Source organism: Paenibacillus athensensis, from assembly GCF_004514475.2.
GTDB classification, from domain to species: Bacteria; Bacillota; Bacilli; order Paenibacillales; family NBRC-103111; genus Paenibacillus_AL; species Paenibacillus_AL athensensis.
Genome location: NZ_MYFO02000022.1, coordinates 1 through 55,144, shown reverse-complemented (window position 1 = coordinate 55,144; position 55,144 = coordinate 1). Strand labels below are relative to the sequence as shown.

Genomic DNA, 55,144 nt, shown 5'->3' with positions numbered 1-55,144 from the left:
GGGTATATTATATCATAAATCGCCTAAGATCCCACTTTTTCTCCCGATCCGTAACGCAAAATGCCTTGATATACCGCCGCAGCGACTTTTTTCTGATATGCTTCGTTGGCGAGCAATCTCGCTTCCTCGGGGTTGGAGAGAAAACCAACCTCAACGAGCGCGCTAGGAATTTTCAGCGTTTTCAACAAATAAATCGGATTGTCCGCTTGCTTGGCGATCCGGTCGGTATTCTCCAGATTGCGCTTGAGCTCGTCTTGAATCAAAGCAGCCAGATTGGCGTTGTCCGGATGATTCGGGTAAAAAAACGTCTGCGCTCCGCGCCATTTGGGCGAAGGAATGCTGTTCAAATGCACGCTGACAAAAAGATCGGCCTTCACGTTATCAATCAGCTCTGCGCGCTTGAGCAAATCCTCCGTTTTGCGCTTGCTGTACCCCTTCGTATCACTATTGGCCAAATCCTTGTCCTCCTCGCGGGTCATGATGACGACCGCGCCGGCCTGCTGCAAATAATCGCGCAGGTATAAGGTAATGGCCAGATTGATGTCTTTTTCAATAACGCCTTCCTTGCTTGCCGCTCCGCCGTCCGCCCCCCCGTGACCGGCATCCAGCGCAATCGTTTTGCCCGATAACGGCAAGGTCCATTCCGTCCAGGTTTTGGTTGCCGGCAGCTCGTAGCTGTAGATGAACACCACGAGAGCAAGCAGCAGGACCGACAGCGCCAGCTTCAAGCCACTGTGCAGGGTCAGCCATACAACCAGCCTTGTTTTTCTTTTCCGCATAAAAAAAATCCACCTCAGCTCCCCATAGACTCTGTAACATCTATATGGGACAGGGTGGACAAATATGCTTAACCGCCTACAGCTGCATCTCCTGCTCATTCATCCCTTCAATCAGCACCGCGGCGATTTCAGGACGCGTAAATTCCGGCGGCGGGCACTCTCCGCCTCTTAGCAGCGCGCGGACCTTCGTGCCGGACAAATGCAAATGCATCGACTTGTCATGCGGACACGTCTTGCTCGAAGCCATACTGCCGCATTTCGTGCAATAGAAGCTATGCTCGAAAAACAAAGGTGTAATACCGATTTCTTCTGCCGTAAAGTTGCTGAAAATCTCCTGTGCCTCGTACGTGCCGTAATAGTCGCCTACACCGGCATGGTCGCGACCAACGATGAAATGGGTGCAGCCGTAATTTTTGCGCACCATTGCATGGAAAATCGCTTCACGCGGGCCGGCGTAACGCATCGCTGCAGGGAATACGCCCAGAAAGGCATGATCGGCCGGGTAGTAGTTCTGGAGCAGCACCAGGTAGCTTTTCATGCGTACGTCAGCGGAAATGTCGTCCGATTTGGTCTCGCCTACCAGTGGATTGAGGAACAGTCCGTCAACGATCTCCATCGCCGCTTTCTGAATGTATTCATGCGCCCGATGAACCGGGTTGCGGGTTTGAAATCCAACCACCGTCCGCCAGCCTTTCCCGGCAAAAATGCGACGCGTTTCACTAGGATCAAAATAAAACGCCTCGAATTTCTTGGGCTTCGGCCGATTGAGCAGCTCAATCGAACCGCCTATATAGGTGGAAGGACGAGAAAAGAGCTTGCTGACGCCCGGATGCGCCCTATCATCGGTTTTAAACACCTTCAGGGCTTCGTTGCTGTGATCAACCTGATAAATGCTGCTTACATCCATTGTCGCGTACACCACGTTATCCTCTTCGCCGACAAGCGCAATTGCTTCACCGACATGTAGCGTAGCGGCAACCTCGGGCGCAACAGCCAGCGTAATCGGAATACTCCAAACCGTACCGTCCGCCAAACGCATGGATTCGACAACCGAATTGTAATCTGCTTCGTTCATAAATCCTGTAAGTGGAGAGAAAGCGCCTACTGCAATCAAATCGAGATCGGATATCGTCCAAGCGTTCACACGCAGCTGCTTCAAAGCTGCTGCTTGCTGCAGCGCTTGTTCTTTTTGTTCCTCGGGAACAAGACGGTTAATCAGCGTGCCACCATGCGGGAGAATCCTCGACATGAGGGGTCACCTCCGTACCGATATTATTTGTGCAGTCCACATTCTGTTTTGTCCGTATTCGACCAGCGTCCTGCACGCGGGTCTTCGCCTTCCGCTACCTGGCGCGTGCAGTGCTCGCAGCCAATGCTCGGATAGTTGCGGTCATGCAGCGGGTTGTAAATAACATCATTAGCCCGGATGTAGTTCCACACGTCCTCGCTGGTCCAGTTGGCCAACGGGTTGAATTTAATCAGGCCGAACTTCACGTCGTATTCGACTTTTTTGGCATTGGCGCGGGTAGGCGCTTGATCGCGGCGGATGCCGGTAATCCAGGCATCGTAGTTTCTGAGGATGTCGGTCAGCGGATCCACTTTTCGAATATTGCAGCATTGGTTCGCATCGGTCTTCCAGAGCTCGTCGCCGAATTGGGCCGCTTGCTCCTCCAGCGTCAGCTTAGGCAATACTTGCACAAATTTCGTCCCATAGTGCTGCTCCAAGCGGTCTCTGGTTTCGTAAGTTTCAGCAAAATGGACGTTCGTATCCAAATAGAAAATATCTACGTTGGGATTGATCTTTTGCAGCATATCAACAAGCACGACGTCTTCAGCGCCGAAGCTGCAAGCCAATGTTAATTTCGGAAAGGTTTCAATAGCCAGACGCAGCAGGGCTTCGGGGGGTTGATTTTCGAATTCTTCGGCGGCTTTCGCTACAAAAGCTTCTTTTTCAAATAAATTCATAATGGAATCCTCCTTTAAGTTTTTTAAATCCGACTTCCGTCGTATGAATTAGCTTTATTATAAAGCAGTCAGCAGGAAACTTCAACGACTTTTTCTCATTTTGGTTTTTTCTCCCGATCGATCCACCCTTTATCTTATGAACTCGGGGCTTTTTGGTGAAAAAGAAAAAACCTTTTCGGCAAATTGCAGAAAAGGTTTGATCTCAGGCCGTATGGCCGTATTAACGTTTCGAGAATTGAGGTGCGCGACGAGCAGCTTTCAGACCGTATTTCTTACGTTCTTTCATGCGTGGATCGCGAGTCAGGAAGCCGGCCTTTTTCAAGGAGCCGCGGTATTCCGGATCTGCTTTCAGCAGTGCGCGGGAGATACCATGACGGATGGCTCCAGCTTGTCCGCTGATGCCGCCGCCGTGAGCAATAACGAGAACATCGTATTTGCCCAGAGTTTCTGTCAGGTTCAGCGGTTGTTTAACGATCAGCTTCAACGTTTCCAGACCGAAATATTCATCCAGATTACGTTTATTGATAACGATACGTCCTTCACCCGGTACAAGGCGCACACGCGCTACCGAATGTTTACGACGACCTGTTCCATAGTATTGAACTTGTGCCACAAAACAGTCCTCCCTTTATATTATCCGCGAAGTTCCCAAGCTTCAGGTTGTTGTGCTTGGTGTGGATGCTCAGCGCCGCCATAAACTTTCAGCTTGGTTTTCAAGCTGTCGCCCAGACGGTTCTTAGGCAGCATACCGTGTACAGCCAGTTCGATCATGCGATCCGGCTTGTTGTTCAGCATATCCTGAGCTGTTGTAACTTTCAAACCGCCCGGATACAGGGAGTGACGATAGTATTTCTTGTCAGTCAATTTCTTGCCTGTCAATTTGATCTGCGATGCATTGATGACGACTACGAAATCGCCGGTATCTACGTGCGGAGTAAATTCCGGCTTATGCTTGCCGCGGATGATGCTGGCAACTTCACTGGCCAGACGGCCAAGCGTTTGACCCGCAGCGTCAACAATGTACCATTTACGCTCAACTTGATTTGGCTTCGCCATATATGTGGTACGCATGCTTAATCCTCCTAAATATATCACGTTACATCTTCGTTATCATATCCGTTGTCTTGCATGTGATGGATGTTTGGCAGCTTCAGGACCTCGGGGCCGTGGGGTAGCCGATCAAGAAACGCCAATTAATATTGTACAATAGATGAGTTGCAGAATCAAGTCAAAATTTATGGATGTTAATACTCCACATGCCACAGCATCAACCCGACCGCCTCCGCTGTCGGTCCCGCCGCCTTCCGGCTACAGGCCTCGAGAATACGCTTCATATCGCCACTGCTGCGTTTGCCCTCGCCAATTTGCAGCAAAGTACCCACTACGATGCGAACCATATTGTACAAAAAGCCGTTCCCCGTCAGAAATATCCGTATCTGTTCGTTGGCTTCCGTACCGAATTGCCGTTCCTCTTGGACTTCCAAGTAGGCCTCAAATACCGTACGCACCCGAATTTCCTTGTCTGTTCTTACCGTGCAAAACGATGTAAAATCATGCTCGCCCACCAGACAGGGGAGCGCCTCTCTCATAGCTTCCACGTCGAGCTTTCTCGGATGATGCAATTCATAGTGCCGGTGAAAGATATCAGGGAAACGCGCCCTCCGAATGGTATAGCAGTATGTTTTACGTTTGGCCGCTCTGCGTGCATGAAACGACAGCGGAACTTCTTCCGCATGCAAAACGGCAATGTCATTCGGCAGCCGGCCGTTAAGCGCCAAGCACCAACGTTCCAGCGGTATCGCCGATTGAGTCACAAAATTAATGACTTGCGCGCGAGCGTGCACACCAGCGTCCGTACGACCGGATGAGATCACCTTGACCGATTCTCCGGTGAGCTTGAAGACCGCCGCCTCAATTTCACCTTGAATTGTCACGCCGTTCGGTTGGATTTGAAACCCGCAGTAGGCGGTGCCGTCATAGCTGATGATAAAGCGTAAATTTCTCACTGCCACTCCCCCGCGAGCCATCAATTCCGTGAAGACTGCAAAAAAAGGGCTTCATCAGAATCAATGATTCCGTCCACCCTTTCCCATCCGTTTTATGCCCGATCTACCAGCTCTAAGTATACCATAGGCGCTGCATCGCCACGGCGCGGTCCCAGTTTCAGGATGCGCGTGTAGCCGCCTGGACGCTCGGAGTAGCGAGTAGCCAATTCGGAGAAAAGCTTTTGGATCGCGTCTTGGTTCTCGTTAGCTGCCTCTCTGCGAACAAAAGCAGCCACCTGACGGCGAGCGTGAAGGTCTCCGCGTTTCGCCAGCGTAATCAGCTTCTCGGCGATCGAACGAAGTTCCTTTGCTTTTGCTTCGGTTGTTTGAATGCGTTCATGGATAAACAGATCGGTTACCAGGTCGCGGAACAATGCTTTACGCGAGCTGGAATCACGATTCAGTTTCTTGTAGTTCATTTCGTTAACCTCCTTCTGTCTGGATTATTCCTCGGTGCGCAGGCCCAATCCGAGCTCTTCGAGCTTCTCTTGGACTTCTTCAAGCGATTTACGGCCCAGGTTACGCACTTTCATCATATCTTCTTCGGTTTTGGTAATCAGCTCTTGTACGGTGTTAATACCGGCACGTTTGAGGCAGTTGTAGGAACGGACCGAAAGATCCAGCTCTTCGATAGTCATCTCGAGCACTTTTTCTTTCTTGTCCTCTTCCTTCTCTACCATAATCTCGGCATCCTTCGCTTCATCGGTCAAACCGACAAACAAGAGCAGGTGTTCCGTCAAGATTTTGGCGCCCAGGCTGACTGCTTCCTCAGGACGAATGCTGGCGTCAGTCCACACTTCAAGCGTCAGCTTGTCGTAGTTGGTTACTTGGCCAACACGCGTATTTTCGATGCTGTAATTGACGCGGGTAATCGGCGTGTAGATCGAATCGATCGGAATAACGCCGATCGGCTGGTCTTCACGTTTGTTTTTGTCCGACTGCACGTAGCCGCGGCCGCGATTCGCATGAATACGCATGTGAAGACGAGAATCTGCAGAGAGCGTGGCAATATGCAGATCCGGGTTAAGAATCTCCACATCGCTATCGCCGCGGATATCGGCAGCCGTTACCGGCCCTTCGCCTTCAGCATCAATTTCAAGAATTTTCTCCTCATCGGAGTGAATCTTCAGCGACAAACCCTTGAGGTTAAGGATAATTTCCGTAACATCCTCAAGCACGCCGGGAATCGTCGAAAATTCATGCAAAACGCCATCGATTTGGACGGAGGTCACCGCTGCTCCGGGTAAGGAGGACAGCAAGATACGACGTAATGAGTTTCCTAACGTGGTACCGTAGCCCCGTTCCAACGGCTCTACGACAAACTTGCCATAGGAGCCGTCTTCACTCAAAGCTACAGTTTCTATTTTTGGCTTTTCAATTTCGATCATGAAATGTACCCTCCATTCAAACACGTCGTTTCCTCTGGATACGTAGGTAAAATTTGTTAGTATGCCTATCCTTCAAAACCATTATTCACGATTTTGCGATATTTATACTACAAAGTGACCCCTGAATTATACGCGACGACGTTTTGGAGGACGGCAACCATTGTGTGGGATCGGAGTCACGTCTTTAATCAGGTTAACTTCCAGACCCGCAGCTTGCAAAGAGCGAATTGCTGCTTCGCGGCCGGCGCCAGGTCCTTTCACCATCACTTCAACTGCTTTCATCCCATGTTCCATAGCTGCTTTTGCTGCGGACTCAGCGGCCATTTGCGCTGCGAAAGGCGTGCTTTTACGGGAACCTTTGAAGCCCAGGTTACCGGCGCTAGCCCAAGAAATCGCATTGCCGTGAGGATCTGTAATTGTCACGATCGTGTTGTTGAATGTAGAACGAATGTGAGCTACGCCAGACTCGATATTTTTCCGGTCGCGACGTTTCGTCCGAACTACCTTTTTAGGTTTTGCCATGTGCTCTAACCCCCTTTATTATTTCTTCTTATTCGCTACAGTACGACGAGGACCTTTACGGGTACGCGCGTTTGTTTTCGTGCGTTGTCCGCGAACAGGCAGGCCGCGACGGTGACGCAGACCACGGTAGGAACCGATCTCGATCAGACGCTTGATGTTCAGGGAGATCTCACGACGCAGATCGCCTTCCACTTTCAGCGATTTGTCGATGACGTCACGAATTTTACTTACTTCGTCTTCCGTCAGATCGCGCACGCGAGTATCAGCGCTGATACCTGTAGTATCAATGATTTTTTGCGCAGTCGTGTTTCCGATGCCGAAAATGTAAGTCAAAGCGATGACGACGCGCTTGTCACGCGGTAAGTCAACTCCAGCAATACGAGCCATTTAAAGGTGCACCTCCTTTTATCCTTGTTTTTGTTTATGCTTCGGATTTTCACAAATAACCATTACGTTGCCTTTGCGACGAATAACCTTACATTTCTCGCAAATCGGCTTGACAGACGGTCTTACCTTCACTTCGAACCCCTCCTTAAGATATCGTAAGCACCATGTTGCGTTTTCGTTAGAAAACTTGCTTCGTAAGCATACGCCTTGAGAGAGTAACTTACTTATAAGCCGAACATTTATTTAAATCGGTAGGTTATACGGCCTCTTGTCAAATCATAAGGCGATAATTCTACGGTAACCTTGTCGCCTGGCAAAATGCGGATAAAGTGCATACGGATTTTGCCGGAAACGTGGGCTAGAATTTTATGACCATTTTCCAATTCAACCTTAAACATTGCATTCGGAAGAGGTTCAATCACTGTACCTTCTACTTCAATTACATCTTCTTTGGCCACAGTCATTCTCCTTTCTCATGTGCTTCTGCTTGCAGATGGTCCAAAAATTTGGCAATCGCAAACCTCAACTTGGCATTGGTAACACGACCTGTTTCCTGGATGCTGCCTGCAACTTCCGCGCTGATCGCGTTCTGCAATTGAAGATGAATCAGGTTCTTCTTTTTCGGCTGATCGAATTTGCGGGAAGCGCCGTCCGCCAGAAGCGCAAAGCGCGAATCCACAAGTCCGACCACGACGGCATAAGGAGCGGGGTCTCTGCCGCGAAGCACCTTTACGATTTGACCGATTTCGGGGATTTGCCTATCCATGCAGCTCACCTAATCCTTGCATACCGTCAAGATTTCGTAGCCGTCGGCTGTAATCGCAACCGTATGCTCGAAATGAGCGCACCAAGTGCCGTCCTCCGTGACAACCGTCCAGTCGTCTTCGAGCGTTTTGACGAATCTCTCTCCAACGATAACCATCGGCTCTATGGCTAACACCATACCCGGCTTCAAGCGAGGTCCTTTGTCCGGCACGCCGTAATTCGGAATTTGCGGCTCCTCATGGAGTTCAGTGCCAATGCCGTGTCCGACATACTCCCGAACGACCGAGAAGCCCGCATCTTCAATACAGGTTTGAATCGCATGCGAAAGCGTGTAGAGCCTTACTTCCGGCTTTGCTTGGGCAATGCCCTGATACAACGACTTTTCAGTAACCTCCAGCAAACGCTGTGCCGTTTCCGAAATGGCGCCGACCGGATATGTCCAAGCGGAATCGCCGTGGTAGCCTTTGTACTTGGCGCCGATATCGATGCTGATAATGTCGCCTTCCGCCAGCTTCCGTGAACCAGGAATGCCGTGAACCAATTCTTCATTGACAGAAGCACAAATGCTGCCGGGAAAACCGTTGTAGCCTTTGAAAGATGGAGTCGCTCCCTGACTGCGAATGTATTCCTCAGCGATTTGATCAAGTTCTTTCGTTGTAATGTTCGGACGAATCGCCCTTGCCAGCAAGCGGTGCGTCTCAGCTACGATCCGACCTGCTTCTCGCATAAGGTCCAGTTCAACCTCGGACTTACAAATGATCATTACGCTAATCCTCTCAACAGTGAGCTGATCTGTGCGGTTACCGCATCAATATCCTGTTCGCCGTTAACCTCACGCAACATTTCCGTCTTTTGGTAGTACTCCAGCAGCGGAGCTGTTTTGTTCGTGTACTCGTCCAGGCGGGTACCGACTTTTTCCTCGGTGTCGTCTGAACGCTGGTACAGCTCGCCGCCGCACTTATCGCAAACGCCTTCCTGCTTCGGCGGGTTAAAGACCACATGATAGGTAGAACCACAAGATTTGCAAATTCTGCGGCCGGTCAGCCGCGGCAGCAAGTAGCTGCGATCGACGGCCAGATTCAGCACGAGCTCAATCTTTTTGTCCAAGGATTGCAAGATCTGGTCAAGTGCTTCTGCCTGCGCGATGGTTCTAGGGAAACCGTCCAGCAAAAAGCCCTTTTCGCAATCCGGCTGGGCAAGCCGTTCTTTCACAATGCCGTTCGTGATTTCATCCGGAACAAGCAGTCCCTTGTCGACATATCCCTTCGCTTCGACGCCAAGCGGCGTGCCTTGGCTCATCGCCAGACGAAACGCGTCGCCGGTCGAGATATGAGGAATTTGAAATTCACTCACGATTCTTTCCGCCTGCGTACCTTTGCCTGCACCAGGAGGACCCATAAAAATTACGTTCACCTTTTGACTCCCTCCCATCGCACTCGGCCATACGAACAGCACAATAGGTGCCGATGTCGCGGAAACGCCCCATCAGAACCTATTTGCTATTTATTGATAAACCCTTTGTAATGACGCTTGATCAATTGGCTTTCGATTTGCTTCATCGTCTCAAGACCAACGCCTACTACGATCAGCAATGAAGTACCACCGATCCGAACGGAGTTTGGCAAGCCCGCCAGCTGTCCGAAGAACATCGGCAGGATGGAGATCGCAGCCAGGAACAGCGCGCCGGAAAGCGTAATTCTGGTCATTACGCGAGTCAGATAGACGGAGGTTGTTTTGCCTGGGCGAATGCCCGGAATGTAGCCGCCGTTCTTTTTCATCTGATCCGCCATTTGAACCGGGTTAATTTGAACAAACGTGTAGAAATAGGTGAAACCGATAATCAACAGCACGTAAAGCACCATGCCCAGCGGAGCTGTGTAGCTCAGGTTGTTGATGATCCAGTCGGCCACGACATTACCTCTCCAGTAACTTGCGATCGTGGGAGGAAATACGAGCAGCGACAGGGCAAAGATGACCGGGATAACGCCCGCAGCATTCACTTTCAAAGGAATGTGCGTCGTTTGACCGCCGTACATTTTGCGACCGACAACACGTTTGGCATACTGAACAGGAATTTTACGCACGCCTTGCTGAACGAAGATGACCCCGGCGATGATCGCAATCACGACCAGCAGGATGAGGACAATCTTCACAATGTTCAAGAACAAAGCACCACTGGCATCCGTAAACAACGTTTTGTAAATTTGCTGAATGCCCCGTGGAATCGCTGCGACGATACCCGCGAAGATGATAATGGAAATACCGTTTCCAATCCCATTCTCGGTGATTTGCTCTCCAAGCCACATCAGGAAGGACGTTCCTGCTGTCAACACAATTGCGATCAAAGCATAGGTGGTAAAGCTAGGCTCTACAACGAGACCTGTGTACAAACGGTTAAAGCCGACCGAAAGACTGAACGCCTGAACCAAACCGAGTACAATCGTGCCGTAGCGCGTGAATTGACCTAATTTCCTTCTGCCTACTTCGCCTTCCTTCGCCCATTGCGCAAAACGCGGAATGACGTCCATCGAAAGCAGCTGGACGATAATGGAAGCCGTAATGTAAGGCATAATTCCCATCGCGAAGATGGAGAATTGAAAGAGCGCCCCACCGGAGAAGGTGTTGAGCAGCCCGAAGACGTCGCTTTGATTCGCTTGGTCTTGGAGTTTCAAAACATCTGTATTAATGTTAGGCACCGGAATAAAGGCACCTACTCTGTAGACGATCAGCACCAGTAATGTAAACAATATCCGTTTGCGCAGATCTTCTACTTTGAAGATGTTGGATATGGTATTAAACATTAAATCACCTCGGTTTGACCGCCGGCAGCTTGGATTTTCTCAACGGCTGATTGAGAGAACTTATTCGCTTTAACGGTTAATTTTACTGTGATTTCACCGTTTCCTAAAATCTTGATTCCATCTTTAGGAGCCTTGACAATACCGGATTCCAGCAATACTTCCGGAGTTACCTCGGTACCAGCTGCGAAATTATTCAGTTCCTCCAGGTTTACGATAGCAAACTCTTTGCGGAAGCGGTTGTTGAATCCGCGTTTAGGCAAACGACGGTACAACGGATTTTGTCCGCCTTCGAATCCGGGACGAACACCCCCGCCGGAACGTGCATTTTGACCTTTATGACCGCGAGTCGCTGTTTTACCCATGCCGCTACCCGTACCGCGACCTACACGTTTACGAGATTGGCGGGAGCCTTCTGCAGGGCTAAGTTCATGTAACTTCATCGTTGCACACCTCCTCTAATTCTGAATGTTAGCTATTTATGCTTCGATTTCTTTCACTTCAACGAGATGACTGACTTGGTTGACCATGCCGCGGATTGCCGCGTTGTCGTTATGAACAACCGTTTGGTGCAGCTTGCGCAGGCCCAGCGTTTTCACAGTGATGCGTTGTGTTTCTGGACGACCGATCAAGCTGCGTTTCAGGGTAACTTCTAATTTTTTAGCCATGTGTACCCCTCCTTAACCCAGCAGCTCTTCAACCGATTTACCGCGGAGCTTAGCGACTTCTTCCGCTCTTTTCAGGCGGCTGAGTCCTTCAAGCGTTGCGTTAACCATGTTGATGGAGTTGGAAGAACCAAGGGATTTGGTCAAAATATCGCCGATACCTGCAAGCTCAAGCACCGCACGGACAGGGCCGCCGGCGATCACGCCTGTACCTTGGGAAGCCGGCTTCAGCAGAACGCGTCCTGCGCCGAAACGGCCAGTAACCAGGTGAGGAATCGATGTACCCACGATAGGAACGTGGATCAGGTTCTTTTTCGCATCTTCAATGCCTTTGCGAATGGCGTCCGGAACCTCGGATGCTTTACCGATGCCAGCTCCAACCCAACCGTTGCCGTCACCAACGACAACCAGTGCGCTGAAACTGAAGCGGCGTCCGCCTTTTACTACTTTAGCTACGCGATTGATATTCACAACTTTTTCAGTGAGTTCTAAAGTATTGGGATCTACACGCAAGTCGTTTACCTCCTTATAGGTTTCTTAGAATTCCAGTCCTGCTTCACGAGCTGCGTCGGCCAAAGCCTGCACACGTCCGTGATACAAATATCCGCCGCGGTCGAAAACGACCTTTTCCACACCTTTTTCTTTCGCACGTTGCGCGATCAGTTCACCGACTTTGCGAGCAGCGTCTACGTTACCGCCATTCTCTACTTGACCTTTCAGGTCTTTGTCTTGAGTGGAAGCGGACGCGATGGTGACGCCTTGCACGTCGTCGATGATTTGCGCGTACATATGCTTGGAGGAGCGGAAAATGTTCAAACGCGGGCGAGCCGTTGTTCCTTCGATTTTCTTACGAACGCGAAGGTGTCTTTTCAGACGGGCTTTGTTTTTATCGCCTTTTGTAATCATGAGAGTTGCACTCCTTTCGTCAATAGTTAGGAAGCCCAAGCTTCTATCGAAGATCTAGCGATCTTATTTTTTCTTACCGGCTTTACCTTCTTTGCGAAGGATCCGTTCGCCTTCGTACTTGATACCTTTGCCTTTATACGGCTCTGGTTCGCGCACGGCACGAATTTTTGCAGCTGTTGCGCCAACGAGTTCTTTGTCGATCCCCTTCACGATGATTTTCGTGTTGGATGGAACGTCGAATTCGATGCCGTTTTCCGGGTTGATTTCAACCGGATGGGAGTAGCCTACGTTCAGGACGAGCTTGTTGCCGCTTTTGTTTGCGCGGTAACCAACGCCTACGAGGTCGAGGGATTTCGAAAAGCCTTCCGTTACGCCGCTAACCATGTTGGCCACGACACTGCGTGTCGTACCGTGCAGGGAGCGATGCAGCTTGTTGTCGGAAGGACGCTCAACGGAAATCTCGTTCTCCAGAACATTAATTTTCATATCTTTATGAAGCTCACGGCTCAGCGTACCTTTAGGACCGTTAACCGTGATCAGGGAATTGTCAAGCGTTACGTTAACACCACTTGGAATGGTGATTGGCTTGCGACCAATACGAGACATGTTTGCACCTCCATTCAATTACGATTGTATTACCAGACGTAGCAGAGAACCTCTCCGCCTGCTTTGGATTGACGAGCTTCTTTATCCGTCATAACGCCTTTGGACGTGGAGATGATAGCAATCCCCAGACCGCCCAGAACGCGAGGAACTTCTTGCGATTTCGTGTAAACGCGCAGACCAGGTTTGCTGATTCTCTTCAAACCGGAAATAACGCGCTCATTGTTCGAACCGTATTTCAGGAACAAACGAATGATACCTTGTTTGTTGTCCTCAACGTATTCGGCATCACGAATGAAGCCTTCCTTTTTGAGGATTTCTGCGATTTCCCGCTTGATTGTCGAAGCAGGGATCTCGACGGTCTCGTGACGAACAATGTTCGCATTACGGATGCGAGTCAACATATCTGCAATAGGATCTGACATGACCATTGTGTGTAAACCTCCTTCCCGAAAATAGGATGATTACCAGCTCGCTTTTTTCACGCCTGGAATCTGACCTTTGTATGCTAATTCACGGAAACAAATTCTGCAAATTTTAAACTTGCGAAGCACGGAATGCGGACGGCCGCAACGCTCGCAACGAGTATAGGCTTGCACTTTAAACTTCGGAGCACGCTGTTGCTTGATTTTCATCGAAGTTTTTGCCACTTGGTTTTTCCACCTCCTGAAAAGGTACGATTGACAACTTATTTCACGAATGGAGCACCGAGTTGCGTCAGCAGCTCACGAGCTTCTTCGTCGCTTTTCGCTGTAGTTACGATAACAATATCCATACCGCGCACTTTATCCACTTGATCGTATTCGATTTCCGGGAAGATCAACTGCTCTTTCAGGCCCAGTGTGTAGTTGCCACGACCGTCAAAAGCTTTGTTCGAAATACCGCGGAAGTCACGTACGCGAGGAAGCGCAACGTTGAAGAGCTTATCGAGGAAGTGATACATACGCTCGCCGCGCAGGGTCACTTTCGCGCCGATTGGCATATTCTCACGGAGTTTGAAGCCCGCGATGGATTTTTTTGCTCTAGTGACAACAGGCTTTTGGCCCGAAATCTTTTGCAGATCCTCAACAGCTGTGTCAAGCACCTTCGAGTTGGAAACCGCTTCGCCAACACCCATGTTGATGACGATTTTCTCGATTTTAGGTACTTGCATGACTGTAGTGTAGTTGAATTTTTGGATCAGCGCTGGTGTAATTTCGTTCAAATACCGATCTTTCATTCTTGCAGACATGTTTCAGTTGCCTCCTTTCCTGGCTTTTTGCTTAGTCGATCACTTCGCCGGATTTCACCGCTACGCGAACTTTTTTACCGTTATCCAATACTTTGTAGCCTACGCGAGTAGGTTTGCCGCTTTTCGGATCGATCAGCATCACGTTCGAAACGTGGATCGGAGCTTCCTGATTCAGGATGCCGCCTTGCGGATTTTGTTGGGAAGGTTTCGCATGTTTTTTCACCATGTTCACGCCTTCGACCAATACGCGGTTTTCACGAGGGTAAGCTGCGATGACGCGGCCTTTTTTCCCTTTGTCTTTGCCGGTGATTACAAAAACCGTATCGTCCTTTTTCACGTGCAGTTTATTGTTATGAGATTCGAGTCTCTTTTTTGTTCTTGGCATTGTCTTGTACACCTCCTACAAGCTTTCACATGAAAGCTGCTTCGTAAGCAATATCTTGGCCGTTCAATTAGATAACTTCCGGAGCCAGCGAAACGATTTTCATGAAGTCTCTGTCGCGCAGTTCGCGAGCAACTGGTCCGAAGATCCGCGTACCGCGAGGGCTCTTGTCGTCCTTCACGATTACCGCTGCGTTTTCGTCAAAAGAAATGTAGGAACCGTCTTTACGGCGAGCACCGCTCTTCGTACGAACGATAACTGCTTTTACAACGTCACCCTTTTTGACAACGCCGCCTGGTGTTGCTTCTTTTACCGAACAGATGATCAAATCACCAATATGGCCTACCCGACGTCCTGTACCACCGAGTACGCGAATGCACATCAGCTTTTTCGCACCGGAGTTGTCAGCTACGTTCAGACGAGATAATGGTTGAATCATCGTATTCCCTCCTTTCGGGGTTCATGCCTGAAATGTTTAGATAATTACTGCTTCTTCCACGATTTCAACCAGTCTCCAACGTTTGTCCTTGGAAATCGGTCTGGTTTCCATGATTTTCACCGTGTCGCCGATTTTGGCTTGGTTGTTCTCATCATGGGCCTTGAATTTTTTCGTGTATTTGATTCTCTTGTGATAGAGATCATGTTTTTTGTAGGTTTCAACAGCAACGACGATGGTCTTATCCATTTTGTCGCTGACTACTTTACCGACTTGCACTTTACGCTCATTGCGTTCAGCCATTGCGAGTCCTCCCTTCTAGATTTGGTTAACCGATCCCCAATTCTCTTTCACGCAAAACAGTCTTGGCACGAGCGATCTCTTTACGCAGATCGCGAATTTGAGTCGGGTTGTCCAATTGACCGGTAGCTAGTTGAAAACGGAGGTTGAAAAGCTCTTCCTTGAATCCGTTGACCTTTTGCTCGATTTCAGCAGTGGTTAAGTTGCGGAATTCACTAGCCTTCATTTGCTTCACCACCTACTTCGTCTCTTTTGACGAACTTCGTTTTGATCGGAAGCTTGTGGGCGGCAAGACGCATCGCTTCGCGAGCGATTTCTTCGCTAACGCCAGCAAGCTCGAACATGATTTTGCCGGGTTTTACTACGCAAACCCATTTTTCCACGTTACCTTTACCGCTACCCATCCGAACTTCAAGCGGCTTTTGCGTAATTGGCTTGGACGGGAAAATTTTGATCCATACTTTACCGCCCCGTTTGATGTAACGGGTCATGGCGATACGAGCGGCTTCGATTTGACGGTTCGTTACCCAAGCCGGCTCCAGCGCTTGCAGACCAAATTCGCCGAAGGACACTTCCGTGCCGCCTTTAGCGCGACCGGTCATGCTGCCGCGGTGTTCTTTACGATGCTTTACACGCTTTGGTACTAACATGATTAGTTATCTCCTTCCGGCTGAGCTTTCTTCTTAGCTGGCGGAAGCACTTCTCCACGATAAATCCATACTTTCACACCGATACGTCCGTATGTGGTATGAGCTTCTGCAGTACCGTAATCGATGTCTGCGCGAAGCGTATGAAGTGGAACGGTTCCTTCGCTATATCCTTCCGTACGAGCGATCTCGGCGCCACCAAGACGACCGCTGGTTGCAACTTTGATACCTTTGGCTCCGGATCTGATCGATCTTTGAATCGCTTGTTTCATTGCACGGCGGAAAGACACACGGCGCTCCAGCTGTTGTGCAATGCTTTCAGCGACCAGAATCGCGTCGAGATCGGCATTTTTGATTTCAGAGATGTTGATGTGAACCTTTTTGTTGGAGATGTTAGCGATCTGGTTACGGATCACTTCAACTTCTGCTCCGCCCTTACCGATGACCATACCTGGTTTCGCAGTATGAATCGTAACGTTGACGCGATTAGCGGCACGCTCGATGTCGATATGGGACACAGCCGAATCTTTCAATTTATTCTTCAAATATTCGCGGATTTTGACGTCTTCGAGCAGCAGCGTTCCGTACTCTTTATCCGATGCGTACCATTTCGACTCCCAATCGCGAATAATACCAATTCTAAGTCCTACCGGGCTGACTTTTTGACCCACACGTTATCCCTCCTTATTTCTCAGATACCACTAATGTAATGTGGCTGGTACGTTTGTTGATGCGGCTTGCACGACCCATTGCGCGTTGTTGGAACCGTTTCATGGTCGGCCCTTGGTTTACATATGCTTGGCTGATCACCAGCTTGCTTGTATCCAAGGAGTAGTTGTGCTCTGCATTGGCGATCGCAGAGTTCAGCAGTTTCTCCAGAATTGGAGAAGCAGCTTTCGGCGTGTGACGCAGAATTGCAATCGCATCGCCTACCGCTTTTCCCCGAATCAGGTCGATAACCAGTTGAACTTTACGAGGAGCAATCCGAGCATGGTTCAGAGCTGCTTTAGCTTGTTGCATGGTAGTACCTCCTCTCAATCAAAAGTGCAATTAGCGTTTTCCTGTTTTCTTATCGTCGTCGTGGCCTTTGTAAGTACGAGTTGGTGCGAACTCACCGAGCTTATGTCCAACCATATCTTCCGTAACGTACACCGGCACGTGTTTTTTACCATCATATACCGCAAAAGTGTGGCCAACGAACTGCGGGAAAATTGTAGAACGACGCGACCAGGTTTTCACAACGACTTTCTTGTTGGAAGTGTTCAAGTCTTCTACCTTTTTCAGCAAATAGCCATCAATAAACGGACCTTTTTTCAAGCTGCGTCCCATTGATGAACCTCCCTTCCATGAACCTCGCGATTATAAATTTGATTACTTCGTACGGCGGCGTACGATGTATTTGTCGGATGCTTTGCCTTTTTTACGGGTTTTGTAACCGAGCGTCGGCTTGCCCCAAGGAGACATTGGCGACTTCCGTCCGATTGGCGCACGGCCTTCACCACCACCGTGTGGGTGATCGTTAGGGTTCATGACAACGCCGCGAACTTCTGGACGTTTGCCCAACCAGCGGTTACGGCCGGCTTTACCGATTTTCACGAGCTCGTGGTCTTCGTTGCCTACGGAACCGATCGTTGCGCGGCAAACTTTCAGTACCTTACGAACTTCACCGGAAGAAAGACGGATCGTTGCGTATTGCTCTTCTTTACCGAGCAGCTGAGCTTCTGTGCCTGCAGCGCGAACCATTTGTCCACCCTTGCCAGGTTTCAGCTCGATGTTGTGGATAACTGTACCTACCGGAATATTCTCCAGAGGAAGCGCGTTGCCCACTTTGATGTCTGCCGTCGGACCGGAAACGATTTGATCATTCACTTTCAGACCTTTAGGAGCAAGAATGTATCTTTTCTCCCCGTCTACGTAGTGGATCAAGGCGATGTTCGCCGAACGGTTTGGATCGTATTCGATCGTAGCAACGCGTCCTGGTATTCCGTCTTTCGTCCGCTTGAAGTCGATAATGCGGTATTTACGCTTATGTCCGCCACCTTGGTGACGAACCGTAATTTTACCTTGGTTGTTGCGGCCCGCTTTGTTGAAAAGAGGAGCAAGCAACGATTTCTCCGGTGTTGACGCAGTGATTTCTTCAAAAGTAGAAACCGACATAGCACGTCTGGCCGGCGAGGTTGGTTTATATTTTTTTACTGGCACTCTGAGTCCCTCCTTACTTTAGAAATGAATGTTATACCGTTTCAAAGAATTCCAGTTCCTTGCTCTCAGGGCTCAGGGCGACGATGGCTTTCTTCCATTCGGAAGTATAGCCGAAGTGACGACCGTAACGCTTAGGCTTAGCTGGCATTCTCAGTGTGTTTACACTCGTTACTTTCACTTTGAAGATCGCTTCGATCGCTTGTTTGATTTCCGTTTTGTTCGCGCGGATATCCACTTCGAATACGTACTTTTTGTTAGCCATCAGATCGCTTGTACGCTCAGTGATGATCGGGCGCTTGATAATGTCGCGTGGGTTCTTCATTGCGCAAGCACCTCCTCTACTTTCTGTACAGCGTCTTTCGTAATGATGAGCTTGTCATGCAGCATAACGTCCAGAACATTGATTCCGTCTGCAGCGACGAATTTCACGCCCGGGATGTTACGGCTGGAGAGCGCAATGTTGTCATCATGGCTTGCTGCCACAACAAGTGCTTTGCGTTCTACTTTCAGGTTGTTCAGGATCGCTGCGAAGTCTTTCGTTTTCGGAGCGTTCAACTGAAGCTGATCCAGAACGATAATTTCGCTGGCAATCACTTTGGAAGACAGAGCCGATTTGATGGCCAAACGGCGAACTTTCTTCGGCAGTTTGAAGCCGTAGCTGCGAGGTGTCGGTCCGAATACCGTACCGCCGCCTTTCCATTGTGGAGCGCGGATGCTGCCTTGACGAGCGCGACCTGTACCTTTTTGTTTCCAAGGTTTACGTCCGCCGCCGCGAACTTCGGAGCGTCCTTTTGTTTTGTGCGTGCCTTGACGCAGCGATGCTTGTTGCAAAACAACAGCTTGATGAAGCGCGTGTACGTGCGGCTCGATTCCGAAAACAACGTCGGAAAGCTCGACTTCGCCTACTTGTGCGCCGGATACGTTATATAAAGCTACTTTTGGCATCAGTTATTCCTCCTTTCTTACTTTTTAACAGCGGATTTCACGCTGACATAGCTATTTTTAGGTCCAGGAATGGAGCCTTTAACGAGCAAAACATTGCGCTCTGCATCCACCTTAACCACTTCAAGGTTTTGCAAAGTTACGGTTTCATGACCCATATGACCTGGCAGGTTTTTACCTTTCGGTACGCGGTTCGCTTGAATCGAACCCATCGAACCTGGACCGCGGTGGTAACGGGAGCCGTGCGCCATAGGTCCACGGGATTGGTTATGTCTTTTGATGTTACCTTGGAAGCCTTTACCCTTGGAAGTACCTGTTACATCAACGAATTCGCCTTCTGCGAACAGATCCGCTTTCAGTTCCTGGCCAACTTCATAATCAGCCAACTGAACGCCGCGAACTTCTTTAATGTAGCGCTTAGGGGCTGCTCCTGCTTTTTTCGCATGGCCCAGCTCTGGCTTAATGGCGTTTCTTTCTTTCTTATCATCAAAACCGATCTGGATCGCTTCGTAACCGTCGTTATCCACATCTTTCTTTTGAAGAACTACGCATGGTCCTGCTTGAATGACTGTCACTGGCACAACGTTACCGTCAGCTGTGAACACTTGCGTCATCCCAAGCTTTTTTCCTAAGATACCTTTCATCGTTGACACCTCTTTTCCTTCCTAAACGTGCATTCTAATGTGGGTATTACAGTTTGATTTCGATGTCTACACCAGACGGCAGATCCAGTCGCATGAGAGCATCGACCGTTTGCGGTGTAGGATTCACAATATCGATAAGACGCTTGTGCGTCCGCATTTCGAATTGCTCGCGAGAATCCTTGTACTTGTGAACCGCACGAAGAATCGTGATGATTTGCTTCTCAGTTGGAAGCGGAATCGGACCGGATACACCTGCACCGGAACGCTTGGCGGTTTCCACAATTTTTTCAGCGGATTGATCGATAATTCTGTGATCATACGCCTTCAAACGGATACGAATTTTTTGCTTTGCCATATAAGTCCCTCCTTCTATCGCCCAATTTAGTATCGGACATACTCCGCGAAAATCCCCTGACACCCTGGTTCATGGCAAAGGAGCCGGGTGTGTCAGCAACCTCTCGCATCATCGCAACGTCACAGACCAACGTTCACTATTATATAAAAAATAAAAACAAAAAGCAAGGAAAATGTCGGGCATTTGCACAAAAAAGAAAGCTCACCGCAAAAGCAGTGAGCGTTTCTTCTATATATATGAAGCGAATTACTTTTGGATCGTTGCAACGGCGCCTGCGCCTACTGTACGGCCGCCTTCGCGGATCGCGAAGCGAGTGCCTTCCTCGATGGCGATTGGCGAGATCAGTTCAACCGTAACGGTGATGTTGTCGCCTGGCATAACCATCTCAGTGCCTTCTGGCAGGTTGATGATGCCTGTTACGTCCGTTGTACGGAAGTAGAACTGTGGACGGTAGCCTGTGAAGAAAGGCTTATGACGGCCACCCTCTTCTTTAGTCAGAACGTAGATTTGAGCTGTAAAGTTCGTGTGTGGTTTAACGGAACCGACTTTCGCCAGAACTTGTCCACGCTCGATTTCTTTACGGTCAACACCGCGCAGCAGGGCGCCGATGTTGTCGCCGGCTTGAGCGGAGTCGAGTAATTTACGGAACATCTCTACGCCAGTTACGATACATTTACGAGTTTCTTCGTTCAGACCAACGATTTCAACTTCGTCTTGTACTTTAACTGTACCACGCTCTACGCGGCCTGTAGCAACCGTACCACGGCCTGTGATCGAGAATACGTCCTCGACTGGCATCAGGAAAGGCTTGTCAGTGTCGCGTTCTGGAGTCGGGATGTAAGTGTCGACTTGCTCGAACAGTTCAACGATTTTGTCGGCCCAAGGACCGTCTGGGTTTTGCAGAGCTTCACGAGCTGCGCCGCGGATGATCGGCGTGTCGTCGCCTGGGAACTCATATTCGTTGAGCAGGTCGCGAACTTCCATCTCAACCAGTTCCAGCAGCTCTTCGTCTTCAACCATGTCGCATTTGTTCAGGAATACGACGATGTAAGGTACGCCTACTTGGCGGGAGAGCAGGATGTGCTCGCGCGTTTGCGGCATAGGGCCGTCAGCTGCGGATACTACGAGAATCGCGCCGTCCATTTGCGCTGCGCCTGTGATCATGTTTTTAACATAGTCGGCGTGGCCTGGGCAGTCAACGTGTGCGTAGTGACGGTTTGGAGTTTCGTATTCAACGTGAGCTGTGGAGATTGTGATACCGCGCTCGCGCTCTTCTGGAGCTTTATCGATTTGGTCGAACGCTACAGCGGCACCGCCGTATCTTTTCGACAGAACTGTCGTAATAGCTGCAGTCAAAGTTGTTTTACCGTGGTCAACGTGACCGATTGTACCGATGTTAACATGCGGTTTATTACGTTCAAATTTAGCCTTTGCCATTTAAACGATTCCTCCTTAAAATTAGCTGATAATTTTATTATTAAGCGCCTTTGCCCTTGGAAATGATTTCTTCCGCAATGGACTTAGGAACTTCTTCATAATGCGAGATTTCCATCGAGTAAACACCGCGACCTTGTGTTCTGGAACGAAGTGTTGTGGAGTAACCAAACATCTCCGACAGAGGCACCTTGGCACGAATGATTTGCGCGCCATGACGGCTGTCCATACCTTCGATGCGTCCACGGCGGGAGTTCAGGTCACCCATAACATCGCCCATGTACTCTTCAGGTACAGTAACTTCTACCTTCATGATTGGCTCAAGCAGCACCGGCTTACATTTGTCTTTGGCGGCTTTAAGGGCCATCGAACCTGCGATTTTGAACGCCATTTCGTTGGAGTCAACATCGTGGTAAGAACCGTCGACAACGGTCGCTTTGATATCAACGAGCGGGAAGCCGGCGATAACGCCGTTTTTCATCGACTCTTCGATACCTGCTTGAATTGGGGCGATGTATTCTCTAGGAATGGAACCACCCACGATTTTGCTTTCGAATACGAAACCTGCGCCGGCTTCTTGCGGCTCGAACTCCACCCAACAATGTCCGTATTGACCACGGCCACCGGATTGGCGCACGAACTTGCCTTCCACTTTCGCAGCTGCACGGAATGTTTCTCTGTAAGCAACCTGCGGTTTACCCACATTGGTTTCTACTTTGAACTCGCGAAGCATACGGTCAACGAGAATCTCGAGGTGAAGCTCACCCATACCGGCAATAATCGTTTGACCTGTCTCTTCGTCCGTGTGCGCGCGGAACGTTGGATCTTCTTCAGCCAGCTTTTGCAGCGCGATACCCATTTTATCTTGGTCGGCTTTCGTCTTCGGTTCAACAGCAAGCTGAATAACCGGTTCAGGGAAGTTCATCGACTCCAGAATAACTGGGTTTTTCTCGTCGCAAAGCGTATCGCCTGTCGTTGTATCTTTCAGACCAACAGCTGCCGCGATATCACCGGAGTATACCTCGCTGATTTCTTGACGGCTATTTGCATGCATTTGCAGGATACGGCCTACGCGCTCACGTTTGCCCTTCGTTGCATTGAGCACATAAGAACCGGAGCTCAATACGCCGGAGTACACGCGGAAGAACGTAAGACGGCCCACGAATGGGTCTGTCATGATTTTGAACGCCAAAGCGGAGAACGGCTGATCATCGGCAGATTTGCGGATTACTTCCGTTCCGTCTTCCAGAACGCCTTTGATGTCAGGAACATCAATTGGCGCAGGCAGGTAATCGATAACGGCATCCAGCATCAATTGCACGCCTTTGTTTCTGTAAGAGGAGCCGGCGATAACCGGGAAGATTTTCACTTCGCAAACGCCTTTGCGGAGCGCTGCTTTGATCTCGGCAATTGTGAGCTCTTCGCCTTCGAGATATTTCATGGTCAGCTCTTCGTCGAGCTCAGCCACTTTCTCTACCAGTTCAAGTCTCAGTTCTGCCACTTTGTCTTTGAACTCGGCCGGTACATCCACTTTCTCGATGTCTTTGCCCAGATCGTCTTTGTACATGTAAGCAACTTCTTCAACCAGGTCGATGATGCCTTTGAACTCGTTCTCGGCGCCGATCGGCAATTGAATAGCTACTGCGTTTGCGCCAAGCTTGGCGCGCATGGAATCGACTACGCCGAGGAAGTCGGCGCCGATGATATCCATTTTGTTTACGTATGCGATCCGAGGAACGCCGTAACGGTCAGCTTGTCTCCAAACTGTTTCCGATTGCGGCTCAACGCCCTCTTTTGCGCTGAATACGCCAACTGCTCCGTCCAATACACGCAGGGAGCGCTCTACCTCAACGGTAAAGTCAACGTGCCCCGGGGTGTCAATAATATTGATGCGGTGACCATTCCATTGCGCTGTCGTCGCGGCGGAAGTAATCGTAATTCCGCGCTCCTGCTCTTGCTCCATCCAGTCCATCGTCGCTGCACCTTCGTGCACTTCGCCGATTTTGTGTACCCGGCCTGTATAGTACAAGATCCGCTCTGTCGTTGTCGTTTTACCGGCATCAATATGAGCCATAATCCCGATATTGCGTGTATTTTTTAAGGAGAACTCTCTAGCCATAGATGTGTGACTCTCCTTTCAAAACAAATTTTAATCCTACCAGCGGTAGTGAGCAAACGCTTTGTTCGCTTCAGCCATTTTGTGCGTGTCTTCACGCTTTTTGACCGAAGAACCGGTGTTGTTGCTGGCATCGATAATTTCGAAAGCCAGTCTCTCTTCCATCGTTTTCTCACCGCGCAGGCGGGAGTAGTTTACGAGCCAACGCAGACCAAGCGTTGTACGGCGCTCAGGCTTCACTTCGATCGGCACTTGGTAGTTCGCGCCGCCTACACGGCGTGCTTTTACTTCCAGAACCGGCATGATGTTCTTGATTGCTTGCTCGAACACTTCCATCGGCTCTTTGCCAGTGCGATCCTTCACGAGATTAAAAGCGTTGTACAAGATGGACTGAGCCACCCCTCTTTTTCCGTCGATCATGATACGGTTGATCAAACGAGTAACAAGCTTGCTATTGTAAATCGGATCTGGCAATACGTCTCTGCGGGTAACGGGACCTTTACGAGGCATAGTTATCCCCCTTTCTTGAAAGAATCATCCTTCAATAAATGTAGTTCTTATTTTTTGACTTTCGGACGTTTCGTACCGTATTTGGAACGAGCTTGTTTGCGGTTGTTGACGCCGGAAGTATCCAGCGCGCCACGAACGATGTGATAACGGACACCCGGAAGATCTTTTACCCGGCCGCCACGGATCAGCACGACGCTGTGCTCCTGCAGGTTATGACCGATACCTGGAATGTAAGCAGTCACCTCTACACGGTTCGTCAAGCGTACACGAGCGTATTTACGAAGAGCGGAGTTAGGCTTCTTAGGAGTCATTGTACCTACACGGGTACAAACACCGCGTTTTTGAGGAGCGCTCAAATCGGTTTGTTCTCTTTTCAAAGCGTTAAAGCCCTTCTGTAAAGCCGGGGACTTGGATTTGTCCACCTTCGCTTCGCGACCTTTACGTACTAATTGGTTAATTGTTGGCATATCGCCACCTCCTCCCTAAATGTGTAACAGCAAATCAGATTCAAGCCCACAGATCCAGGCGAGTCGTAAATGAGCAAAGGAAAAGTTTTCGCTGCGGGCTTCCTTCCGAATTCGCCAAGCGCATCCGTCCGGCTCCGTCAACCAAAACGCTCTGACTTTCATTCACTTACAACAGCTGCTACGGCAGCTCCAACTTCAATTCCGCATGCTTTTCCAAGCAACTTCATAGAATCAACGACCGTGACTGGCACGCCCGTCTTCTTGCAGAGGGCTACGAGCTTTATCGTTATTCGCGGATCTGCATCGTCGGCTACAAAGACTTCCAGAGCAACGCCCTGTTCCACCATCTTTGTCACTTTCTTCGTACCGATACTGATGTTCTTTGCCTGTTTGACTTTATCGTAAGACATGTGACCACATCCCTCTCCAAAGCCCAGAAAAGAGTAGCATCTTAGGCACACTACGATATATTAGCATTTCAAAAAAGCAGTGTCAAGATTTTACTTGACTTCAACAAAATCTTTATGAACATAAATCGAACGGGAGCATCGGTCTTGACAGACCGTCTGCTTCCCGTTCGACATGCCAACTGTTTATTCGACAGCAACGGTTTCTTTTTCTACATTCTCATCGACAACAACTTCCTCATTCGGATCCTTGATGCGAATGTTGCGGTAGCGCGCCATGCCGGTACCGGCCGGAATCAGCTTACCGATGATGACATTCTCTTTAAGGCCGAGGAGCTGGTCGACTTTACCTTTGATCGCTGCATCGGTCAGGACGCGTGTCGTCTCCTGGAACGAGGCTGCGGACAGGAAGGAGTCGGTTTCCAGCGACGCTTTCGTAATACCGAGCAGGATCGGCTTCGCAACCGCCGGCTCGTTGCCCGAGAACAGCGCTACTTTGTTGGCTTCCTCGTATTCATGAATGTCTACGAACGAGCCAGGGAGCAGCGTCGTGTCTCCAGCGTCGACGATACGGATTTTGCGCAGCATCTGACGCACCATCACTTCGATGTGCTTGTCGTTGATTTCTACGCCCTGGTTCCGGTAAACGCGCTGAACTTCTTGCAGGATATAGTTCTGCACGCCGCGGATGCCCTTGATGCGCAGCATATCTTTCGGGTCGATCGAACCTTCGGTCAGCTCGTCGCCCGCCTCGATTTGCATATTCGCGGATACACGGATTCGGGAGCCGTAAGGAACGGCATACGTCTTGGATTCCGCTTCGCCTTGAACTTCAATTTCGCGGCGATCCTTCGCTTCGCGAATTTCTTTCACGACGCCGTCGATCTCGGAGATGATCGCTTGACCTTTTGGATTCCGCGCTTCGAAAAGCTCTTGAATCCGCGGCAAACCTTGTGTAATATCATCGCCGGCAACGCCGCCGGTATGGAACGTACGCATCGTGAGCTGCGTTCCTGGCTCACCGATCGACTGGGCCGCGATAATGCCTACCGCTTCGCCAATCTCTACATGTTGGCCCGTTGCCAGGTTACGGCCATAGCATTTTTTACATACGCCATGACGCGAACGGCAGCTCAATACGGAACGAATCTGCAGCTTTTCAATGCCTGCTTGAATAATCGCATCCGCGGTATTGGCTTCGATCAGCTCATTGCGATGAACGATGACTTCGCCGGTTTTCGGATGACGAATCGTTTCAAATACGTAGCGTCCTTCAATACGGTCGTAGAGATCCTCGATGACCTCTTTACCATCCTGAATTTTGCTTACGGTAAAGCCTTTATCCGTGCCGCAATCGTCATCGCGAACGATAACGTCCTGAGCAACGTCGACCAGACGGCGGGTCAAGTAACCCGAGTCCGCGGTCCGCAGCGCCGTATCGGCCAGACCTTTCCGCGCGCCGTGGGTGGAAATAAAGTACTCCAATACCGTCAGGCCTTCACGGAAATTCGATTTGATCGGCAGCTCGTAAATCCGTCCGGTTGGCGTAGCCATCAGACCGCGCATGCCGCCCAGCTGGGTGATCTGCGATTTGTTACCCCGCGCTTTGGACTCGACCATCATGTTGATCGAATTGTATTTGTCGAGGGACTTCATCAGAATCTCGGTGATTTCGTCCTTCGCTTTGCTCCAAATTGCAATAACGCGCTCATAACGCTCGTCGTCGGTAATCAGACCACGGCGGTACTGGTTCGTCACTACGCGTACTTTCTCTTCGCACTCGCGCAAAATGCCTTCCTTCTCGGTCGGCACCACAACGTCGGCAACCGCAACGGTAATACCGGCTTTTGTGGAGTACGTGAAGCCAAGCTCCTTGATTTTATCAAGAATAACCGACGTTTGCGTGGTGTGATATTTGCGGAAGCATTCGGCAATGATCGTACCGAGGTACTCTTTGCCTACCGCTTTATTCTCCGGCATTTCCTGCATGATCGCATGCAGATCGGCACCTTTTTCAAACACAAAATGCGAATCCGGAATGCCGTTCAGCAGGTTGATCTTGGTCGGCTCGTTGATATATGGGAAATCGCTTGGGAAAATTTCGTTGAAAATGACTTTGCCGATCGTCGTGATCAGCATCGCTTCCTGCTGGGCAGGAGTGAAGCTCGTTTTGTTCAGCACCTTCGCCGGAATCGCTACGCGCGCATGCAGCGCCGATTTGCCCGACTGGTAAGCGGAAACGGCTTCGTGAACGGAACGCAGCACACTGCCTGCGCCTCTGGCAAATTTGTTGTCCGTTGTCAGGTAGAAGCTGCCGAGCACCATGTCCTGGGACGGGGTAACGACCGGCTTGCCGTCTTTCGGGTTCAAAATGTTGCCGGATGCCAGCATCAGCACGCGTGCTTCCGCTTGGGCTTCCGAAGACAGAGGTACGTGCACGGCCATTTGGTCGCCGTCAAAGTCGGCATTGTACGCCGTACAAACGAGCGGATGCAGCTTGATGGCGCGGCCTTCGACCAGAATCGGCTCAAACGCCTGAATGCCCAGTCTATGCAGCGTGGGGGCACGGTTCAAGAGAACCGGATGCTCCTTGATCACTTCTTCCAGCACGTCCCAGACGTCCGGACTTACGCGTTCGACTTTGCGCTTCGCGCTTTTGATGTTATGAGCAAGACCTTTGTTCACCAGCTCTTTCATCACGAAAGGCTTGAACAGCTCCAATGCCATTTCCTTAGGCAGACCGCATTGGTACATCTTCAGGTTCGGACCTACGACGATAACGGAACGACCGGAGTAGTCCACGCGTTTGCCGAGCAGGTTTTGCCGGAAGCGGCCTTGTTTACCTTTGAGCATATGGCTGAGCGATTTCAGCGGACGGTTGCCCGGTCCTGTAACCGGTCTGCCGCGGCGGCCGTTGTCGATCAAAGCATCGACGGCTTCCTGCAGCATCCGTTTCTCGTTCTGGACGATGATGTCCGGCGCGCCGAGGTCCAGCAGTCTTTTCAGACGGTTGTTCCGGTTAATCACGCGACGGTACAGATCGTTCAAGTCGGAAGTCGCAAAGCGGCCGCCGTCGAGTTGAACCATCGGACGAAGCTCGGGAGGGATGACCGGCAATACGTCGAGCACCATCCACTCCGGCATATTTTTGGAGTTACGGAACGCTTCCATAACCTCCAGACGTTTGATCGCGCGGTTACGCCGCTGACCTTGCGCCGTTTTCAGTTCTTCTTTCAGCGTATCGACCTCGCGGTCGATGTCGATATCCTGCAGCAGCTTTTTGACCGCTTCCGCGCCCATGCCGGCTTGGAAGGCGTATCCGTATTTCTCGCGGTAGCTGCGGTATTCTTTTTCCGACAACAGCTGTTTCTTCTCCAACGGCGTATCGCCAGGATCGGTCACAACGTAGGAGGCAAAATAAATAATTTCTTCCAGGGAGCGCGGAGACATATCGAGCGCAAGGCCCATACGGCTTGGAATCCCTTTGAAATACCAGATGTGGGACACAGGAGCGGCCAGCTCGATATGGCCCATCCGCTCGCGGCGAACCTTCTGGCGCGTCACTTCAACGCCGCAACGATCACAAACGACACCTTTGTAACGAACGCGTTTGTACTTGCCGCAATGACATTCCCAGTCTTTGGTCGGCCCGAAGATTTTCTCGCAAAAGAGACCTTCTTTCTCGGGCTTTAAGGTTCTGTAGTTAATCGTTTCGGGCTTCTTGACTTCGCCGCGGGACCAGGAACGAATCTTTTCCGGCGATGCCAAACCGATTTTCATAAACTCGAAGTTGTTAACGTCCATCAAGGAGCAACCCTCCTTAAAAATTTAAGCCTTGCCATTAAGCTAAGCAGGTCTGGTGCGCTGCGCTGCTGTTTATTCGGCTCCCATTTCGGCGCCTTCCAAATTCAAGTTCAGTTTGTCGCTGGTCACTTCGTCCTCGTCATCCATTTCCTTCATTTCGATCTCTTCTTCGTTGCCGGACAGGATCTTGACGTCCATACCCAAGCTTTGAAGCTCTTTGATCAAAACCTTGAACGATTCCGGTACGCCCGGCTCCGGCACGTTCTCACCCTTGACGATCGACTCGTACGTCTTCACCCGACCAACAACGTCATCGGATTTGACCGTAAGAATTTCCTGCAGCGTATAAGCTGCGCCGTAGGCTTCAAGCGCCCAAACTTCCATCTCCCCGAAGCGCTGTCCGCCGAATTGAGCTTTACCGCCCAATGGCTGCTGCGTAACGAGCGAGTAAGGACCTGTAGAGCGCGCATGGATTTTGTCGTCAACCATGTGCGCGAGCTTGATCATATACATGACGCCGACCGTTACTTCGCGTTCAAACGGTTCGCCTGTACGTCCGTCGAACAGCAGCGTTTTACCGTTGCGCTGCATGCCGGCTTCTTCCATTGCATTAAATACGTCGTTCTCACGCGCACCGTCGAATACCGGCGTAGCCGTGTGAATACCGAGATATTTGGCGGCCATGCCCAAGTGAACCTCAAGCACCTGACCGATGTTCATCCGTGAAGGAACGCCCAGCGGGTTCAATACGACTTCAACCGGCGTACCGTCCGGCAGGAACGGCATATCCTCTTCCGGCAGGATGCGGGCGATAACCCCTTTGTTACCGTGACGCCCGGCCATTTTATCGCCTTCGGAAATTTTCCGTTTTTGCGCGATGTACACGCGAACGAGTTGATTCACGCCCGGAGGCAGCTCATCGCCGTTCTCGCGGGTGAACACCTTCACGTCGACGACAATGCCGTCCGTACCATGCGGCACGCGCAGCGAGGTATCGCGAACTTCACGGGCTTTTTCGCCGAAAATCGCATGCAGCAAGCGTTCTTCCGCTGTCAGCTCCGTTACGCCCTTAGGCGTTACTTTACCGACCAGGATGTCGCCGGCGCCGATTTCCGCACCGACGCGGATAATGCCGCGCTCGTCGAGATTTTTCAGCGCGTCTTCACCGACATTCGGGATATCGCGTGTAATTTCTTCTGGTCCGAGCTTCGTATCGCGCGCTTCGGACTCGTATTCCTCAATGTGAATCGACGTGTACACGTCTTCTTTCACCAGCTTCTCGCTTAGCAGGATCGCATCCTCGTAGTTGTAACCTTCCCAAGTCATGAAGGCAACGACGACGTTGCGGCCCAATGCCAATTCACCTTGCTCGGTCGAAGGACCGTCCGCGAGAATATCGCCGGCTTTGACAAGCTGGCCCTTCTTGATAATCGGCCGCTGGTTGATGCACGTTCCTTGGTTGGAACGCATAAATTTGTGCAGCTTGTATTTGACAATGTTGCCGTTCACCAGCTTGCCGTCCACACTTTCCTGACGGCGCAGCCAAATTTCATTCGCGGCAGCTTTTTCAATAATTCCATCGAATTTGGATACAATACATACTCCCGAGTCCTTGGCCGCCTTATGCTCCATGCCGGTGCCGACGAGCGGCGCTTTCGGAATCAACAGCGGAACGGCCTGCCGCTGCATGTTCGAGCCCATGAGCGCACGGTTCGAGTCATCGTTCTCCAGAAACGGAATGAGCGCTGTCGCCACGGAAACGACCTGCTTCGGCGAAACGTCCATGTAATCGACACGGTCGATCGGCAGCGTCAGGATGTCGTCTTTGTAACGGACAATGACGGAATCCTCAGCAAACTTGCCCTCTTCGGTCAAAATGGCGTTCGCTTGCGCGATGACGTAGTTATCTTCTTCATCCGCTGTCAGATACGCGATCTGCTCCGTCACGATACCCGTTTTCGGATCGACCCAGCGGTAAGGGGCTTCCATAAAGCCATATTCGTTAATGCGGGCAAACGTCGACAAGGAGTTGATCAAGCCGATGTTCGGACCCTCCGGTGTCTCGATCGGGCACATCCGTCCATAGTGGGAGTGATGCACGTCGCGAACTTCGAAGCCGGCGCGCTCCCGCGTCAAGCCACCCGGTCCGAGTGCGGACAAACGACGCTTATGCGTCAGCTCGGCCAGCGGATTCGTCTGGTCCATAAACTGCGACAGCTGCGAGCTGCCGAAAAACTCTTTAATCGAAGCAATTACTGGCCGAATGTTGATCAGCGCTTGCGGCGTAATTACGTTTGCGTCTTGAATGGACATCCGCTCGCGGACTACGCGCTCCATCCGGGACAAACCGATGCGGAACTGGTTCTGCAGCAGCTCGCCTACGGAACGCAAGCGACGGTTGCCCAAGTGGTCGATATCGTCCGTGCTGCCAATGCCGTGCAGCAGGTTAATGAAGTAGTTGATCGACGAAATAATGTCGGCTGGAGTAATGTTTTTGACGGTTTTGTCAATCACGCCGTTCGAGATGACTTTGACGACCTTGCCGTCTTCAATCGGTGAATACACATCGATACATTGCACCGGAATCGTGTCTTCGCCGGTTACCCCGTTCGGAATTGAATAACCACGGGAACCCGCGCCTTTTTCCAGGAAAGGCAAAATTTCATCCAGTGCCCGGCGGTCCAGGAGCTGACCGGCTTCCGCCACGATTTCGCCCGTTTCCGGATCGACGATCGTTTCAGCCAGACGCTGGTTGAACAGACGGTTTTTGATGTGCAGCTTTTTATTGATTTTGTAGCGGCCTACGTTGGCCAAATCGTAACGCTTGGGATCGAAGAAACGCGCAACCAGCAAGCTGCGGGCGTTATCCAGCGTCGGCGGTTCGCCCGGACGAAGACGCTCGTAAATCTCGATCAACGCTTTGTCGGTCGAGTCTGTGTTATCTTTATCAAGCGTATTGCGGATGTACTCATCGTCGCCCAGCAGATCGAGAATCTCGGCATCGGTCCCAAAGCCCAACGCGCGCAGCAGCACGGTTACAGGGATTTTGCGGGTACGGTCGATACGTACATAGATGATATCCTTCGCGTCGGTCTCAAGCTCAAGCCATGCGCCGCGGTTCGGAATGACGGTAGCGGTATAAGTTTTTTTGCCGTTCTTATCCACTTTCGTGCTATAATAAACGCTAGGTGAACGAACGAGCTGGGAGACAATAACGCGTTCCGCGCCGTTAATAATGAAGGTACCCGTTTCCGTCATGATCGGGAAGTCGCCCATGAATACTTCTTGTTCCTTGACCTCGCCGGTCTCCTTGTTGATCAAGCGAACCTTGACCCGGAGCGGCGCAGCATAAGTCACGTCACGCTCTTTGGAGTCATCTACCGTATACTTGGGTTCGCCCAAGCTGTAGTCGATAAACTCAAGCACCAAGTTCCCTGTAAAATCCTGAATCGGTGAGATATCCTGAAACATCTCGCGCAATCCCTCTTCCAAAAACCATTCATACGATTTTTGCTGGATTTCAATCAGGTTTGGAATGCCAAGCACCTCATTAATCCGTGCATAAGTCCTGCGTTTACGTCGTCCAAATTGAACAAGATGTCCCGCCAACTTTCATTCACCCCTCAAGTCTACTCAATAAATAAAAAAAGAAAGAAGAAAAACTTCTATCAACGTGCGCTCAGGACGCCTCCGTTAAGGAGCCCGTCCGAAATCAAGCGACTGTATGGATGGAGGTTTTTCTCTGTAGATCGGCATAGCGCTTCCATATTCTTCTTCTTATCCCATTAGGATAGCCTAAAACCCAACCCTTATACGTCACAGGTTAAAATTTTATTCATCTTCTGAGAAAAAAAGACTTGACATTTTTGTTAACTAAAGACACGCGTCCCATCTTAATACTGACATTTTTTAATGATATCATGTTTAGGAAGTCAAGTCAAACAATTTTCCACGAAAATCGTCGAAGATATTCTCTTTTCACCCGACCAAGCCACTTACCTGATTGCCCTCAGGATGCGGTAGCCCTTGTCCTTCGAGACTTCCGCCACTTCTCCGTAGATGCTTTCCAGCTTGGCCGCCGCTGACGGCGCGCCCTGTTTTTTTTGAATAACGACCCATAAGGAGCCGCCAGGCTGCAAGCAAGCGTACGCTTCGGCAAAAATACGATGGACCACTTCCTTGCCCGCACGGATGGGCGGATTGGTCATAATCAAGTCAAACCGCTGCTCCTTCACTGCTTCCAACAGATCGCTTTGGACGATGCGTACATTGGCAATTCCGTTGCGCCGCGCATTCGTCCGGGCCAGCTCCACTGCCCGTTCATTAATATCAACCATCGTGACATGGCCATCCGGGCAAGCCGCAGCGACTGCCAGCCCCATCGGCCCGTAGCCGCAGCCTACATCCAGCACCTTCGCGGCTGGCGGAAGCTCCACCGTTTCGATCAAATGACGGCTTCCGTAATCGACGCCTTTCTTGGAAAACACGCCGGCATCTGTTTGAAACGTAAACAAGCGGCCCCGGAGACGTTCCTGAATTTCATGGACGTCATGCTGCGCGGTGGGCTTTTGCGAATAGTAATGCTCTGACACCTGATCAGGTCCCTCCTTGTCATCGGCTCCCCGGCCGGAAGCCAACTTTTACCGTTCGGAAAATGCAGCAGCCCCGGGCTGCCCGTACACCTACCGCCGACCTTTCCGCACGGCAAAATGATGTATAAAAGACCCCTTGAAGCCAAGCTCCAAGAGGTCTGTTTGTAAGGCTATTACTTCACTTCTACAGTTGCGCCAGCTTCTGTCAGCTTCGCTTTTACTGCTTCTGCTTCGTCTTTGCCTACTTTTTCTTTGATTGGTTTCGGTGCGCCGTCTACCAGGTCTTTCGCTTCTTTCAGGCCGAGACCTGTGATTTCGCGAACAACTTTGATAACGTTGATTTTGGATGCGCCAGCGTTCGTCAGGATGACGTCGAACTCAGTTTGCTCAGCAACTTCTGCTGCGCCGCCGCCTGCTACTACAGCTACTGGAGCTGCTGCAGTTACGCCGAATTCTTCTTCGATTGCTTTCACCAGATCGTTCAGTTCCAAAACTGTCATGACTTTAATTGCTTCCAAGATTTGTTCTTTACTCATGGTTGAACCTCCATTATCATCGTAAAATTAGGATTTGGGTGAAAAAGATTAAGCTTGTGCGCCGCCTTCTTGTTTCTCAGCCACTGCTTTAACAGCAAGGGCGAAGTTGCGAACTGGCGCTTGGAGAACGCTAAGCAACATGGAGAGCAGACCTTCTCTGGACGGCAGGTCGGCAAGGGCTTTGATTTGATCATAGCCAACGACACGGCCTTCCACGATACCGGCTTTCACATTCAGATGCTCGTTCTTCTTCGCGAACTCGGTCAAGATTTTGGCAGGAGCGATGATGTCGTCTTTGCTGAACGCGATCGCAGTAGGACCAGTCAAATACTCGTCCAGCTCGCCCAGTTCAGCGCTAGCCGTAGCGCGTCTTGCCAATGTGTTCTTGAGAACGGTAAACTCGATGCCCGCTTCGCGCAGCGATTTGCGCAATTGGGTCACTTGAGCCACGTTCAGACCGCGGTAGTCGGTAACGATTGTGCAGGAGCTCGACTTCAACTTCTCAGCCACTTCTGCAACAACTTGCTCTTTCTCTGCGAGAACTTTTGCATTTGCCATGGGTACACCTCATTTCTTAAGCATGTATATCTGACTTGTACGCAAACAGTAGGACCAGGAGCATCTCTTATTGGACAATAAGAAATGCCTTCGCAGAAACTACGAAGGCATGATTCGTTCATGATTTCCTTGGCAAACAAAGAAAACAATCGTATATCATAACACCTCGGTAGGAAATTAAGCGCAAGCGCACCTACTGTCTACGGTTTGCATATTCACTTTGAGAACCTTAGATAGATTAGCATGTTTGACCGAAGAAGTCAAATGCGATCTTATCTGAAGGATTGCAGATTCACGCGCACGCTTGGTCCCATCGTCGAGGAGATGGCAACGCTTTTCAGGTAAACCCCTTTAGCGGCAGCAGGTTTTGCTCTGAGCAGAGCGTCAACCAGCGCTTTGAAGTTTTCTGCCAGCTTGTCAGCATCGAACGATACTTTACCGAGCGGAGCATGAATTTGACCTGCTTTGTCAAGACGGTATTCGATTTTACCTGCTTTGATCTCTTGAACAGCTTTCGCTACGTCGAACGTAACCGTACCGGCTTTCGGGTTCGGCATCAAGCCTTTACCGCCGAGCAAACGGCCCAGTTTACCAACTTCACTCATCATGTCAGGAGTGGCTACGCAGACATCAAAATCGAACCAGCCTTGTTGGATTTTGTTGATCATGTCGCTATCGCCGACAAAGTCAGCGCCAGCTGCTTCCGCTTCCTTCGCTTTATCGCCTTTGGCGAAAACGAGTACGCGTTTGGTTTTACCAGTACCGTGCGGAAGTACAACGACGCCGCGGACAGCCTGGTCTTGTTTTCTTGGGTCAACGCCCAGACGAACTGCGATATCGACAGTTTCGTCGAATTTGGCAGGGGCTGTCTTCTTAACCAGCTCAATAGCTTCTGCCGGATCATAGAAAGTATCAGCCGAGACCAACTTGGCTACTTCCTGGTATTTCTTACCGTGTTTAGGCATTTCTAGTCCTCCTTAGTGGTAATAGCGGATAATCCTCCCACCGAGCGGCTTATATGCGCCGCATTCCAATCGGAATTAATCTTCGATGACGATACCCATGCTGCGAGCCGTACCTTCAACCATGCGCATAGCAGCCTCTACGGATGCAGCGTTCAGGTCAGGCATTTTTTGCTCAGCGATTTCGCGAACTTTCGCGCGCTTCACGGTAGCAACTTTCTTCTTGTTTGGTTCGCCGGATCCTTTTTCGATCCCAGCAACTACGCGAAGCAGAACTGCAGCCGGAGGCGTTTTGGTGATGAATGTAAAGGAACGATCCTCGAAAACTGTGATTTCAACCGGAATGATAAGGCCCGCTTGATCGGCAGTACGAGCATTGAACTCTTTACAGAAAGCCATGATGTTCACGCCTGCTTGACCGAGAGCCGGACCGATTGGTGGAGCCGGATTCGCTTTAGCGGCTTGAACTTGAAGCTTTACGATTTTGATTACCTTTTTAGCCATGTTGGACACCTCCTTGCACTTAGTGTGGTCGGACGGGCGCTAGGCCCTCCCACTAACGAAGGTCTATCCCGGGGAATAGACCTGACGGAAACCCTTAAATTATAATTTCTCCACTTGATGGAAATCCAGTTCAAGCGGGGTTTCTCGGCCAAACATATTGACGTGTACCTTCAGCTTGCTTTTGTCGACGATAATGTCTTCCACCGTTCCGACAAAATTCGCAAAAGGACCCACCTTGACGCGCACGGTTTCCTTGAGGTCGAAGTCGATTTTCGGCTTCGGCTCCTCCATCCCCATGTGCTTCAGGATCGCTTCCACTTCCTCTGGGAGAAGAGCGGTAGGCTTGGAGCCTGAACCCGTAGAGCCTACGAACCCGGTCACGCCCGGCGTATTGCGAACGACATACCAAGAGTCATCGGTTTGAATCATTTCCACGAGGACATAGCCGGGATACACTTTGCGCATGACGGTTTTTTTCTTGCCGTCCTTGTTCACCAACTCTTCTTCCATCGGCACAAGCACGCGGAAGATCTTGTCCTGCATTTCCATAGACTCGACGCGCTTCTCGAGGTTGGCTTTGACCTTATTCTCATACCCCGAATAGGTATGTACTACGTACCATCTTTTCTCCATCGTTTCTATTCACCTATAGTCCTGTTTTATTTAAAAACAAGGCGCAAAAGTTCTGTAATACCGAGGTCCAGCACATAGAAATAAACGGTGATGAAAGCAACCGTACCTATAACAACGAGCGTATAGGAGATCATTTCCTTGCGGCTCGGCCACTTTACTTTTCTGAGTTCTGACCAGCTATCGGCGAAGAACGAAAAGGTGGACCCGAAGCTTTGTTTCATCTTTGCTAAGAAAGCCATGAACTACACCTCCAAGGGACTACCTGGTTTCGCGATGAGCCGTATGTTCATTGCAAAATCTGCAATATTTCTTCAACTCAATGCGGTCGGGATTATTGCGCTTATTTTTAGTGGATGCATAGTTTCTTTGTTTGCAATTCGTGCACGCTAATGTGATGATAACCCGCATGATGTACACCTCCTACATACGCTTTCTGATTACAGCCCTTTTTGCGCATCAGAAAGAAAGCGACACTTAGGGCTACCTGAACTACTTTAGCACATCTTTCGACAGCGTGTCAAGAAAGAAGTATCACCAGTATAGACCTCCCCGTGGCGTATTAAACCTGTCGGCAACAAAAAAAGCGCCCCCTCATCTGCATGTGGGAACGCTTATAAGTCGCGTACTTCCAGGTACCTCTCCAGCTTGCGCTTGACGCGCTGCAACGCATTATCAATCGATTTGACGTGACGATCCAGATCAACAGCAATTTCCTGATACGAGCGGCCGTCCAAATACAGCATCAGCACTCTGCGCTCCAAGTCACTGAGTATCTCGCCCATCTTGTCTTCCAAGCCCGTAAACTCTTCCTGATTGATAATGAGCTCTTCGGGGTCCGTGACGCGGGAGCCGCAAATGACGTCCAGCAGCGTACGGTCGGAATCTTCATCGTAGATAGGCTTGTCCAGAGAAACATAAGAGTTCAGCGGAATATGCTTCTGACGGGTAGCTGTCTTGATCGCCGTAATAATCTGCCGCGTAATACAGAGCTCGGCAAACGCCTTGAACGACGCCAGCTTGTCGCCACGGAAGTCACGGATAGATTTATATAAACCTATCATGCCCTCCTGAACGATGTCCTCACGGTCAGCGCCTATCAAAAAATAGGAGCGCGCCTTGGCTCGGACAAAATTCTTATACTTGTTAATCAGGTACTCCAGCGCTTCACTGCTGCCTTCACGGACTGCTTCGACTATGTCTTCGTCTGGCTTGAGGTCATAATCGTACATTCTCAATTCTTTGAGGTCGACACTCACCAACAATCCCTCCGGCCTGCAAGACTACCCAGATTCACTTCAAGGATAGTGTTAGTATACATTATGTAATCTGCGATCGTCAACGGGGAACCCTGTTATTTCTAGTATTTGGGAGTTTATTCACCGCGTCTCCAGCGCTCGAAGAGCGCGCGGAGGTCGCCGTCCATTTTGCCGTCGACCGGATTTTTTTTGGCGCTTGTCTGCTCGCGAATCCGCTCGCGCACCTCACGGCGGCTCTGATTGATCTTCACCAGCAGCTCCCCGGCAGGCAGCCGCAACGCTCCCTTGCCGAAGATGACGTGCTGCTCGATCATGTCCGAGGTAGCTACGTGAATTTGCCGGCGGCGGCCGATCAGGCTGACAACCAGCCGTTCGATCAGCTCGTCGGCGGTTTCCTTCTCCTTGGTGTAGAGCACGCGCAGCTTGCTCTGCAGGTACTTTTTGCCCAACCCCGGAACTTTATAAGCGTCGAAGACCAGATAAACCTTCATCCCCGAAAAAGACTGGTATTCCGCCAGCATGTGAATCAGCCGGTTACGCGCTTCCTCCAGATCGGTATCCTTGAGCTTCTGCAGTTCAGGCCAGGCTCCGATGATGTTGTAGCCGTCCACGATCAGGAATTCTTCCATAGGCTTAGCTCAAACTACGCTGCCGAACCACTTCATACATCAGCACGCCCGCGGCAACCGATGCGTTCAACGAATTGACGTGCCCGGACATCGGCAGCTTGACCAGAAAATCGCATTTTTCCTTGATCAGTCGACCGACGCCCTTGCCCTCATTCCCGATAACCAGCGCAATCGGCAGCTTGAAGCTGGCCTTGTAAACATCCTGCGCCGCGGCAACGTCCGTTCCGGCGACCCACACGCCCGCTTCCTTCAGCTCCTCAATCGTCTGCGCAATGTTCGTCACCCGGGCCACAGGCACGTATTCAACGGCGCCGGCCGACGTTTTCGATACGGTGGCGGTCAAGCCGACCGAGCGGCGCTTGGGAATGATGACGCCGTGCACGCCCGTGCAGTCGGCAGTCCGCAAAATCGAGCCGAGGTTATGCGGATCCTCGATCTCGTCCAGAATGAGGATAAACGGTTCCTCGTTCTTGCGCCGCGCCGCCGCCAAAATATCCTCAATCTCCGCATATTCGTAAGCGGCCACCTGCGCCACCACACCCTGGTGCTGGATGCCCTCGGCCATTTGATCGAGCTTGCGCTTGTCGATGAACTGGACCACGATGCCGTGATTTTTCGCTTCGGCGACAATCGGTCCGGCAAACGGTTTTTGCGCGTTGTCGGCAATCCAGATTTTGTTGATTGTTCGTCCGGCGCGCAGCGCTTCCAGCACGGAGTGCTTTCCGCCGATATACTCTTCCATCGGTACCCCTCCTATTCCTTCGTAACCTGCCGCGAGGCCAGCGCGCAATCCAGCAGCTCCTTCAAACGGCCGTATGCTTGCTTGTAATACAAATAGCCGATCAGGCATTCAAAAGCCGTGCTGTGCCGGTACTCCAGCACATCGGCGTTTTTAGCCGTCGAGCCGGACTTGGCGTTCCGCCCGCGCTTGACCATGTCCAGCTCCTCTTCCGTGAGGAGCGGCAGGATCGCCTCCAGTTGCTTGGCCTGCGAACGTGCCGACACATAACCGATCGCCGTGCGATTCAAGTGATTCGGCCGATGATTCGGCTGGCTGATCACGTACTGGCGGATATAAACTTCATATACGGCGTCGCCCATATAAGCAAGCGCCAAAGGATTCATCAAATGCGGGCTTTTGGCCGGGGCAAAATGAAATAAATTCACGTTGGAAAACGATTCGCTCATTTACGCCGCCAACGGATTCCTTGCGGAGTATCCTCAAGGAAAATGCCTTTCCCGGTCAGCAAATCGCGAATTTCATCGGCGCGGCTCCAGTTCTTGGCCTTGCGCGCCTCGGTCCGCTCGACAATCAGCTGTTCGATCTCTTCGTCCAGCAGCTCGTCGCCACCCTGCCGCAAAATGCCAAGCACGCGGTCAAACGCCTCCAGCTGCTCCAGGAACAGCTGAACGCCGCCAACGGTCACCCGCTCGTGCTGCAAATACAGGTTCGCTTCCGCGACCAGATCGAACACCGCAGTTATCGCGTCGGGCGTGTTGAAATCGTCGTTCATTTTCTCGACGAATTGACCGCGCGTCAGCTCAGCCCGCTCCTCCACCAGCGCATCCGCGGGACCGGGTGAAGCCGTAGCCAAGCGATGCTTCAAATTGTCGTAAGCGTTCTGAATCCTCTCCAGTCCGTTAGCGGCCTGCTGCACGCTGTCATCGCTGAAATTCAACGGATTGCGGTAATGCGCGGCCAACATGAAGAAGCGGAATACCTCGGGCCGGATGTTCTTCAACAGATCGCGAATCAGGATACCGTTGCCGAGCGATTTGGACATTTTTTGATTATCGATGTTGATGAACGCATTATGCAGCCAATAGTTGGCCATCGGTTTGCCGGTCAACGCCTCAGTCTGAGCAATCTCGCATTCGTGGTGCGGGAAACACAAATCCTGCCCGCCGCCGTGTATGTCGATCGTTTCGCCCAAATAGCGTTTCACCATTGCCGAGCACTCGATATGCCAGCCGGGGCGGCCTTGGCCCCACGGGCTTTCCCAGTAGATTTCGCCCGGCTTGGCCGCTTTCCACAGCACGAAATCCTGCGGGCTCTCCTTACGCTCATCCACGTCGATGCGGATGCCGTATTGCAGCTCCTCCAGATTCTGGTGCGACAGCTTGCCGTAATCGGCAAATTTGGCGGTCCGGTAATAGACATCGCCGCCCTTTTCATAAGCAAAGTCCTTGTCGACCAGCTCGGCAATAAAAGCGATGATGCCTTCCATGTTTTCCGTCACGCGCGGATTCAGCGACGCTTCTTTGACGCCAAGCGCCCGAACGTCCTCATAATACGCCTGAATGTAGGTTTCGGCCAGCTCCGGCACGGTGCTTCCGGTCTCCTCTGCCTTGCGGATCAGCTTGTCGTCAACGTCCGTGAAATTGACTACGTAGTTCACTTCAAAGCCCTGGAATTCCAAATAGCGGCGCACGACATCGAAGAAGATCGCCGGGCGGCCGTTGCCGATATGAATATAGTTATATACCGTTGGTCCGCAGGCGTACATCTTCACCTTGCCGGGTTCGATCGGTACAAAAGCTTCCTTTTTACGAGTTAACGTATTATACATTTTGAGCGTCATGCTCTCTGTGTCCTCCATTCTTTTGCCGTTCCCGCTCCAGCTCCGCCTTCAAATCCTCAATTTGCTGCTGCAGGTTTTTGCACAGCTCGATGACCGGATCGGGCAAGTTATTGTGATCGAGCCGATTCACGCGCACGCCGTCGCGCTTGACGATTCGGCCGGGTATGCCGACGACGGTGCTATTCGGTGGAACCTCCTGCAGCACGACGGCGTTGGAGCCAATCTGCGAGTTGTCGCCCACCGTGAACGAGCCGAGAATTTTGGCCCCCGAGCCGATGACGACATTATTGCCGATGGTCGGGTGGCGCTTGCCTTTCTCTTTGCCGGTGCCGCCAAGCGTCACGCCCTGGAACAGCACGACATCGTCGCCGATCTCGCACGTCTCGCCCACGACCACGCCCATGCCGTGATCAATGAACAGCCGTTGGCCGATGACCGCTCCGGGATGAATTTCGATACCCGTCATGAACCGGCCTGTCTGCGAAAGGATACGGGCAATCGTATACAGCTTTTTCTTGAAAAACCAATGAGCGACGCGATGCCACCAGATGGCATGCAGTCCCGAATACGTAAAGGCGACCTCAAACCAGCTGCGGGCCGCGGGGTCGTTCTCGAACACGGCTTTAATGTCGGAGCGAATTGTTTTCCACATGCTTTCACCTTCTTCAGAGTTACAATGATGGATGTCGCAAGCCTGCATCGGCTCCAGCCAGCCGAACCTTCGGTTATACCAACCGATTCTATGCAAAAAAGCCCCCGCAGCCCGTAGGCTGCAGAGGCGATCTAACGCGGTTCCACTCTGCTTGGTGACCAGGAGGTCTTCCAACTTGACGCCCGTAACGTGGGGGGTTCCGGCCACGCCTACGGATTCCTTCGGCGCAGCAGCTCCCAGGTGCATTTCCGGTTAACGGGATTGGATAACTTGCAGCCGGAGCAGCGCTCCGATTATCCTCTCTGCGAATCCCTGATTAAACGTACTCTCCTGATCGACGCTTTTCATCTACAGCTTAGTATAGCGAATTACCGTAAGTATTACAATAAGCTTTGCAGGCGCCTTGCGACTTTTTCCTGGCCCAGCAAATACAGCGAAGCGTTGAGGTCCGGCCCGTGCACTTGTCCGGTCAGCGCGGCGCGAATCGGCATGAACAGCTGCTTGCCCTTGAAGCCGGTCTCCTTCTGCACCTGCTTGACGAGCGCCGGAATCGCTTCGGCCGTGAACGCCTCAGCCTGCTCGACCTGCTGCAAAAAGCAACGCAGCACAGTCGGCACATGCTCCTCGCGCAAAATCGCCGCAGCTTCTTCTTCCACCGTCAGCTCGTCGCGGAAAAACAGCTGCGACAGCTCGACGATTTCCGCTGCATAGCGCATGCGCTCCTGATTCAGACCGACCAGCGCGGACAGCCAATCGTCCGCCTGCGCCGGCGAACCGTCGGCGAGCAGCCCGGCCCGCTCCAGATGCGGACGGCACAGGTCGACGACGCGCTCCAGCGGAGCTTTTTTCAAATAATGATTGTTCATCCAGTTCAGCTTGTCCATATCAAACACGGCCGGGCTCTTGGATACCCGATTGAGATCGAATTGCGCCGCCAGCTCCTCCAGCGTGAAGAACTCCTCTTCGCCGACAGGCGACCAGCCGAGCAAAGCGATAAAATTGACCACGGCTTCCGGCAAATAGCCCAATTCCTGATATTGCTGAATGAATTGGACGATCGACTCGTCGCGTTTACTCATCTTCTTGCGGTCTTGATTCAGAATCAGCGCTAAATGCGCGAACTGCGGGATGTCCAGCCCCAGCGCTTCATACATCATCATTTGTCTTGGCGTGTTGGACAGATGCTCTTCGCCGCGGACGACCAGATTAATTTTCATCAGGTGATCGTCAAGCACAACGGCAAAATTGTAGGTCGGAATGCCATCCGGGCGGACGATAATGAAATCGCCGATGCCATTCGAGTCAAACTCGACGTGGCCGCGTACCCGGTCCTCGAACGCGAACGTGCGATCCTCCGGCACGCGGAAGCGCACCGACGGCTTGCGTCCTTCGGCTTCATAGGCCGCGATCTGCTCGGGCGTCAGACTCCGGCACTTGCCGGAATAACGCGGCATTTCGCCGCGGGCTTCCTGCTCCGCGCGCTCTGCCTCCAGCTCCTGCTCCGTGCAGTAGCAGCCATACGCATGGCCTTCGGCCAGCAAACGCTCCGTAAACGGCCGATACAGGTCCAGTCGCTCCGTTTGCCGGTACGGGCCGTACGGACCGCCGACGTCGACGCTTTCGTCCCAGCTTAGGCCCAGCCATTTCAGCCCGTCGAGCTGATTGCCGATGCCGGATTCCACGTGGCGAGTCTGGTCGGTATCTTCAAAGCGGATGACAAACGCTCCGCCCTGACTCCGCGCGAGCAGATAGTCAAACAGCGCCGTGCGGGCGCCGCCAATATGTAAATGTCCGGTCGGACTTGGTGCATATCGCACACGCAATGTCGTTGTCATGTTACAAACCCCTCTTTAACCCATAATATCTGCTATTCTAGCACACCTCGAATTAAACAAACAACCGACTGCGCGGCGATGCCCTCGCCCCGTCCCGTGAAGCCGAGCTGCTCCGTCGTCGTCGCTTTCACATTGACCTGATCGGGCGCCGCTTCCAGCGCGTCCGCGATGATTTCTACCATTTGCGGGATATACGGCGCCATCTTTGGCTTTTGCGCGATGATCGTCGAATCGGCATTGCCGAGCCGATAGCCGCGTTCCTTTGCCAGCGCCCAGACCTTTTTCAGCAGCACAAGACTGTCCGCATCCTTGAACGCTTCCGACGTATCGGGAAAATGCTTGCCGATATCGCCCAAGCCCAACGCGCCGAGAATCGCGTCGCTGATCGCGTGCAGCAGCACGTCGGCGTCGGAATGGCCGAGCAGCCCTTTTTCGTAGGGAATCGTCACGCCTCCGATGATGCATTTACGGCCTTCTACCAACTGATGTACATCAAACCCTTGTCCTACTCGAAACAACCTGGTCACTCTCCCCTGACATTGTGTAAAATCCATTCGGCCCAAGGCAAATCCTCGGGCGTGGTGATTTTGATATTGTAGTAGTCCCCTTCTACCACCCGCACCACCGTTCCGGTCCGTTCCACCAGCATCGCGTCGTCGGTGCCGACAAAGCCTTCGCGCTCAGCGCGCTCGTATGCCTCCAGCAAAAGAGAAAGCTGAAAAGCCTGCGGCGTTTGTATCGCCCACAAGCTTCGTCGGTCCGGTGTGGATTGAATGCACTTGGCGTCGTCGACCACCTTGATCGTGTCCTTGACGGGAACCGCGAGAACGGCTGCGCCATGCTCCTGCGCTTCGCGCCAGCATGCCAGCACCTGACCGGCGGCAGGAAACGGCCGCACGCCGTCATGCACCAGTACCCACTCGGTACCGGCAGCGAGCTTCTCCAGCCCACGATGCACCGAATGCTGACGCTCCGCCCCGCCGGCGATTACCGCAGTAACCTTGTCCAAGGCATAGCGCTCGACATACTCGCGACAGCGGTCGCAGTCGGCTTCCCCCGTCACCAGCACAATCTCATCCACTTCACATATGTTTTGAAATAATTGCAGCGTATGTACCAGAATTGGCCGATCCCCCAGCGGCAAATACTGCTTGCTTTCCGTCGTCTTCATTCGGGAGCCCTTGCCTGCGGCGACGATCACTACACCCAGCTTGCTCATTGCGTCTCTTCCCCACCTGTATCAAGTGCGCTGCGGAGTTACCCGACTCCGATGCGCGGGATCGCGCAGTCATGACGTTCTTCAGCCTGCCGGCTGCTCAGCTGCCGCGTCCTTTTCCTATCATACTGGTTTACTGGGCTTTTTCCAATAGCTTGGGCTTGGCAAAAATCATTCGTCCCGCCGACGTCTGCAGCACGCTGGTCACCATCACCTCAAGCGTCGTGCCGATAAATTCGCGTCCGCCCTCAACCACAATCATCGTGCCGTCATCAAGATACGCTACGCCTTGGCCATGCTCTTTACCGTCCTTGATGACCTGTACGACAATTTCTTCACCCGGCAGCACCACGGGCTTGACCGCGTTGGCCAAATCGTTGATGTTCAGCACGGACACGCCCTGCAGCTCGCACACCTTGTTCAGATTGAAATCATTCGTGATGACCTTGCCCTGCAGCACCTTGGCCAGACGAACCAGCTTGCTGTCCACTTCGGAAATTTCTTCGAAATCCCCTTCATAGATCAATACCTTTACTTCCAATTCCTTCTGGATTTTATTCAAAATGTCCAGCCCGCGCCGCCCGCGATTGCGCTTGAGCAGATCCGAGGAATCTGCAATATGCTGCAATTCCTCCAGTACAAATTCGGGAATTACCAGCGTACCTTCGATAAATCCGGTCTTGCAAATGTCGGCAATTCGTCCGTCGATAATAACGCTTGTATCAAGAATCTTATGTTCTTCGTACGGCTTGTGCTTGGACTTCTCCTGCCCGCCCGCACGACTGCGCGCCATGAACTGCGCCAATTCCTCGCGCTTGCCGTAGCCGACGCGAAAGCCCATAATGCCAAGTACTGCCGACACGACAGCCGGAACCAAAGGACCGCCCCACGCCAGCAGCTCCAGCACCGGAAACACCAGCAGCGCAATGAGCAGACCTACCACCAGCCCGATTGTACCCGATACCAGATCGGATGCCGGTACATCGGCGACATTCTGTTCGCCGCGCAGCAGCAGCTTCATCCCGATATCCGCCAGCCAGCCGAACAAACAAAACATCGCTGCTGCGCCCAGCCCCGCCACCCAATAGGCTTGTCCGTTGTCTGCAGCAAAGCCGCCCAGGCTTGCCAAAGCTCCGCTCCACTGATAACCTAAACTTCCACCCATGATTGCAAAAATGATTTGAATCCATTTCTTCATCACAGATTCACCTCCACAATGATCATTTCAATTCCTGTTACAATTATGTTCCAATTTATCCAACGCTAATCATGGAAATTGAAATATTGAAGGTGTTCCTTTATAATGAGGTTGGAAATCAATCACATCGAGGTGGATGGAATGGACTCCCTGACGTTAAAGCATTTTCAGGATCAAGTCTCAGAATTATTGCTGCGTCACCGAAGCTTGCTCGATGTCGTCTCCAAGTTCCAGCAAACTAACGCAGCCGCCAACCGCTCCGTGATCAAATCGATTACGGAATGCGGATGCATCGAGGTACATGCCGCCAAGCAGGAATATCATCCCGAAATGACCTTGGAGGAAGCCAAGGACGTCCGCGGGACGCATGTGGCCGGCGAGCTATGCGAGCATTGTATGGAAGCGGTAAGCGCCGAGCTTGGACGTAATTTGTTTTATATGTCGGCGCTCAGCAATTTGCTGAAGGTAGATTTGGACGAGGTTCTCCAGAATGAATCGAAAAAATGCTCCACGCTCGGACTGTTCAATATGTCCTGAGACATCAAAAAAAGCATTTCTTCCCACTGAGCTGTCAGCGGAAAAGAAATGCTTTTTCTTTGCCTTTTGAAATGATTACAAATCCGATTTCACGGAATTTTCTTCAACTACGCCCTTGCGTTTGTTGCGGCGGCGCAGCCGGATGAAGATGCCGTCAACGTTTTTTTTTAAGCCATAAAGCGCGTACAGCAGCAAAGGTACGAAAATCATTTTGGACACGGAGCCGGGCCATTTAATCGCAATCAGCACAGCTACAGCCACAATGATCGGCGTGATCCAGATCGCGGCCTTAGGGATGCCCGCTTTCTTGAAGTTCGGATATTTGACAGTGCTGACCATCAAATAGGACAACAGCAGCGTGCTGACCAGCAGCACATAAGCGTTAATATCGCTGTGGAACAAAGCGAGCGTACAGAGCACGCCACCAGCCGCCGGAATCGGCAGTCCGATGAAATAACCGGGAACGCCGGCAATAACGTTAAAGCGGGCCAAGCGCAATGCGCCGCAGATCGGGAACAGCGCGGTGATAATCCAGGCTAGCGCAGGGCTGATGATATGCGGATCGTTAAACGCGACAACATACATAATGAACGCGGGAGCTACGCCGAAGGAAATCACGTCCGACAGCGAGTCGAGCTCTTTGCCGAATTCACTTTGCGCATTCAATGCGCGCGCTACGCGGCCGTCAAGACCGTCCAGCAGCATGGCTACAATGACCAGCACCGCAGCGCGTTCCGGCTGGTTGTTGAATACTAAAATAATCGACAAAACGCCTAAAAACAAGTTCCCTACCGTAAACAAGCTGGGAATTGATTTCGTTAACATAAGTTTAGTCCACCTCTGGATTTACTATACCCCAAAATGACTGATCGCAGTCACCCCTATAACAAACGGTACTAGTGATACTTTATGATTGTATGCAATTTAAATATGTCTGTCAATGAGGACTTGATCCTGAATCCGCTTTAATCCCTCTTTAATGGCGCGCGCTCTGACTTCGCCAATTCCATCCACTTCATCCAGCTCTTCAATCGTTGCCATCATGATGTGCGGCAAATAGCCGAATTTCTCGACCAGATTGGAAATGATGATCGACGGCAGCCGTGGAATTTTGTTTAAAACGCGGAAGCCCCGCGGCGATACAGGCTCCTCGTTCACCGCACTTGCTTGCGGATAGCCTAACAGGCGCACGATCTGATTCGGCTCCAGCAGCTCGTCGGAGGACAAGCGCTTTAAACCCAGCGTCGCGTCCCGCACCCGATCCTCGCTGTACTCGCGTATGTAATCCTTCATCAACAGACGCGCCTCCAGCTCGGAGTTCCCGACCAGCTCCTCCAGCTGCATGCTGATCAAGCGCCCTTCGTTGCCAAGCTCGTTAATATAACGGTTGATTTCGGCTTTGATGCGCAGCACCATTTCTACACGGGCCACAACATTGGTCACATCGTGCAGGGTCACCAGTTCTTCGAATTCCGAAGCGCCGAGATTGGTTAGCGATTGATCCAGCACCACCTTATAGCGCTCTAGCGTCTGAATCGCCTGATTCGCCTTGGTCAGAATAACCCCGATATCTTTAAGCGCATAGCGCAAATTGCCTTGATACAACGTAATGATATTGCGGCGCTGCGAGATGGAAACGACCAGCTTCGACGTTTGCTTGGCGACGCGTTCGGCAGTCCGATGGCGAATTCCCGTCTCTGAGGAGGGGATGGCCGAATCGGGAATAAGCTGCGTGTTGGCGTAAAGTATTTTCTTCATATCCTCGCTGAGAATAATTGCCCCGTCCATCTTAGCCAGTTCGTACAAATAATTGGGCGAAAAATCACAGTCGATGGAAAAGCCGCCATCCACTATCTCCATCACCTCGGGGCTGTAGCCGACTACAATCAGTCCCCCGGTTTTGGCGCGCAGCACGTTCTCCAAACCGTCGCGGAACGGGGTACCCGGCGCCACCATTTGCAGCAGCTGACTCATCACATCGCGTTTGACTTCATCTTTACTCATGTTCTTCCTCCTGAAAGCATGCTGGCTGATACGAAGCGGTGCGGCACAGCCTTCGCCCGGCGGCTTGGCAAATCATGAACCGAGCGCCGCAGCCAGCGCCTCGGCCACGGTATTCACGCCAACGATCTCCATCCCGGAGGGCGGCGTCCAGCCCTTCAGGCTTTTCTCCGGCATGATGACACGCCGGAAGCCCAGCTTCTGCGCTTCCTTCACCCGCTGATCGATGCGGGAAACGCCGCGAACCTCGCCGGTCAACCCGATTTCGCCGAATACGACGTCATATGGCTGAGTCGGCTTCTCCTTGAAGCTCGACGCAATGCTGATGGCTACCGCCAAATCGACAGCCGGTTCATCCAGCTTGACTCCTCCGGCGACGTTCAAATAGGCGTCCTGATTTTGCAAAAACATGCCCATGCGCTTTTCCAGCACCGCAATAATGAGCGACAGCCGGTTGTGATCGACTCCCGTGGCCATACGCCGCGGCGAAGGGAAATTCGTCGTCGATACGAGCGCCTGAATCTCTACCAGCACCGGACGTGTTCCTTCCATGCTGGCGACTACCGTGGAGCCCGCTACGCCAAGCGGCCGCTCGGACAAGAACAGCTCGGACGGATTATTGACCTCTGCCAGACCGCTTTCCCGCATTTCAAAAATACCGATTTCGTTCGTCGAGCCAAAGCGGTTCTTGACCGCTCGCAGCAGCCGATACGAATGATGGCGTTCTCCCTCAAAATATAGCACGCAATCGACCATATGTTCGAGCAGCCGCGGACCGGCAATCGCACCTTCCTTGGTCACATGCCCGACCAGCACCGTCGCGATGCCCTTCCCTTTAGCTATTCTCATAAAATGTCCCGTGCATTCCCGCACCTGTCCCACCGTGCCCGGCGCCGATGCGATGCCCGGATGATAAACCGTCTGAATCGAGTCTATGACGAGAAAATCGGGGTCGACTTCTTGAATCGCTTCCTCAATCAGCTCAAGGTTGGTCTCGCACAGCACATACAGCAGCTCCGAAGACGCCTGCAGCCGGTCTGCGCGCAGCTTCGTCTGTTTGACCGATTCCTCGCCCGATATATATAACACCTTCTGCCGCGCCTCAGCCAACGCGAAGGAGGTTTGCAGCAGCAGCGTCGATTTGCCGATACCCGGGTCTCCCCCGACCAAAATCAGCGAGCCGGGTACAATGCCGCCTCCGAGAACCCGGTTCAGCTCCTGATTGTTCGTTAATACACGCGGTTCAGGGCTGCTTTCTATATGTATGAGCGCCATCGGTTTTTCTTTCGTGCGGGCAGCAGAAGAATTCATCCCCTGCGTACGGACAACGGTTTCGATTTCCTCCACCATCGTATTCCAACCCTGACAGCCCGGGCACTTTCCCATCCATTTCGGCGACTCATAACCGCATTCCTGACAACAAAACTTCGTTTTGGTCTTGCTCATTTGCGCCGGCTCCTCTTGTCGTCATTCATCCTGTGGACATCTTTCCCACCTGACGATACTCACCCTTCAAAGTTTACCATTTTTCATAAAACGGCGAAAGGGCCGCAAGTCATCAATCTGAGCTGACCGAATCGCCTTCAAATAGGAAAAAGCGCTCTGCCCGGCCATTGGCCAACGCAAAGCGCTTGAATGGTATCTTCTTATTTAGCGGCTACTTCTCCCCGCAGCACGACCAGTTCGCCTTCCTGTTCGTCGATCGTCAGCGCGTCGCCTTTGGAAATATTGCCCTTCAGCAGCTCCTCGGACAGACGGTCTTCGATATGCTTCTGAATCGCTCTGCGCAGCGGTCTCGCGCCGTAAGTCGGGTCAAAGCCTTCTTTGGCCAAGAACAGCTTCGCTTTGTCGGTGAGCATGAAGTCAACTTCCTGCTCCTTCAGACGTTTGCGCAGATCGTCCGCCATCAGGCTGACGATGCGAGCGATATGCTCTTCGCCCAACGAGTGGAACACGATAATTTCGTCGATCCGGTTCAGGAACTCGGGACGGAAGCTTTTTTTCAGCTCGCCCATGACCTTTTCCCGCATGTTGGAGTAATCGCGGCCCGCATCCTGCACGGCGGTAAAGCCCAGCGAGGAATTTTTCTTGATCGCTTCGGCGCCGACGTTCGAGGTCATGATGATCAGCGTGTTGCGGAAATCGACTGTGCGGCCTTTGGAATCGGTCAGTCGACCGTCTTCGAGTACCTGCAACAAGATGTTAAACACTTCCGGATGCGCCTTCTCGATCTCGTCGAGCAGGACAACCGAATACGGCTTGCGGCGTACCTTCTCGGTCAGCTGACCGCCTTCTTCATAACCGACATATCCCGGAGGCGCTCCGACGAGTCGCGAGGTCGAATGCTTCTCCATGTACTCCGACATGTCGATGCGGATGACGGCGTTATCGTCGCCGAACAGCGATTCGGCGAGCGCGCGGGCCAGCTCAGTTTTACCGACGCCTGTCGGTCCAAGGAAAATGAAGGAGCCCATTGGACGCTTAGGATCTTTCAAGCCGGCTCTCGCCCGGCGGATTGCGCGGCTGACGGCTTTCACCGCTTCCTCTTGGCCGATCACGCGCTCGTGGAGGATGTCTTCCATTTTCAGCAGGCGCTGCGTTTCTTCTTCAGCCAGCTTGCTCACCGGAATGCCGGTCCAGCTTGCCACGACCTGCGCGATATCCTCCGGCGTTACTTCGGTATCCATGCGGCCTTGCTTTTCTTTCCAGTCGTTTTTCGTGGAATCCAGCTCTTCGCGCAGCTTTTGCTCCGTGTCGCGCAAACTGGCCGCTTTCTCGAACTCCTGGCTTTGCACGGCCGCGTCTTTTTCCTTGCGGATATCCTCCAGCTTGTTCTCCAGCTGTTTCAGACTAGGCGGAATCGTGTAAGAGCGAAGTCTTACCTTGGAGCTGGCCTCGTCAATCAGATCGATGGCTTTATCCGGCAGGAAGCGGTCCGTAATGTAACGGTCGGACAATTTCACCGCTTCTTCGATCGCAGCGTCCGTAATTTTCACGCGATGATGCGCTTCGTAACGGTCGCGCAAGCCGTGGAGAATTTGAATCGCTTCTTCCGGCGACGGTTGATCAACCGTAATCGGCTGGAAGCGGCGCTCCAGCGCAGCGTCTTTTTCAATATATTTGCGGTATTCGTCCAGTGTGGTTGCACCGATGCATTGCAGCTCGCCCCGGGCCAACGCCGGCTTCAGGATGTTGGAAGCATCGATGGCTCCCTCCGCGCCGCCTGCGCCGATCAGTGTGTGCAGCTCATCGATAAACAAAACGATGTTGCCGGCTTGACGAATCTCGTCCATGATTTTTTTCAGACGATCCTCGAATTCGCCGCGGTACTTCGTACCGGCTACGACCGAGCCCATGTCCAGCGTCATGACGCGTTTATCTTTTAACGTTTCCGGAATTTCGTTGTTGATGATTTTCTGTGCCAGTCCTTCGGCAATCGCGGTTTTACCGACGCCAGGTTCGCCGATCAGCACCGGATTGTTTTTCGTCCTGCGGCTGAGCACTTGAATCACGCGCTCGATTTCCTTGCTGCGGCCGATTACCGGGTCCAGATGGCCTTCTTTGGCGAAAGCCGTCAGATCGCGAGCCAGACCATCCAGCGTTGGCGTATTGATGTTCGGGTTGGTGCCGTGGCTTGGCGAAACGCTTTCGCTGCTGCCCAACAGCTGAAGCACCTGCTGACGCGCTTTGTTCAAGCTGACGCCGAGATTGTTCAGCACTCTGGCCGCTACGCCTTCACCCTCACGAATCAGTCCGAGCAGAATGTGCTCTGTACCTACATAAGTATGACCCAGCTTGCGGGCTTCGTCCATCGACAGTTCGATGACCTTCTTCGCTCTTGGCGTGTACGCAATATTGGTCGGCTGCTCCTGGCCGCGACCGATCAGCGACTCCACTTCGTCCTGGATTTTTTCCAGACCTAAGCCCAGGCCAACCAGCGCTTTTGCAGCAATTCCTTCACCTTCACGAATAAGACCGAGAAGAATATGCTCCGTGCCGATATTGTTGTGTCCTAAACGAACAGCCTCCTCTTGAGCCAGAGAAAGCACCTTTTGCGCGCGTTCCGTAAATCTTCCAAACATCATAGAGAAACACCTCCAAAAGTAGTATATCTATAGAAATCCAAAAGGATGAATCTAAGATCGCCCAAATCGCTCCCGAATCAGCTGCGCCCTGCGGATATCGCGATCCTCGGCCGAAAGCTTGACGCCTGACGTTTGCTGCAAAAAGCCCGGCTGCGTCATGACCAGCAGTTCGTTCAGCACATTCGCCGAAAGCTCGCCGATCATGCCCAGATCGATGCCCAGACGCACATCCGACAAACGCTGCGCGGCTTCCTTCGAATCCATAATCGCTGCGAAGGACAAAATGCCCAACGACCGATTGACTCGGTCGAGGATCCGCATGCGGGAATCCTGCAGCAGCTTCTGACGGGCGGCACGTTCATGCTCGATAATTTGCCGGGCAACCCCGTGCAGATTGTCGATGATCTCATCTTCCGATTGGCCCAGCGTAATCTGATTGGAGATTTGGAACAAGTTACCTAAAGCTTCGCTGCCTTCCCCATATAATCCTCTAACCGTCAACCCAACTTGTGTAACAGCCGATAAAATCCGGTTGATTTGCTGCGTTAACACAAGGGCCGGTAAGTGCATCATCACCGAGGCGCGAATCCCCGTCCCGACATTCGTCGGACAGCTGGTTAAGTAACCTCTCTTTTCATCATACCCGTAATCGAGATGGGATTCAAAAATATCGTCGATTTGATTGGCCAAATCCCATGCTTCCTTAATCTGAAAACCGGGGCACAGGCATTGAATCCGCAGGTGGTCTTCTTCATTGACCATGATGCTGATCGATTCATTTTCGCTGAGGATGACTGCACCATTGCGCGATTCATTGGCCAAATTCGGGCTGATCAAATGCTTCTCGACCAGCACCATTTTCTCCAGCTCGCTTAGTTCGGAAAGCTTCACCAGCGAGAACCGGCTGATCGTCTCCAGCTCCTCATTGTTCAGTACCTCCGACACCTGATCCAGTACTTCCTGCGACTGTTGATTCGTCGCCAGCATCGGGTACGGGTAGCCTTTCATATTGCGAGCAATCCGAATGCGGCTGCTGATGACAATATCCGATTCCGGTCCGTCACCCTTCATCCATTCACTCAGCGCATCGCCGGTAAACCGATGTAACGTCACACCCTGACACCTCCCTCAAGAGTTCTGTCCGCCGGACATTTTCTTCTCCAGCCCTCGAATCTGATCGCGGAGCTTTGCCGCCTGCTCGAATTCCTCGCGTTCAATGCTGGACATCATCTCTTTCTTGAGCAGTTCAAGCTCGCGCTTATGTTGGATCAAGCCGCCTGTCCGTTTCGGCACCTTGCCGACGTGAACCGTATTGCCGTGTACTCGTTTAAACAGCGGGTCCAGACGCTCCGAAAAGCTTTCATAACAGCAATCGCAGCCGAATCGCCCCAGCTTGCTGAACTGGCTGTACGTCAGCCCGCAATTCTCACAGCGGATGGTCTGCGTTTTATTCGTCATCGAGCCTGCGCTGCCCGGGTCAAAATCGAGCAAACCCGAAAGTAAATTATGAATGGAAAAACCATTGGATGTTCCGGGAATCATCTCGCCCTTCTCGCGGGCGCACGCTTCGCAAATGTGGAACTCGGTCTTTTCTCCGTTTACGATTTTCGTAAAATGCAACGTCGCCGGTCTTTTGCCGCATTCCTGACAAATCATCTCGTCGTCCCTCCCTATTTGCTGAGTAAAGCAATCAGCATGGCTTTTAAAATCCTCGCCCGGATTTCATCGCGCAGCGGAAGTTTAAAAGTCAGCACCTCTCGAGATATCGCCGCCCGGATCAGGTTCGCTTCACGGGGAGTAATGTACTTGCCTTCCTGAAGCTGATACACAAGCCCATCCGAGGTCACTTGATCGATATGGGTATGAATCGTTTGGCAAATATGGTCGAGAATCGAGCCGTGCGACTTCAGCTCAATCCGCTGAATCCGAATGTAGCCGCCACCGCCTCGTTTGCTTTCCACCAAATAGCCCTTCTCCAGCGTAAACCGGGTGCTGATCACATAATTAATCTGTGAAGGCACACATTGAAATTGATCGGCCAACTCGTTTCGCTGGATTTCAATCGCTCCCTCGGTGCTTTGCTGTAGGATATGCTTCAAATATTGCTCAATAATCTCAGATACATTGCGCATCAATTCAGCCCTCCCACAAAGCCTCTGAAAAGTTAAATTGACTTTGACTTTCTTTGACCTTAATTTGATTATAATCAGTTTCGCTGTTTTTGACAAGTGCTGGCTTTCAATTGCTTCTATATACAGTATGGACAAAAAAATACCGGCTTAACGTACACAGGGTTGGCAATTGCTGTGTCCTTGACATGGCTTGTAAAGTAAACGTCAAAAAAGCCCTTTGAGCATCAGCTCAAAAGGCTTCTTTATCGTCTGCTTGGCAACGTTCTACTCTCCCGGAACCCTGCGGTTCAAGTACCATCGACGCTGGAGGGCTTAACGGTCGTGTTCGAGATGGGAACGCGTGGGTCCCCTCCGCCATCATCACCAAACAGTCAGTCCAATACCTTACGGTATTCCCTGAAAACTAGATACGAAACAAGTCGTTGTGTTACGCGTGAGTGTTGCTTGTGTTGTGGTTAAGCCCTCGACCGATTAGTATTCGTCAGCTCCATACCTTACGGCACTTCCACCTCGAACCTATCTACCTCGTCGTCTTC

At 51.7% G+C, this 55,144-nt stretch carries 70 protein-coding genes, 2 rRNA genes and 1 other annotated feature; of the genes, 1 reads left to right on the top strand and 71 read right to left on the bottom strand.

What is annotated here, in order from left to right; translation table 11 throughout:
* Positions 1-23: 23 nt before the first annotated feature.
* From cwlD to B5M42_RS24295, 62 genes are all read right to left on the bottom strand, one after another.
* Positions 24-779, bottom strand: coding sequence for an N-acetylmuramoyl-L-alanine amidase CwlD (gene cwlD / locus B5M42_RS24600; protein ID WP_134756131.1), 756 nt, complete (start codon positions 777-779; stop codon positions 24-26).
* A 76-nt stretch (positions 780-855) separates the two neighbouring features.
* A complete protein-coding gene (gene sat, locus B5M42_RS24595) occupies positions 856-2,028 on the bottom strand; it encodes a sulfate adenylyltransferase (protein ID WP_134756130.1) in 1,173 nt (390 codons plus the stop codon).
* 23 nt (positions 2,029-2,051) lie between these two features.
* Entirely contained in the window at positions 2,052-2,744 is a 693-nt protein-coding gene (locus B5M42_RS24590) for a phosphoadenylyl-sulfate reductase (RefSeq protein ID WP_134756129.1), read from the bottom strand.
* Positions 2,745-2,964: 220 nt separating this feature from the next.
* Positions 2,965-3,357 (bottom strand): 30S ribosomal protein S9, encoded by a 393-nt coding sequence (rpsI, locus tag B5M42_RS24585; protein ID WP_134756128.1) that lies wholly within the window; start codon positions 3,355-3,357, stop codon positions 2,965-2,967.
* A 20-nt stretch (positions 3,358-3,377) separates the two neighbouring features.
* On the bottom strand, positions 3,378-3,815 hold the full coding sequence (gene rplM, locus B5M42_RS24580) for a 50S ribosomal protein L13 (RefSeq protein ID WP_134756127.1): 438 nt from the start codon (positions 3,813-3,815) through the stop codon (positions 3,378-3,380).
* A gap of 173 nt (positions 3,816-3,988) precedes the next feature.
* Positions 3,989-4,750: a tRNA pseudouridine(38-40) synthase TruA gene (truA, locus tag B5M42_RS24575; RefSeq protein ID WP_134756125.1), complete on the bottom strand. Its 762-nt coding sequence runs from the start codon at positions 4,748-4,750 to the stop codon at positions 3,989-3,991.
* A 92-nt stretch (positions 4,751-4,842) separates the two neighbouring features.
* Complete coding sequence (rplQ, locus tag B5M42_RS24570; RefSeq protein ID WP_134756123.1) at positions 4,843-5,208, bottom strand: 50S ribosomal protein L17; 366 nt, start codon at positions 5,206-5,208, stop codon at positions 4,843-4,845.
* 24 nt (positions 5,209-5,232) lie between these two features.
* Complete coding sequence (locus tag B5M42_RS24565; RefSeq protein ID WP_134756121.1) at positions 5,233-6,177, bottom strand: DNA-directed RNA polymerase subunit alpha; 945 nt, start codon at positions 6,175-6,177, stop codon at positions 5,233-5,235.
* A 126-nt stretch (positions 6,178-6,303) separates the two neighbouring features.
* Complete coding sequence (gene rpsK, locus B5M42_RS24560) at positions 6,304-6,699, bottom strand: 30S ribosomal protein S11 (RefSeq protein ID WP_134756119.1); 396 nt, start codon at positions 6,697-6,699, stop codon at positions 6,304-6,306.
* A gap of 18 nt (positions 6,700-6,717) precedes the next feature.
* On the bottom strand, positions 6,718-7,086 hold the full coding sequence (gene rpsM / locus B5M42_RS24555; protein ID WP_134756117.1) for a 30S ribosomal protein S13: 369 nt from the start codon (positions 7,084-7,086) through the stop codon (positions 6,718-6,720).
* Between the two features lie 18 nt (positions 7,087-7,104).
* Positions 7,105-7,218, bottom strand: a complete 114-nt coding sequence (gene rpmJ / locus B5M42_RS24550) for a 50S ribosomal protein L36 (protein WP_003333770.1) — start codon at positions 7,216-7,218, stop codon at positions 7,105-7,107.
* A 107-nt stretch (positions 7,219-7,325) separates the two neighbouring features.
* Positions 7,326-7,544 (bottom strand): translation initiation factor IF-1, encoded by a 219-nt coding sequence (gene infA / locus B5M42_RS24545; RefSeq protein ID WP_009676800.1) that lies wholly within the window; start codon positions 7,542-7,544, stop codon positions 7,326-7,328.
* 2 nt (positions 7,545-7,546) lie between these two features.
* Positions 7,547-7,852 (bottom strand): KOW domain-containing RNA-binding protein, encoded by a 306-nt coding sequence (locus B5M42_RS24540; protein WP_134756115.1) that lies wholly within the window; start codon positions 7,850-7,852, stop codon positions 7,547-7,549.
* A gap of 9 nt (positions 7,853-7,861) precedes the next feature.
* A complete protein-coding gene (map, locus tag B5M42_RS24535; RefSeq protein WP_134756113.1) occupies positions 7,862-8,614 on the bottom strand; it encodes a type I methionyl aminopeptidase in 753 nt (250 codons plus the stop codon).
* The gene (locus B5M42_RS24530; RefSeq protein WP_134756111.1) at positions 8,614-9,264 is read right to left on the bottom strand and encodes an adenylate kinase; all 651 of its coding nucleotides are present in this window, start codon (positions 9,262-9,264) and stop codon (positions 8,614-8,616) included. The genes map and B5M42_RS24530 overlap by 1 nt, the downstream gene beginning before the upstream one ends.
* Positions 9,265-9,350: 86 nt before the next feature.
* Positions 9,351-10,652, bottom strand: coding sequence for a preprotein translocase subunit SecY (gene secY, locus B5M42_RS24525; protein WP_134756109.1), 1,302 nt, complete (start codon positions 10,650-10,652; stop codon positions 9,351-9,353).
* Positions 10,652-11,092 carry a 50S ribosomal protein L15 gene (gene rplO / locus B5M42_RS24520; protein WP_134756107.1) on the bottom strand — a complete coding sequence of 147 codons (441 nt, stop codon included), beginning with the start codon at positions 11,090-11,092 and terminating at the stop codon, positions 10,652-10,654. The genes secY and rplO overlap by 1 nt, the downstream gene beginning before the upstream one ends.
* 36 nt (positions 11,093-11,128) lie before the next feature.
* Entirely contained in the window at positions 11,129-11,317 is a 189-nt protein-coding gene (rpmD, locus tag B5M42_RS24515; protein ID WP_134756105.1) for a 50S ribosomal protein L30, read from the bottom strand.
* A gap of 12 nt (positions 11,318-11,329) precedes the next feature.
* Positions 11,330-11,827 (bottom strand): 30S ribosomal protein S5, encoded by a 498-nt coding sequence (gene rpsE, locus B5M42_RS24510; RefSeq protein ID WP_134756103.1) that lies wholly within the window; start codon positions 11,825-11,827, stop codon positions 11,330-11,332.
* Positions 11,828-11,851: 24 nt separating this feature from the next.
* Entirely contained in the window at positions 11,852-12,220 is a 369-nt protein-coding gene (rplR, locus tag B5M42_RS24505; RefSeq protein ID WP_134756101.1) for a 50S ribosomal protein L18, read from the bottom strand.
* Positions 12,221-12,283: 63 nt separating this feature from the next.
* Positions 12,284-12,826 (bottom strand): 50S ribosomal protein L6, encoded by a 543-nt coding sequence (gene rplF / locus B5M42_RS24500; RefSeq protein WP_134756099.1) that lies wholly within the window; start codon positions 12,824-12,826, stop codon positions 12,284-12,286.
* Positions 12,827-12,855: 29 nt separating this feature from the next.
* Complete coding sequence (gene rpsH / locus B5M42_RS24495) at positions 12,856-13,254, bottom strand: 30S ribosomal protein S8 (RefSeq protein WP_134756097.1); 399 nt, start codon at positions 13,252-13,254, stop codon at positions 12,856-12,858.
* Positions 13,255-13,287: 33 nt separating this feature from the next.
* Complete coding sequence (locus B5M42_RS24490; RefSeq protein WP_113022649.1) at positions 13,288-13,473, bottom strand: type Z 30S ribosomal protein S14; 186 nt, start codon at positions 13,471-13,473, stop codon at positions 13,288-13,290.
* Between the two features lie 38 nt (positions 13,474-13,511).
* Positions 13,512-14,054: a 50S ribosomal protein L5 gene (rplE, locus tag B5M42_RS24485; RefSeq protein WP_134756095.1), complete on the bottom strand. Its 543-nt coding sequence runs from the start codon at positions 14,052-14,054 to the stop codon at positions 13,512-13,514.
* Between the two features lie 31 nt (positions 14,055-14,085).
* On the bottom strand, positions 14,086-14,439 hold the full coding sequence (gene rplX / locus B5M42_RS24480; RefSeq protein ID WP_209280771.1) for a 50S ribosomal protein L24: 354 nt from the start codon (positions 14,437-14,439) through the stop codon (positions 14,086-14,088).
* 67 nt (positions 14,440-14,506) lie between these two features.
* Positions 14,507-14,875 (bottom strand): 50S ribosomal protein L14, encoded by a 369-nt coding sequence (gene rplN / locus B5M42_RS24475; RefSeq protein WP_134756093.1) that lies wholly within the window; start codon positions 14,873-14,875, stop codon positions 14,507-14,509.
* Between the two features lie 36 nt (positions 14,876-14,911).
* Positions 14,912-15,175, bottom strand: coding sequence for a 30S ribosomal protein S17 (gene rpsQ, locus B5M42_RS24470; RefSeq protein WP_134756091.1), 264 nt, complete (start codon positions 15,173-15,175; stop codon positions 14,912-14,914).
* 25 nt (positions 15,176-15,200) lie between these two features.
* Complete coding sequence (gene rpmC, locus B5M42_RS24465) at positions 15,201-15,398, bottom strand: 50S ribosomal protein L29 (protein ID WP_134756089.1); 198 nt, start codon at positions 15,396-15,398, stop codon at positions 15,201-15,203.
* Positions 15,388-15,822, bottom strand: a complete 435-nt coding sequence (gene rplP / locus B5M42_RS24460; protein WP_134756087.1) for a 50S ribosomal protein L16 — start codon at positions 15,820-15,822, stop codon at positions 15,388-15,390. Before rplP ends, rpmC begins: the two co-directional genes overlap by 11 nt.
* A 2-nt stretch (positions 15,823-15,824) precedes the next feature.
* A complete protein-coding gene (gene rpsC, locus B5M42_RS24455) occupies positions 15,825-16,490 on the bottom strand; it encodes a 30S ribosomal protein S3 (RefSeq protein WP_134756085.1) in 666 nt (221 codons plus the stop codon).
* Between the two features lie 13 nt (positions 16,491-16,503).
* Positions 16,504-16,839 (bottom strand): 50S ribosomal protein L22, encoded by a 336-nt coding sequence (gene rplV, locus B5M42_RS24450; RefSeq protein ID WP_134756083.1) that lies wholly within the window; start codon positions 16,837-16,839, stop codon positions 16,504-16,506.
* A 30-nt stretch (positions 16,840-16,869) separates the two neighbouring features.
* On the bottom strand, positions 16,870-17,148 hold the full coding sequence (gene rpsS / locus B5M42_RS24445; RefSeq protein ID WP_134756081.1) for a 30S ribosomal protein S19: 279 nt from the start codon (positions 17,146-17,148) through the stop codon (positions 16,870-16,872).
* A gap of 42 nt (positions 17,149-17,190) precedes the next feature.
* Complete coding sequence (rplB, locus tag B5M42_RS24440; protein ID WP_134756079.1) at positions 17,191-18,021, bottom strand: 50S ribosomal protein L2; 831 nt, start codon at positions 18,019-18,021, stop codon at positions 17,191-17,193.
* A 31-nt stretch (positions 18,022-18,052) separates the two neighbouring features.
* Positions 18,053-18,343, bottom strand: a complete 291-nt coding sequence (gene rplW / locus B5M42_RS24435; RefSeq protein WP_134756077.1) for a 50S ribosomal protein L23 — start codon at positions 18,341-18,343, stop codon at positions 18,053-18,055.
* The gene (rplD, locus tag B5M42_RS24430) at positions 18,340-18,966 is read right to left on the bottom strand and encodes a 50S ribosomal protein L4 (protein ID WP_134756075.1); all 627 of its coding nucleotides are present in this window, start codon (positions 18,964-18,966) and stop codon (positions 18,340-18,342) included. Before rplD ends, rplW begins: the two co-directional genes overlap by 4 nt.
* Positions 18,967-18,983: 17 nt before the next feature.
* Positions 18,984-19,607, bottom strand: coding sequence for a 50S ribosomal protein L3 (rplC, locus tag B5M42_RS24425; RefSeq protein WP_134756073.1), 624 nt, complete (start codon positions 19,605-19,607; stop codon positions 18,984-18,986).
* A gap of 46 nt (positions 19,608-19,653) precedes the next feature.
* Positions 19,654-19,962: a 30S ribosomal protein S10 gene (gene rpsJ, locus B5M42_RS24420; RefSeq protein WP_028557496.1), complete on the bottom strand. Its 309-nt coding sequence runs from the start codon at positions 19,960-19,962 to the stop codon at positions 19,654-19,656.
* A 246-nt stretch (positions 19,963-20,208) separates the two neighbouring features.
* Positions 20,209-21,399 carry an elongation factor Tu gene (gene tuf, locus B5M42_RS24415; protein ID WP_134756071.1) on the bottom strand — a complete coding sequence of 397 codons (1,191 nt, stop codon included), beginning with the start codon at positions 21,397-21,399 and terminating at the stop codon, positions 20,209-20,211.
* 40 nt (positions 21,400-21,439) lie between these two features.
* Positions 21,440-23,515, bottom strand: a complete 2,076-nt coding sequence (fusA, locus tag B5M42_RS24410; RefSeq protein WP_134756069.1) for an elongation factor G — start codon at positions 23,513-23,515, stop codon at positions 21,440-21,442.
* A gap of 36 nt (positions 23,516-23,551) precedes the next feature.
* Entirely contained in the window at positions 23,552-24,022 is a 471-nt protein-coding gene (gene rpsG, locus B5M42_RS24405) for a 30S ribosomal protein S7 (RefSeq protein ID WP_134756067.1), read from the bottom strand.
* A 47-nt stretch (positions 24,023-24,069) separates the two neighbouring features.
* The gene (gene rpsL / locus B5M42_RS24400) at positions 24,070-24,489 is read right to left on the bottom strand and encodes a 30S ribosomal protein S12 (RefSeq protein ID WP_134756065.1); all 420 of its coding nucleotides are present in this window, start codon (positions 24,487-24,489) and stop codon (positions 24,070-24,072) included.
* 158 nt (positions 24,490-24,647) lie between these two features.
* Complete coding sequence (locus B5M42_RS24395; RefSeq protein WP_134756063.1) at positions 24,648-24,899, bottom strand: ribosomal L7Ae/L30e/S12e/Gadd45 family protein; 252 nt, start codon at positions 24,897-24,899, stop codon at positions 24,648-24,650.
* A gap of 183 nt (positions 24,900-25,082) precedes the next feature.
* A complete protein-coding gene (rpoC, locus tag B5M42_RS24390; protein ID WP_134756061.1) occupies positions 25,083-28,703 on the bottom strand; it encodes a DNA-directed RNA polymerase subunit beta' in 3,621 nt (1,206 codons plus the stop codon).
* A 69-nt stretch (positions 28,704-28,772) separates the two neighbouring features.
* The gene (rpoB, locus tag B5M42_RS24385; protein ID WP_134756059.1) at positions 28,773-32,309 is read right to left on the bottom strand and encodes a DNA-directed RNA polymerase subunit beta; all 3,537 of its coding nucleotides are present in this window, start codon (positions 32,307-32,309) and stop codon (positions 28,773-28,775) included.
* Positions 32,310-32,695: 386 nt separating this feature from the next.
* Positions 32,696-33,292: a class I SAM-dependent methyltransferase gene (locus B5M42_RS24380; protein ID WP_134756057.1), complete on the bottom strand. Its 597-nt coding sequence runs from the start codon at positions 33,290-33,292 to the stop codon at positions 32,696-32,698.
* Positions 33,293-33,465: 173 nt separating this feature from the next.
* Positions 33,466-33,828 carry a 50S ribosomal protein L7/L12 gene (rplL, locus tag B5M42_RS24375; RefSeq protein ID WP_134756055.1) on the bottom strand — a complete coding sequence of 121 codons (363 nt, stop codon included), beginning with the start codon at positions 33,826-33,828 and terminating at the stop codon, positions 33,466-33,468.
* A gap of 48 nt (positions 33,829-33,876) precedes the next feature.
* Positions 33,877-34,386 (bottom strand): 50S ribosomal protein L10, encoded by a 510-nt coding sequence (gene rplJ / locus B5M42_RS24370; protein ID WP_134756053.1) that lies wholly within the window; start codon positions 34,384-34,386, stop codon positions 33,877-33,879.
* Positions 34,387-34,456: 70 nt separating this feature from the next.
* Positions 34,457-34,610: a sequence feature (ribosomal protein L10 leader region), on the bottom strand.
* A 48-nt stretch (positions 34,611-34,658) separates the two neighbouring features.
* Entirely contained in the window at positions 34,659-35,351 is a 693-nt protein-coding gene (gene rplA, locus B5M42_RS24365) for a 50S ribosomal protein L1 (protein WP_134756051.1), read from the bottom strand.
* Between the two features lie 75 nt (positions 35,352-35,426).
* The gene (gene rplK / locus B5M42_RS24360; RefSeq protein ID WP_126144112.1) at positions 35,427-35,852 is read right to left on the bottom strand and encodes a 50S ribosomal protein L11; all 426 of its coding nucleotides are present in this window, start codon (positions 35,850-35,852) and stop codon (positions 35,427-35,429) included.
* A 99-nt stretch (positions 35,853-35,951) separates the two neighbouring features.
* The gene (gene nusG, locus B5M42_RS24355; protein ID WP_134756049.1) at positions 35,952-36,485 is read right to left on the bottom strand and encodes a transcription termination/antitermination protein NusG; all 534 of its coding nucleotides are present in this window, start codon (positions 36,483-36,485) and stop codon (positions 35,952-35,954) included.
* Positions 36,486-36,511: 26 nt separating this feature from the next.
* Complete coding sequence (gene secE / locus B5M42_RS24350; protein ID WP_134756047.1) at positions 36,512-36,724, bottom strand: preprotein translocase subunit SecE; 213 nt, start codon at positions 36,722-36,724, stop codon at positions 36,512-36,514.
* A gap of 19 nt (positions 36,725-36,743) precedes the next feature.
* Positions 36,744-36,893, bottom strand: coding sequence for a 50S ribosomal protein L33 (gene rpmG / locus B5M42_RS24345; protein WP_134756045.1), 150 nt, complete (start codon positions 36,891-36,893; stop codon positions 36,744-36,746).
* 203 nt (positions 36,894-37,096) lie between these two features.
* Positions 37,097-37,741, bottom strand: coding sequence for an RNA polymerase sporulation sigma factor SigH (gene sigH / locus B5M42_RS24340; protein WP_134756043.1), 645 nt, complete (start codon positions 37,739-37,741; stop codon positions 37,097-37,099).
* A 116-nt stretch (positions 37,742-37,857) separates the two neighbouring features.
* On the bottom strand, positions 37,858-38,370 hold the full coding sequence (locus B5M42_RS24335; RefSeq protein WP_134756041.1) for an NYN domain-containing protein: 513 nt from the start codon (positions 38,368-38,370) through the stop codon (positions 37,858-37,860).
* A 4-nt stretch (positions 38,371-38,374) separates the two neighbouring features.
* Complete coding sequence (gene rlmB / locus B5M42_RS24330) at positions 38,375-39,112, bottom strand: 23S rRNA (guanosine(2251)-2'-O)-methyltransferase RlmB (RefSeq protein ID WP_134756039.1); 738 nt, start codon at positions 39,110-39,112, stop codon at positions 38,375-38,377.
* An 11-nt stretch (positions 39,113-39,123) separates the two neighbouring features.
* On the bottom strand, positions 39,124-39,558 hold the full coding sequence (locus B5M42_RS24325) for a Mini-ribonuclease 3 (RefSeq protein WP_134756037.1): 435 nt from the start codon (positions 39,556-39,558) through the stop codon (positions 39,124-39,126).
* Entirely contained in the window at positions 39,555-40,952 is a 1,398-nt protein-coding gene (cysS, locus tag B5M42_RS24320) for a cysteine--tRNA ligase (protein ID WP_134756035.1), read from the bottom strand. Before cysS ends, B5M42_RS24325 begins: the two co-directional genes overlap by 4 nt.
* Positions 40,933-41,604 carry a serine O-acetyltransferase gene (gene cysE / locus B5M42_RS24315; RefSeq protein WP_230633172.1) on the bottom strand — a complete coding sequence of 224 codons (672 nt, stop codon included), beginning with the start codon at positions 41,602-41,604 and terminating at the stop codon, positions 40,933-40,935. Before cysE ends, cysS begins: the two co-directional genes overlap by 20 nt.
* 380 nt (positions 41,605-41,984) lie before the next feature.
* On the bottom strand, positions 41,985-43,439 hold the full coding sequence (gene gltX / locus B5M42_RS24310) for a glutamate--tRNA ligase (protein WP_134756033.1): 1,455 nt from the start codon (positions 43,437-43,439) through the stop codon (positions 41,985-41,987).
* Positions 43,440-43,471: 32 nt separating this feature from the next.
* The gene (ispF, locus tag B5M42_RS24305) at positions 43,472-43,957 is read right to left on the bottom strand and encodes a 2-C-methyl-D-erythritol 2,4-cyclodiphosphate synthase (RefSeq protein WP_134756031.1); all 486 of its coding nucleotides are present in this window, start codon (positions 43,955-43,957) and stop codon (positions 43,472-43,474) included.
* Between the two features lie 5 nt (positions 43,958-43,962).
* Positions 43,963-44,658, bottom strand: a complete 696-nt coding sequence (ispD, locus tag B5M42_RS24300; RefSeq protein ID WP_134756029.1) for a 2-C-methyl-D-erythritol 4-phosphate cytidylyltransferase — start codon at positions 44,656-44,658, stop codon at positions 43,963-43,965.
* 130 nt (positions 44,659-44,788) lie between these two features.
* Positions 44,789-45,853 carry a PIN/TRAM domain-containing protein gene (locus tag B5M42_RS24295; protein WP_134756027.1) on the bottom strand — a complete coding sequence of 355 codons (1,065 nt, stop codon included), beginning with the start codon at positions 45,851-45,853 and terminating at the stop codon, positions 44,789-44,791.
* 141 nt (positions 45,854-45,994) lie between these two features.
* Here B5M42_RS24295 and B5M42_RS24290 point away from each other — a divergent pair, with 141 nt between their 5' ends.
* Positions 45,995-46,390 (top strand): DUF1573 domain-containing protein, encoded by a 396-nt coding sequence (locus tag B5M42_RS24290; RefSeq protein WP_134756141.1) that lies wholly within the window; start codon positions 45,995-45,997, stop codon positions 46,388-46,390.
* A gap of 75 nt (positions 46,391-46,465) precedes the next feature.
* Here B5M42_RS24290 and pssA read toward each other — a convergent pair whose 3' ends face one another.
* The 9 genes from pssA to B5M42_RS24245 all read right to left on the bottom strand — a co-directional run.
* Positions 46,466-47,215 carry a CDP-diacylglycerol--serine O-phosphatidyltransferase gene (gene pssA, locus B5M42_RS24285; protein ID WP_230633171.1) on the bottom strand — a complete coding sequence of 250 codons (750 nt, stop codon included), beginning with the start codon at positions 47,213-47,215 and terminating at the stop codon, positions 46,466-46,468.
* A gap of 99 nt (positions 47,216-47,314) precedes the next feature.
* Complete coding sequence (disA, locus tag B5M42_RS24280) at positions 47,315-48,394, bottom strand: DNA integrity scanning diadenylate cyclase DisA (protein ID WP_134756025.1); 1,080 nt, start codon at positions 48,392-48,394, stop codon at positions 47,315-47,317.
* A gap of 72 nt (positions 48,395-48,466) precedes the next feature.
* Positions 48,467-49,837: a DNA repair protein RadA gene (gene radA / locus B5M42_RS24275; RefSeq protein ID WP_134756023.1), complete on the bottom strand. Its 1,371-nt coding sequence runs from the start codon at positions 49,835-49,837 to the stop codon at positions 48,467-48,469.
* Between the two features lie 200 nt (positions 49,838-50,037).
* Positions 50,038-52,476 (bottom strand): ATP-dependent protease ATP-binding subunit ClpC, encoded by a 2,439-nt coding sequence (gene clpC / locus B5M42_RS24270; RefSeq protein WP_134756021.1) that lies wholly within the window; start codon positions 52,474-52,476, stop codon positions 50,038-50,040.
* Positions 52,477-52,527: 51 nt separating this feature from the next.
* Positions 52,528-53,589: a protein arginine kinase gene (locus tag B5M42_RS24265; RefSeq protein ID WP_134756019.1), complete on the bottom strand. Its 1,062-nt coding sequence runs from the start codon at positions 53,587-53,589 to the stop codon at positions 52,528-52,530.
* 15 nt (positions 53,590-53,604) lie between these two features.
* A complete protein-coding gene (locus tag B5M42_RS24260; RefSeq protein ID WP_134756017.1) occupies positions 53,605-54,132 on the bottom strand; it encodes a UvrB/UvrC motif-containing protein in 528 nt (175 codons plus the stop codon).
* Between the two features lie 14 nt (positions 54,133-54,146).
* Complete coding sequence (locus B5M42_RS24255; RefSeq protein WP_134756015.1) at positions 54,147-54,608, bottom strand: CtsR family transcriptional regulator; 462 nt, start codon at positions 54,606-54,608, stop codon at positions 54,147-54,149.
* Between the two features lie 251 nt (positions 54,609-54,859).
* A 5S ribosomal RNA gene (rrf, locus tag B5M42_RS24250) occupies positions 54,860-54,976 on the bottom strand.
* Between the two features lie 83 nt (positions 54,977-55,059).
* Positions 55,060-55,144: ribosomal RNA gene (locus B5M42_RS24245) — 23S ribosomal RNA — on the bottom strand; the annotation flags it as partial.

Bases quoted from the DNA above. Each gene is read 5' to 3' on its own strand.
- cwlD (WP_134756131.1), bottom strand. From the start codon at position 779: ATGCGGAAAAGAAAAACAAGGCTGGTTGTATGGCTGACCCTGCACAGT.
- rpsL (WP_134756065.1), bottom strand. From the start codon at position 24,489: ATGCCAACAATTAACCAATTAGTACGTAAAGGTCGCGAAGCGAAGGTG.
- secE (WP_134756047.1), bottom strand. From the start codon at position 36,724: ATGGCTTTCTTAGCAAAGATGAAACAAAGCTTCGGGTCCACCTTTTCG.
- rplQ (WP_134756123.1), bottom strand. From the start codon at position 5,208: ATGAACTACAAGAAACTGAATCGTGATTCCAGCTCGCGTAAAGCATTG.
- cysE (WP_230633172.1), bottom strand. From the start codon at position 41,604: ATGTGGAAAACAATTCGCTCCGACATTAAAGCCGTGTTCGAGAACGAC.
- gltX (WP_134756033.1), bottom strand. From the start codon at position 43,439: ATGACAACGACATTGCGTGTGCGATATGCACCAAGTCCGACCGGACAT.
- rpsH (WP_134756097.1), bottom strand. From the start codon at position 13,254: ATGGTCATGTCAGATCCTATTGCAGATATGTTGACTCGCATCCGTAAT.
- rpsQ (WP_134756091.1), bottom strand. From the start codon at position 15,175: ATGGCTGAACGCAATGAGCGTAAAGTGCAAGTCGGTAAAGTAGTCAGC.
- rpmC (WP_134756089.1), bottom strand. From the start codon at position 15,398: ATGAAGGCTAGTGAATTCCGCAACTTAACCACTGCTGAAATCGAGCAA.
- rplA (WP_134756051.1), bottom strand. From the start codon at position 35,351: ATGCCTAAACACGGTAAGAAATACCAGGAAGTAGCCAAGTTGGTCTCG.
- map (WP_134756113.1), bottom strand. From the start codon at position 8,614: ATGATCATTTGTAAGTCCGAGGTTGAACTGGACCTTATGCGAGAAGCA.
- clpC (WP_134756021.1), bottom strand. From the start codon at position 52,476: ATGATGTTTGGAAGATTTACGGAACGCGCGCAAAAGGTGCTTTCTCTG.
- rplF (WP_134756099.1), bottom strand. From the start codon at position 12,826: ATGTCTCGTATTGGTCGCAAGCCAATCACCATTCCAAGTGGTGTTAAC.
- rplN (WP_134756093.1), bottom strand. From the start codon at position 14,875: ATGATTCAACCATTATCTCGTCTGAACGTAGCTGACAACTCCGGTGCG.
- rplM (WP_134756127.1), bottom strand. From the start codon at position 3,815: ATGCGTACCACATATATGGCGAAGCCAAATCAAGTTGAGCGTAAATGG.
- rpsG (WP_134756067.1), bottom strand. From the start codon at position 24,022: ATGCCTCGTAAAGGTCCCGTTACCCGCAGAGACGTATTGCCAGATCCG.
- B5M42_RS24565 (WP_134756121.1), bottom strand. From the start codon at position 6,177: ATGATCGAAATTGAAAAGCCAAAAATAGAAACTGTAGCTTTGAGTGAA.
- rplR (WP_134756101.1), bottom strand. From the start codon at position 12,220: ATGATTACAAAAGGCGATAAAAACAAAGCCCGTCTGAAAAGACACCTT.
- pssA (WP_230633171.1), bottom strand. From the start codon at position 47,215: ATGTTAACGAAATCAATTCCCAGCTTGTTTACGGTAGGGAACTTGTTT.
- B5M42_RS24395 (WP_134756063.1), bottom strand. From the start codon at position 24,899: ATGTCTTACGATAAAGTCAAACAGGCAAAGAACATCAGTATCGGTACG.
- B5M42_RS24590 (WP_134756129.1), bottom strand. From the start codon at position 2,744: ATGAATTTATTTGAAAAAGAAGCTTTTGTAGCGAAAGCCGCCGAAGAA.
- rpsK (WP_134756119.1), bottom strand. From the start codon at position 6,699: ATGGCAAAACCTAAAAAGGTAGTTCGGACGAAACGTCGCGACCGGAAA.
- B5M42_RS24255 (WP_134756015.1), bottom strand. From the start codon at position 54,608: ATGCGCAATGTATCTGAGATTATTGAGCAATATTTGAAGCATATCCTA.
- rplO (WP_134756107.1), bottom strand. From the start codon at position 11,092: ATGAAGTTACATGAACTTAGCCCTGCAGAAGGCTCCCGCCAATCTCGT.
- B5M42_RS24260 (WP_134756017.1), bottom strand. From the start codon at position 54,132: ATGATTTGTCAGGAATGCGGCAAAAGACCGGCGACGTTGCATTTTACG.
- B5M42_RS24540 (WP_134756115.1), bottom strand. From the start codon at position 7,852: ATGGATAGGCAAATCCCCGAAATCGGTCAAATCGTAAAGGTGCTTCGC.
- rlmB (WP_134756039.1), bottom strand. From the start codon at position 39,112: ATGGAAGAGTATATCGGCGGAAAGCACTCCGTGCTGGAAGCGCTGCGC.
- B5M42_RS24325 (WP_134756037.1), bottom strand. From the start codon at position 39,558: ATGAGCGAATCGTTTTCCAACGTGAATTTATTTCATTTTGCCCCGGCC.
- rpsS (WP_134756081.1), bottom strand. From the start codon at position 17,148: ATGGGACGCAGCTTGAAAAAAGGTCCGTTTATTGATGGCTATTTGCTG.
- ispD (WP_134756029.1), bottom strand. From the start codon at position 44,658: ATGAGCAAGCTGGGTGTAGTGATCGTCGCCGCAGGCAAGGGCTCCCGA.
- rplL (WP_134756055.1), bottom strand. From the start codon at position 33,828: ATGAGTAAAGAACAAATCTTGGAAGCAATTAAAGTCATGACAGTTTTG.
- rplV (WP_134756083.1), bottom strand. From the start codon at position 16,839: ATGCAACAAGCTAAAGCAGCTCTGAACCATGCTCGGATTGCTCCTCGT.
- tuf (WP_134756071.1), bottom strand. From the start codon at position 21,399: ATGGCAAAGGCTAAATTTGAACGTAATAAACCGCATGTTAACATCGGT.
- rplE (WP_134756095.1), bottom strand. From the start codon at position 14,054: ATGTCTGCAAGAATGAAAGATCGGTATTTGAACGAAATTACACCAGCG.
- sat (WP_134756130.1), bottom strand. From the start codon at position 2,028: ATGTCGAGGATTCTCCCGCATGGTGGCACGCTGATTAACCGTCTTGTT.
- B5M42_RS24295 (WP_134756027.1), bottom strand. From the start codon at position 45,853: ATGAAGAAATGGATTCAAATCATTTTTGCAATCATGGGTGGAAGTTTA.
- rpmG (WP_134756045.1), bottom strand. From the start codon at position 36,893: ATGCGGGTTATCATCACATTAGCGTGCACGAATTGCAAACAAAGAAAC.
- rpmD (WP_134756105.1), bottom strand. From the start codon at position 11,317: ATGGCTAAAAAATTAGAAGTTACCCTGAAACGCAGCTTGATCGGTCGT.
- radA (WP_134756023.1), bottom strand. From the start codon at position 49,837: ATGAGCAAGACCAAAACGAAGTTTTGTTGTCAGGAATGCGGTTATGAG.
- rplC (WP_134756073.1), bottom strand. From the start codon at position 19,607: ATGAAAGGTATCTTAGGAAAAAAGCTTGGGATGACGCAAGTGTTCACA.
- rplP (WP_134756087.1), bottom strand. From the start codon at position 15,822: ATGTTAGTACCAAAGCGTGTAAAGCATCGTAAAGAACACCGCGGCAGC.
- B5M42_RS24290 (WP_134756141.1), top strand. From the start codon at position 45,995: ATGGACTCCCTGACGTTAAAGCATTTTCAGGATCAAGTCTCAGAATTA.
- rplX (WP_209280771.1), bottom strand. From the start codon at position 14,439: ATGCCAAGAACAAAAAAGAGACTCGAATCTCATAACAATAAACTGCAC.
- fusA (WP_134756069.1), bottom strand. From the start codon at position 23,515: ATGGCTAGAGAGTTCTCCTTAAAAAATACACGCAATATCGGGATTATG.
- rpsM (WP_134756117.1), bottom strand. From the start codon at position 7,086: ATGGCTCGTATTGCTGGAGTTGACTTACCGCGTGACAAGCGCGTCGTC.
- disA (WP_134756025.1), bottom strand. From the start codon at position 48,394: ATGAGTAAAGATGAAGTCAAACGCGATGTGATGAGTCAGCTGCTGCAA.
- rplW (WP_134756077.1), bottom strand. From the start codon at position 18,343: ATGAAGAACCCACGCGACATTATCAAGCGCCCGATCATCACTGAGCGT.
- cysS (WP_134756035.1), bottom strand. From the start codon at position 40,952: ATGACGCTCAAAATGTATAATACGTTAACTCGTAAAAAGGAAGCTTTT.
- rplK (WP_126144112.1), bottom strand. From the start codon at position 35,852: ATGGCTAAAAAGGTAATCAAAATCGTAAAGCTTCAAGTTCAAGCCGCT.
- secY (WP_134756109.1), bottom strand. From the start codon at position 10,652: ATGTTTAATACCATATCCAACATCTTCAAAGTAGAAGATCTGCGCAAA.
- B5M42_RS24335 (WP_134756041.1), bottom strand. From the start codon at position 38,370: ATGGAAGAATTCCTGATCGTGGACGGCTACAACATCATCGGAGCCTGG.
- rpsJ (WP_028557496.1), bottom strand. From the start codon at position 19,962: ATGGCAAAGCAAAAAATTCGTATCCGTTTGAAGGCGTATGATCACAGA.
- rplJ (WP_134756053.1), bottom strand. From the start codon at position 34,386: ATGGCAAATGCAAAAGTTCTCGCAGAGAAAGAGCAAGTTGTTGCAGAA.
- nusG (WP_134756049.1), bottom strand. From the start codon at position 36,485: ATGGAGAAAAGATGGTACGTAGTACATACCTATTCGGGGTATGAGAAT.
- rplD (WP_134756075.1), bottom strand. From the start codon at position 18,966: ATGCCAAAAGTAGCTTTATATAACGTATCCGGCGCACAAGTAGGCGAA.